The organism is Candidatus Saccharimonadales bacterium, from assembly GCA_035758565.1.
GTDB lineage: Bacteria > Patescibacteriota > Saccharimonadia > Saccharimonadales > UBA10212 > DASTXL01.
This window is the reverse complement of the sequence record DASTXL010000002.1, coordinates 115,344-171,379: the sequence shown is the minus strand read 5'-3', so window position 1 is coordinate 171,379 and position 56,036 is coordinate 115,344. Positions and strand designations below refer to the sequence as shown.

The window sequence follows — 56,036 nt, the reverse complement described above, 5'->3', positions numbered from 1 at the left end:
CAACGGTAAGCTTGAGCCTTGCATTTTACGCAGCGCCAGCGAACCCGACTACCTCCACCTAATCATGCCTCTTCGCAGCTAAATCAGCTAAGCTATATAAATGATTACCAGCATCCGGTTGCAAAACTTCCGATCCTATAAAGACGGCTCATTTGAGTTTGAGCCCGGCGTCAACATAGTTGTCGGCCCAAACGCTTCCGGCAAAACTAACCTACTAGAGGCTATAGTGGTTTTAGCCCACGGAAGCTCGTATAAAGCCAAAGATGTAAATTTAATGCGTCATCACGCGTCGTGGACACGGCTTGATGGGTTTTTTGCTGGTCAGGAACGCTCGCTTAAGCTGGAACAAAACGATGAATCATTAACTAAAACCTACCTTATAAACAATCAACCATTTAAGCGGATTAACCTAGAGCGCAGCCTACCAATTGTTCTTTTTGAACCAGAACACCTGCAAGCCATAACCCGCGGACCGGACCGCCGCCGTGAATACCTAGACGACCTTTTAGAGCGGTCAGTTACGGGCTTTAAATCCCTGTCGGCGGCCTATCGCCGCACCCTCGTCCAAAGAAACGCTCTTCTAAAAAAAGGTTCGTTGCTAGCCAGCCAACAAATTTTTGCCTGGAATATCCGCTTGGCGGAGCATGGCAGTAAAATAGCCGAACAACGCAACCGGGCTGTAGAAGATTTAAACAAAAACCTAGCCAAAACTTACAGCCAAATTGCCGGCAAAAATACCAAAGTAGAAATTAGCTACGACCACCAAATGCCCATCGAAAACTACGCTAGCCGCATGGTGGCCAACCTCGAAAAAAGTTTGAATAAAGAGCTAGAGCGCGGTTTCACTCTGTTCGGCCCTCATCGCGAAGACATTATTATTAAAATCAACAATCAACCAATAAGCGCTACGGCGTCACGCGGCGAAATCCGCACCATGCTCTTGAGTCTCAAAAAACTTGAACTGGCCATTATCGAGCAGGCCCGCGGCCAAAAACCAATCCTTCTGCTCGACGACGTGCTTTCAGAGTTAGATGGAGCCCGCCGCCAAGCTCTCGTTGATATGCTAAAAGACCACCAATCAATTCTAACCACAACCGACGCCGACAGTACGCTTGGCTATTTTTTCAAGAACACCAACCTTATAACCATGTCGAAGCTTTAATGACGAACTGGCGGCAACACCTTGCTAGGAGTTAAGGTGTATATCTTGGCTTCGTGATCAGTGCCTTGAACAGGAACACCGAACTGAAAACTATGGATACCGTCTACCCTATCCCCTGTGGGTACAAATAGGTTATTCCAAACTGGTAAATCATTGCCGCGTTTTTTATCGTTGAAGGTCGCAGGCTTTTTACCATCGATAGAATAAGAGTCAACCGCACCTATTTGTTCAGCAAACGTTAAATCGAAGACTGTAACCTTAAAATCACCAGCATTATAAGCCCTAACAAAAGTCCTAACTTGGTTGCCAAACTTCATGGTGAATAAGTCGGGTTTATAGAATATATAATTAGTTCCACTCTTCAGTTTATACGGATGTTTGGAAAAGTTAGAATCGCCCACAAAATGAGCATGGCCTATGCTATAGTCGGTTGGGGTGTCCGTTAACCATAACTCGCCCGGGATCTTAGTGGCAGAATGGACAACCAGAACACCGTTCCAACCAGTCATTGGGCGCTGATCTACTTCTTGGCTCTGGGCTGCGCGCTCTTGGTCGGTGCGAACAACATACTTCTCCAGACCTGGCGGCACGGGGCCAATCGGCTTCTTCATAAGTTCTGCTGATGCCGTAGGGGTCGCGCCTGAGGGGGCCGAGTCCATGCGAGCAGCACCAGCCTTACCAGCGAACAAGGATAGCGCACTAGCGCCTACAGCTCCAATAAGCATACCTGTTTGGCGCCAGCTTCTTTCGTTTGATTTTTTTGCTTCGCTCATTTTTGTTTTTGCTTAACTTACTGAAAAGCCTACCATTAATTGCCCAAAATGTCAATGATGGGCTAGTCTTGAGTAAAATTCAGGGTCTTTAAATCAATGCCACGAGAGCTTAAGTCGTTTTGAATAACGCTTTGGCAGGAAGAGTTGCTTGGGCCTTCGCCAAGGTCCCTAACCCGGATGGTTAAACCTGTAAAATTAACCAGATCGGCGGTGCATTCACCAATGTTTTCTGGCATGATGCTTTGAAGCTCATAAATCTCTTTTGAAACTTGTTGCCCCTTCAGGGCTACGCGTTTAATAAGTTGACCACGCGACTGGTCGCTAACATTTAGATATGCATAATCACCTGTTTGGCCAACACTGCCGTTGAGTATGGGGTCGCCAAGCGGCATATTGGCTATAAGACCGGCTTTGCCGCTAGACATGTTGTACGACCACAGCGTGTCCTTGGATGTGTAAAGCAAAGTGTTGGAATCAACCCACATAGGGTTAGCGATTGAACTATTTGGAATACTAGCAACCACGTTTAGGTTTTGGTCTAGAATCTCGTAAGTCAAATTACCGACGCTGGCTAGGTGCTTGCCGTTTGGTGACCAAGCAAAACTGCCATAAAGAGATATTTTTTTGGACACAACCTTGCCGGTATTGAACATAATAGCCGCAAAGCCGGCATCCGACTTGCCGTTGTCGGCCGCCGGACTACCTATGACTGCCACGCCGTCGTTAAAGGCGGCGAGTGAAGTAAACGACTGTTTGGCGGTGTAGACTTGCTTAAAAGAGCCGCTTAGCGTGCCCTTAAAGACCTTTGTGCCACTGGAGTAATAGGTATCGCCGTTGGGGGCTACCGCCAGATAATTTGCCGGCGAGACTGGTAGGGACAACCTGTTAAGACTATCGCCGGAAACCGAATAAAGATTGCCGTTGTCGTCCTGAACGACACCCCTGCCCGGTGCGGCCCACTGAGCGGATATTAACGTAGAAACATCACCGACTGTGTGCATCTGGTTGTTGGAATCCAGATGATTTAAGCCTCGGCTAGTGCCGTTTATAAAATATAAGTCCTGGCTGTTGGCTGATATATCGGCGCCGCCTACACCGACCACTGGCTCCACCCCGATCGGCTGAGGGGGGTTGAGCTGCAGGCTGGTATTATGATGAGCTTTAACCGCAACTGATTGGCTAGCCCCCACCGAATTTCCTGTAATTGAAACATTGTAGGTGCCCTTACGTAGCTTAATAGACATAGATTTTTTTGCTTGTTTTATGGGCGTAGAACCACCCGATTTAGTAACAGTAATTGTGCCGTAAGAATCGGTGCTAGTAACTGTTAGATTGCCATTAGTTAGATAACCTTGGAGCCAGATCAAGAAAATAACCACTAAAATGCCGATAATAAAGAAGCTGACCAGTTTTTTTATCATGATACACCCCCTTTGCTTAACGCGTCCCTAAGGTTAGACATGTAGGTTGGCCCGGGGTCGGTGTGGCCGTCGGTAGATTCTACGGAGCTATCGCCGCTATATATACCTGAAAACTTACTGCCGATATGACCGCCGCTCCATGCGTCGCATTCCATATGGCCCATCAGGCCAGATTTTTGAATGAAGTTCTGTTCCATTTTGATATTATACTTCTGCATTAGCTGGGCTACTAAGGCCACGACAGATTTGAACTGAGCCTGGTTGCCCAGCAGGGTCGATTCGTCTTTACCGACAATCTCTATGCCAATATCGGCGTCGTTAAAGTTAATAATATTTTCGGTCACTACATCTAAACGAGACGTTAGCTGATAAATACTGCCGTCAGGCAGAACGGTTAGTTGAACGCTGCAGGTATGGGTCACGTGGTTGCAGTGCTTGCTGCCGGTTGGGTCTTTGAGGTCGCTTATAACGTCTTGAACCGTTTGTTCGTTGCCAGCGGTATAGTGAACGCCGATCATGGTCGGCGGATGACCCATTAAACCGTCGCCCGTACCAAAGCTGCCATCCTGATTTATGGTTATAGAGCCGAGCGAGGAGCTTCCACTGCAGCCAGTAGGTGGGGCGCTGGTGGTAGTCGAAGTGTCGACTGTGGCAGGGGCGCCAGAGCCACCACCGCTAAAGCTCTGAAAAGCCGCCCAAACATTGTTGGCGTAAGAACCGTTGGGGTTGGGGTTGCCGCCGGGACCTTCGTTGTATTTCCAAGCTACGTCCCTGACAGCGGACTCGTTGTTGGCGGTTTTGCCGCCCAGGTCTGAAAGATAGTTGGCGCCTGCAAAGGCCGCGTCGGTTAAGTCTTGAACATCTTTAACTCCGTCGCCATTACCGTCCTGCGCGTAAGATGGCCAGGTGTTGGGCTCGAATTGAAATGGACCTTGGGCGCCGGTTGGCGAAGAGGCCCACGGACTTCCATGGCCATAAGGTGGAGGCGGGTCCGGAAAGCTGTTGCCGTGTTCGCCGCCGTAGAATATGGACGCCAAAAGCGCCGGTGGTATGCCGAACTTCGAAGCGGCAGCGGTAAAAATGCCGTTGTAGGGCGACGGAACCTGGGATGGCAGGGTTCCACTACCTAAGCTGCAGTAAGGAGTTGAGGAAGACAAGGCGGCATCAAAGTAGTAAATTCCCTGATCAAATAGTTTAATTTGCTCATCGCTTAGAGCAAGAGTGCCAGAAAATGATACCCCAATCATTAGCATCGAACATACAATCATCAATGAAAGTCTTTTAAGATTCTGATTAGATTTAAAAATCCTCATACTAAAAACCTACGTGGACATGATTCATGTGTTCTAGCTCTGTACTTATTCCATAAAAACCCAGACACGAAGAAGTGCAAAGTTGACCATTGGCGCGCTGCTGGGCCTGAAGATCGGAGTCCTGATGGTTGCCATAGCCAAACGAGATTAGCTGCTTAATATTGAGATCGGAAGGCAGATTGTTATTGAGGTATTGATCCAGGCCCAGAGTTAAGCTTTTGGCCTGGGCCGAATCGTTATTAACAAACACGCCGTTGATGGAATCTATGTCTACGGCGTGACCGCCAGAGTGGCCGCCCAGACTATCAAAGCTGTGGTCGCCGCACAAGGCGTAAGTGCCTATTTTAAAGTTGCCCACCTCTATCAAATATAGAATTAGCTGTAGAACCTTGGGATCCAGATTCTGAGCCTTACAGCCATCACTGCCGGCAATACTTTGGTTGCTGGCCACTTTTTGTAGATCGGTGCAGTCGCCGGGGTTGTCGCATTTGTACTGGCCGGTGCTGCGGTAGTCTAGGATTTTTTGGGCCAACTGGGAGTTATCGCCGGTATCGGTAGAGCCGGTAGCCCCGGATCCAGAACCGCTGGACGATATGTCGTTAGCGTTGGCGCCAATGTTGGTGCAGCCTTGGGTGTCGCCGGCATAGCAACCCATACTGTCGGCTGTTTCCTCGTCTAATATAAAGAAGCGCAGGCGCTGCCAGTTGGTGGGATCAAGTCCGGTGGGGTTGGCGCAATCAGCAGGGTATTTGTTCTTGTTATACACCTCAAATTTATTATTTTCGTCGGATGTTAAACTGGTTACCGCCCAATTACCGTTGGCGTCCGGGGCTATCTTAACGTCAAAACAGGCAGTCGCCTTTTTTAGGTAGGGGTCTTCAGGGCTGGGTTGTCCGGTGCCAGGATCAACACTCAAAAATCCAGATATCGGCTGGCCGGTGTCCGGATCTTTGCAACCACCAACCACATAGCAGGCGTTTTGATAAGGATTTTCGAATCTAGAGTCGTTTAGTTCCGAGGCGCTAAAACCATAAATCGGAAAGCCATAATCATAAGGCACCGCAGAAGCGGCTTGGGCCTTGGGGCTGAATAGGCTGCCGATGGACCCAAAAATATGGCCAATGTTTAGCATAGCCGAACCCATTTTGGCGATGTTTTGGGTGACGCTGGTGCTGGAATTATCTATTAGGCTTGAAATTGCTGTGCGCTGATCATAGGGGTCAAAGATTCTATAGGCCAGACTGTGACTATTGAATTCAGCGGTTGAGGCTTGATTGGTTAAGTTGTTAAGAACGGATTGCTGCGAGGTGCTGAGAGCCACGCCGCCGGCAGCTATCGAATGATCGTTGGCAGCCAAGGCAGCACCAAAGTCGGCCTCGTTACCCCTGTCGGCACCCACGGCTACGGGGTCTATAGCTGTGCCGCTTGCCCAAAGTGATACGACGCGGTCTATCGCGTCGGTTGCTAAAGCTTGCTTTAGACCGTCCAGCGCGACCGTAGCGATATCGCCGCCCAGGAAACCAACCAGCACGCCGGCCGCCACCACTGGAGTACTGCAGGCTACATCAACCGCGCCGGAAAAAGGCTGCATCCAGGGGAACGGAACCTTATTGGCGTTTATGCTCTTTAGGGTACTGTCCGGTGGCACGCCGGTGTTGGCGTGGCCCAGGTTGGCTTGAATGCTCTCGCTATTAATCCAAGAGGATTGATTATTGCTAGAGTCTATACCATCGAGCTGTTCGGCATAGGCGTGGAGGGTATCTAAGTCTATGCCCTGGCCGCTTTGAATCTGGCTGCCAAGTGCTATGGTCCACATTGCCATCCTGATTAAGGGCTCGACAACGTGTATTTGCTCCAAGGTAGCAGCGTTTTTATTGATGCCGTTAACGACACAGGCTGTACCATACAAAAGCCCGGCATTGAGAAATCCGGATTTTAGACTGGAAGCGCTACTTTTTACCGAGCTTTCGTCTCCGCCAGACTCCAGGCTACTGGCCAGGTCCTCGCCGGCCTTTACCAGCTCTTCACCGCCTTCTTTGGCGCTGGCCGCCGAAGATTTTTGATTTTCTGTGGAATTAGAATTGTTTTCGGTGGAGTCTGTGGCGGTTACTTCTGTAGTGCTGCCAGAGCTAATATCTTGATTTTCGCTTTGATAGGCGGCCTTTTTTAGTTCGGCGGCGGTTTCTCCTTTGGTCTTCAAAATTTTTATCGGGTGAAGAGTGACGCCGTCGCGAACTATCAAAAGACGGGTGCCGTTTATGGCCGATAATTTATTTAGCCCCTGAGCCCTCAGCAGTCCGTAGGTCAACTTAATATTTTCCAGGGCACTTAGATCTCTGGAGCTAACAACTAACCTGCCCTTAAGCCCGGGGTTGTGTGCTAAACCGTCGCCGTCAATGGCTTCGACGCCGTATTGATCCTTAATAGTTGCCTTTATTTTGTCGTCGCTCATTTGGGATCCGTCAGGGTTTTTAAACTGCGATCGGTCAACCACATAGCCGTCAAAGTTTTGAAAAATCGGCGAGTAGGCCGACGATAAGCCGCTGGTGCCAATCTTGGCCTCGTAGCTGTCGGCCCACTTATTGGCAAAAACATTGAGGCGCGTTTTTTCTAGCTGGCCGGATTTGGCGTACCTAAAAAACCTAACCTCTTTCAAAAAGCGGCCGTCCTGGGTGTCGTTTTGGGCCGAAAAGTGAAAACGAGTCAGCGTTTGGGCAAAGTGAATAAACTCAAGCGGGCCGGAAACAGTAGTAAAAAGAACGGCTGCGGTAATTATGCCCCCAGCCAGCACGCCGCCGCCCACCACGGCGCGGCGCCGGCTCAAGCGGCCTTTTAGAGAAAAGCGAGACAGTCCCTTGGGGCTCCCCTGGCCTGTGTAGCCGCGTTCAAAGGCGCCCTCGTGCTGCGGAGCGAGACCGCCGACCTGACCACCGCTATTTTCGGCGTTGTTTAATTGGTCCTTATCCGGCACGGACCTTAGGTTGCGACCCGGCTGATCTACGGGCGCATTACCTTTGGTATCATACACCGGGTCTGGGGCGGCCTTGATGTTATCGCGCGAACTAGCGGGCCCGCCGCCTTGGCCGCCACCGCCTAGGTCGCGCAGCTTGGCCCTCTCTTGTTCTTCGCTGTTATCAAACTGGCGTGCCGGTTCCGCCATGCTTTAAACTCCGCTAGCTGGTTGGGCTTGGGCAGCTTCTAGATCCGAGGGAAGCTGGCTGTCTGCCAGAGGTACTTCGGCTCGAGGGGAAGCTTCTTGCTCAAGAGTTGGGGTAGTTGTAATAAGTTCTTGTTCGGTCGGACTAGCGATAACTTGAATATGAACGTGGTTCTGGCCGGCAAAGAACAAACCTTGTCCAACCGGGAACTGGCTGAGGCGCTTCTTCTCTTCGCTGGTTAACTTAAAGACATCGCTTAAAACATCCACGGCGGTTGGTGATTGCTTGAGCAAAATCTGCATACTGGCGTTGGCTACGATTGCCCTACCCATGCGACTGGCCATAAAGTCCTCGACATCTTGAGTAATAGTAGTGATGCCGAGCTCGTACTTGCGAGCTCGCTTAGCCAGACTAAACAAGAAGTTGGCGCTATCTTCGTAGCGCATTAACTGCCAGGCCTCGTCAACAACCAGCATGCGGCGGCGCTTGTCGGCCTTAGTCTTATTCCAGATATAATTCAAGACAATATACATGGCTACCGGGCGTAACTCATCTTCTAGGTCACGAATGTTAAACACTACCATTGCGTTATTGACGTCAACATTGCTCTGTTGGCTGAAGATACCGGCAAAAGTTCCACTGGTGTATTTGCGCAAACGCTGAGCCAGTTGCGGTCCGGTGCCGCCCATGTGCAGCAAAGTATCGTAAAGATCATTAATGGTTGGCGGCGTGCTGCCATGAGTTAGTGGGTCGTTAGTGATGCCGGCTTTTGCGTAAGTTTCAATTAAGGCGGCATCTAGATCGGCTTCTTCTACCGGAGTTAGCGCCGGTGCTACGGCTGCTCCGTTGGCCGCCTGCATTTCTATTTGGGCACCGCCCATCATTAACCGCAGTAAACCGTGCAAAGTAATAAGGTTAGAGCGCAGAGGATTGTCGGCGTCATCGGTATCAATGACCTTTGGTAGATCAAACGGATTAATCCGGGTAACGCTGTTTAAGCTCAGGCGGACATATGCACCGCCGACGGCATCGCACATTTTTTGGTATTCGTTTTCGGGGTCGATAATGAATATTTCCGTACCAAGCATCATAGAGCGCAAAGCTTCAAGCTTAACGGTAAAGCTTTTGCCGGCGCCGGATTTAGCAAACACCACGCTGTTGCCATTCTCCAAACTAAAGCGGTCAAAGATCACCAGGCCAGAATTATGCATATTAATGCCATAAAGAATGCCGTTATCTTGGGATAGGTCGGCGCTGGTAAAAGGAAAGCTGGTAGAAATGGCGCCGGTATTCATGTTGCGATAAATCTGCAGCTGGTCGCTGAACTGCGGCAAGCAACTATTCAAGCCTTGTTCTTGTTGAGCGGTGGCTGCCTTGGAATAAATAAGCTGCTGGCCCAGAAGGCTTTCAACCTTGTGGCTGACAAACTCCAACTCCTCCATTGAGCCGCCGTAGATTGTGAAGTACATGCCGTAGCGGAAGAAACGTTCTTCACCTACCTGTAATTTGTCGCGCATTTCTTCGGCGTCTTGCACGGCTGCTTCTTTGCCTGGGTCACGGACACGGCCCTTTTCGGAATCGATCTGGATGCCAGCTTCTAGTTGAGAAACTTTTTTGCGCAAATTATTTAAAACCACCTGGCTATCTACTGGATGAATAACAATCGACAGGTCCATAACCTCATCGAGGTTAACCATGCCAGATAGCCAGCCGGTGTAGAGCTGACGAGGATAGCCGTAGACATAGTAGGTGCGAGCATAACGGGTGCCGAGCTGAAAATAATTGCCATTAAACACCAGCGAGCTCGGCGCGATAAAGTCGCGCAGTGCGGTTACGCCCTTGGCAAAAGCCGAACTTACCTCTTGTTGTTCCAGAGCCTGTTGCATGGCTGGAGTAATAGGCGTCTTATTTTTTTTGCCAAATAAAGCCATTAGCTAGCTCCTCCCGGATTAGCTTGTGGACTGGTGGCTTTGGTGATGACCGGAGCCGTTAGATCTTCGAAGTTTTTTAACTGCTGGCGGGTGGCGGTGTCAGGATTGTAGGCGTCGTAGTAAAGCTCGATTAACTCCTGGGTGTCTAGCGGAATACTTTGAACGCCGCACTCCTGCAGACCCTGCATTACGGCTTGCACCCGGTTGCGCAACTCTGTTTTAGCCTGTTCCAGCTGCGCCTCATTGACCACAACATGCGTACTCTTGGGAGCAAAAAGATCGGCTAAGCCGGTGAAGAAACCAGTGCTTTGCTTAATAGAGCTCTTAAGATCTTTTTCGTCTGGATCCGGGTATTCAATTACCACGTAAAAACGTTTGTCCATAATGTTGGTTTGCTGGGCAATGTCAGCCAAAAAGGCAACATAATCTTCCATTAAAAGGCCAAGCAACATATTGTCGGTTTGAGTACGAATCTTGTCCATTTTTTCTAGGTAAGGACGGATATCAACTTTTTGGCTGCGGATAAATATTTGAATTGGGAAGTAAAGCGAGTTCAAGAATCCCTGATAACTAAATTCAACGGCTTCTCGCTCTTCGGGGCTCATGAGGTCGAAGTTAATAGACTTGCACATAATTACCGCCCGGAAAGTGCCGTCGTTCATGATGATAATGCCGTCGCGAATCTCGCTTATCAAGAGAGCATTTTGAGTGCTGTTTGGGTTGGTCGCCGAACCTTTTTCTTTAGCAGAAGGCGTAGGCGGAACGCCGGCGACGGGTGGCTGACCCGGTATCGACGGTACGGGCGGCGGGCTGGAGGTCGGCAGAGTGCTTGGTGCTGGAGGTATGCTAGATCCTGGAGTTACAGAAACGCCAGGATATGGTGTTCCCGGTATAAACGGTAGATTTTGATTTGGTGTTTGGCCGTCATTCATTGTTTATCCCACCCCTAGGCGCTAGTGTAGCGGTACCACTATTTCGTCGCTGCCTCGATTAACCAAATTGGCAATCGTGGCCACGCTTAAATCATTACCGCTTTGGGCTAGCTCCAGTTTAGCAGTTTGCACCTCGGGTGTCACTGAGGGTGTATCTGTTTTTCCGGTATAGAATTGGGCCCGTTTGTGCATTTCGTTGAGCAGTTCCTTGGTATCATTGCTCTCTTTGGGTGCGCTTGGTTTAGAAATAATGCCAGTCTTGCGCGCCTGCTCTAGCTTATCGGCCAATTCTTTTTTGCGGGTTTCTTCGGCTTGTTGCATAAGCGATTGGAAATTTTGAGCGGTTGGGTTACTTTGGGCGTCTAGAATATCGTCATCTGGTCGAACATCTATAACTGGTGCCGGTACGTTTAGCACATCGGTGCCAATAAGCCGGTCGGAGTTTTGGTCGGCTGCCTGCAAATAGTCCGGAGACGTATTTAAGTTGACGGCCACGTTTTTGACGGCCCAACCACGAGTATCTAGAGTTTGTGCCAAAACTTGCAGACGACTCTGCACCTCATTTTGAGAAAGGTCTTTGATAAGATGCTGCTCTTCTTTCTTTGGGGCAGTTATTGTTACTAGCTGATTTAGTCCCAGCTGACTCCAAATACGTTGACGAGGTTTGAGTAAAAACTTAATACGCGCTAGCAGCCAGACTTCGGTCGGTTGTTCACGGCCCAATGGACTAGCCAGTACGGCGAATAAAATCATCGGAAATATAAATAGAAAAATGAATACCCACTTTACCGGACCCAGCGCTTCGCTAACCAGCAACTTGAAGTTTATGAAACCCAGCAGTGCTGCCGTAGCGGCATAGACAAATCCTTTAAGGCTCAGCGGCCCAAGCAACTTGTCTTCGGCTTCGATATCCTGGATCACTTTGTAGACTGCCATTAAATTATCCTCATGCTTTCAAAAGCTTGCATCTGCGGCGCGATCGCAGCTTGCTCCGCTTGGCTAGCGGCCGCGGCAGCTTGATCTGGTGTCATGCCGGCTGGCGGGTTGGCCCTGGCGTGTTCGGCTGCGTCTCGGACTCTTTGGGTATAGGCTTGTTGAATTCGTGTAATAACCGAGTTATAGGCAGCAGTCCTGTCGGCATTACCAACGCTGGCTGTTCTAAGTTCCTGTAGGGCTGATATGTGGGTTGCTCGTCCGGCAGGATCGACGTCGTAGGCCAAGCTGTGGGCCAGGGTCTGAGCGGTACTTTCGTCGGAAATAACGCTGGCTTTATAGGCCTCTCTTTGGGGGTTTGGCGGCGCGCCAGCTGGTGGTGCTGTAATGGCGGCCGTTGGAGGCAGGCTGACATTATAGTTGGTTTGGTGTTGTAGGTGAATAACTGTTGGGTCTGCGGCTGGCGGCGGGGCTGATCTTGAGCCTGGCGTAATAACTCCCCCGTCCTGTACATTAGTAGTCAAAGTACTTACGGTTTGGGCAAAAGAGGGATCGTGAATCAGGCTATCTCGGTACGTCATGCCAGGTCCTTGCTCAACATGCCCCAGGCCCTGCCTCGATCGATAATAAGTGATTGGATTGCCGGCTGGGTCGTATGCTACAGCTTGATGCTCGTCTACGAAACGACGAACAACATTCGCAGCGTCTTGATTAATGTTCCCGCTAACATCGGGATTGGCGGTGGCCGCGGCGTATGTCCGCAAAAATCCCTGCAAAGCAGTACCAGCTGCCGCATCGCCGGCTTGAGCCCTCTGCGATAGGTGAGAAATTATAGCCTCAACAGTTCGGCCGTGGAACTGGGCAACCTCTTGCTGGTTGCTGCCGGCGGCTCGCATGATACCTTGGTGTTGGCCATAGTTCGGACTACTAGGATCTATATCTAGATCACCCTTAAGCAAGTGAGGAACTCTTACAGATAGTTCGCCGGCATTGAGTTTGCGGAAAGTGTTGATTTGTTCGCGGCCATGTTCGCTGTTCGTATTGGCGTTAACCCAGTCTTCGACAGTGGCGTAGTCGCGATCTGACAGCGCTTGTTTTAGGGCAGCTTGAATTTCTGCTGAGGATGAGTTTCCATCATTGATAATGCGCCTGTAGTTATCCCTGCGCTGGTCCTCGGTCATTGTTGCCTGTTGAAGAGTTAACTTATCAAATGCGTCTTTAATTTCCTCTTCCTCGGCTCTTGGTACGGCGGCACGGAATTTAGCCATCTTTTCACGTCGTTGACGCATCATTTCCTTTCGGCCAATACCAGGAGGCATACCTATGTAAGTCGGGTCCCACTCACCGGAGCGCAACTTGTCTCCTCTAATAGCGCTGCCAAATTTCTTTCGGAATCCTGCATTGCCACGCTCTAACTCATTGAGTCTCATGGCGGCGCTGATTTGCTTCTGGTGAGCCAGCTCTTTTTGGCGTTCTTGCAGAATCTTCTTTGGGCCCTCGCCAATTTTGCTAGTCACACCGCTGATGGCGCCGTTAGCTTGGGTGAGCAGTGTGCCGCCCCACTTAAAGGCTTTTGGAATAAAGAAATACGGGCCAAAATAGCCCACCAGTACGGCAATAACGTCAAACAGGCCGGTGGAACCATTGTGGCCCCCAATCCAAGCAAAGATCCGGCCTACGGCAATCATGGCCATGATTAGGGGGAACATTATCAACAACCTAGAAAAATTGCTCTTCCACATGTCCCAGTATTTTTTAGTGCCCGGTAATATCCAAGCCATCATAAACAGCGGGAAGAATATTACACAGCCAATAATGAGCGCTGTTCTAATCATTAAGCTGGCCACGGCGGTTATAACGGCCATGATTGCGGCCAGTGCAAAAATCGCAATCCCAAACGGATTTAAAATAACCACTAAAGCACCAGAAAATAGCGCCGCGCTGGTTATGCCGGCCGGCGCCCCGGCGCCCAGATTAGCTATTAGATTCTGCAATTGCATAGCGGACGCCCCGCCCGGGAACGGGAAGAACATAAGGTCTGCTATTCCCTGGCCGGCGTCGTTGGCCACATTAATTACCCAAATCAGCAAATTCCAGGAAATCTGAGCGGCAATAACCGCGATAATTATTTTTGGCAAAACTTTTCGAACGGTGTAAGCGTCCAGGCCCCCAAGTCCACCCAGCGCCTGGGCAATAACCATCACCAGCATGATAATTATCAAAAATATGCTCGATATGTCGCGAATGGCCGTCCAAACTGGCTCAACGCCAGAATTGGCAAGATTCTCATTAGTGTTAAAGTTGAGCTGACCCTGAATTACGGCGTCTAAACCATAGTGGGGATTGCTGATCACATCATCTATGCCAGATAAGATTGGGCAAAATAGCCAGCCAAAACTCCAGGTGCTGGTGTCGCAACTTTGATTGGATACTGTGCCGCCGCCGTCTGCGGGTGTAGCTGGGGCTGCAGCCTGATTGTAGGTGCCAGTTATGCCAACGATCCTATTGTTGGACTGGCTACAGTTGCTAGATCCGTTCTGATAAAAATTACCCGTGTATCCATTGACTGAATCGAGCTTTACGTTGTAGCCACCGCACTGGCTGGAGTTGTTCTGAACATATGTTTTGTTGCCGGCATTCTGCAGTACAGACATTTGAAAATCTGTGGAACAGGTCGCATCACTGGTGTTGCACTTTAAGATATCGATAACAGCATTGCCTTTGCTGTCGGTGTCCCACTGGGCAAATTCTTCGGCCAGCGTGGAGGTGATGCCACCGGTGAGCTTGTCCTGGGGATTATTAACACTAATGGTGATTGGGTCCGAAACACATTTAGAACCGTTAAAGTAGCTAAACGCCGTCTGCGCTTTAATGGCAATACTGTCAAAAGTTGAAGTCGGCGTTAGGTTCAGCTGACCCGTTCTTAATCCGCCGTTGCCATCGCAAAAAACCTTGGAAGTCGAAACGTAGTTAAAATCTTTGTCGTAGGGTTGCTTATCTACAAAAGTAGCGTCGGTGCCAGAAGACCCCGGCAGGGCCATTTTTATAACGCCAGCGTTGCCCACAAATTTGAATACGGAATTACTAACAGCGCTTTTGGTGAAATTAGAGCCGGGCCCGGATGCCTGCGAAGAGTTTTTAACGCTCACGCTATCTTGTTTTATTGCTACTGGATAGTGTTGCTGGTTGTTGCCGGTGCCCACGACTATACCGCAGTTGGTTTGGTTTTGACCGGGCCAAACACCAACATTTTCTTGCGTAAATCCGTTTATATAGGTTTGGACAATCTTGCCGGTTGTAGGATTGTTGCCGGTGATCTGCACGGCAATGGTGCTGTTTTTTTGGTAAGTGCCCGGTGGATAGCTGCCGTCTGCTGGCTGGCAAAAGTCAGCTGAGTTGGTGTAGATGTATGTGTTGTTTTTCTGCGGCGCTACATTGCCGTTTATGGTAAAACCAACCGTAACCGACTTATTGTTTTGGTCTTTTATGCTCACATTCACGGTTTTGCCGCCCGTGTCCGTAAAGTAAAAGGCCGAACCGCCAGATACCGCCTGGACGTTGGCGGTACTAAACCAAGATCCGGCAACGGCTTTAACTGGGCGCGATCCGACTAGACCCATCAGCACGGCTACCGTCAAGACGGTTAAAACTGTGCCCAACCCAAGTCTTTTAGTCAGTCTCATTTTTATTCTTATATATATCTGTTTCAAATAGTACCATAGTTTTTATGCTTGCAACAGATTAAAAGCACTTAAGCTTTTCTTGCCAAATATCGCCAAACTGTTATGCTTAAAAAAGGTAGCGACATGATACAAAAACTAAAACTGTTACTGCTTTTGCCAACGCTTATACTTAGCCTTGGTTTCTTTATCCCCCACGTATCGTTAGCCGCTGGATCAGATGCTGGCAGCACTTTTGGTAACGGCTGCGTGAACAAAACCGAGCAAGAGTGCTTGAGCCACAATAAGTTCATTGCCGATGTTCGTACAGTAGTGAATATAGCCAGCGGCCTGGTAGGGGTTATAGTCGTTGGAATGGTAATTTTGGGCGGTATTCAGTATTCCTTAGCACGCGATAACTCTAACGAAATTGGAGCGGCCCAAAAACGCATTGCTAATGCACTGATCGCGCTAGTTCTCTATATGCTGATATTCGGCTTCTTGCAGTGGCTAATCCCCGGAGGGCTATTCGCATGATTGCTCCCTACCTAGCTGATGCTTGCAGCAAGGGCGGGTTCTTTGGCATCCCACACTGGTGGCAATTCTTAGACACTAGCTCGAGTACCGCAAACGAATGCATTATTAATTTCAACATCAAATCTGATATTTTTGCTGCGGCACTGGGCATACTCGATATTATGCTGCACATTGCCGGTATTATTGCGGTAGTTATGATTATGGTTGCCGGCGTAAATTACTTACTGGCGATTGGTAATCCGCAGAAAATCACCAGTTCCCGACGCAGTATTGTTCATGCGATAGTTGGCCTAGCCATTGTGATGGCGGCCACTGCCATGGTAACTTTTGTAGGAAATTCCCTGAGTTAAAAATATGTTGAAATATATCGCCGAACAAATATTAAATAAAAACGATATCGCTTTGCCGCACACCGATACATCGGCCAACGGCACGACCATCCAGCACGCTCTAAACGTTTTTTATGTGTTAATTGGCGCTATAGCCTTCTTAATTCTTTTAATTGCCGCTCTGCGCTATACGCTGGCCGGCGACAACTCCGAAATGGTTGGGCAATCTAAGCGTATGATTATCTATACCTTTATTGGGCTTTTGGTGATTGGTCTGGCCTCGACCATCGTTGAATTTATACTGAAGGTGCAAACATGAAAAGATTACTTCAGTGTCTCGCTCTTATGTTTGCTGGGGTATTTGCGAGTATAAGCTTAGCCTCGGGAGCAGCAGCCATCGGCAGCTACAATCCGCTAAATCGGGCCTGCAATAATAACACCAACACAAACGTCCAGAACTCGGCCATTTGTCAGCAGGCTAACGAGCAACAGGGCAAAGATAAAAATCCAGCCATAGACGCGATCGCTAAAACCGCCAAAGTCCTAAGTCTGATTATTGGTTTTGCCTCGATTATTATCATTGTGGTTGCCGGCATAAACTTAATTACCTCTGGCGGCAGCCCCGAAAACGTCAAAAGCGCCAAAAGCCGCATAACCTCGGCCATAGTGGGTCTAATCATTGCCGCCCTGGCCTGGGTCCTGGCCAGCTTCATAATAGGAACGCTGTTATAATACGCTTATGATTACCAAAATTAAGACTCTTATTATCGCTGTTCTCGCCCTGCTGCCAATAAGCTTGGCCGTAAATCCATCTTTTGTTTATGCTGACGCCGTTCAAGACTCAATACAGTCGGGTGTTAACCAGGCTGCTGGCCAAAAAGGTGCGCCGAGCGACCCGGGGAATACCATTGCTAACACCATAAAGACCATCTTAAATGTTTTGTCGGCAGTCGCCGGCGTAGCGGCCGTAATTATGATTGTCATCGCCGGCTTTAGGCTGGTGGCTGGTGCGGGCAGCGAGGGTTCTGTCAAGGCCGCTAAAAGCGGCATTATTTACGCCATGATTGGTCTGCTTATTGTCGCCATGGCTCAAATAATCGTTCATTTTGTCATCGCCAATGTATCTTCTACCGCCGACGCCAGTCCGCCAGCCTCGGGTTATGACCAGTCATCCAACGCCAATCTCCACTAGCATAAGCTTATTGACCCAGCACCTAGCATCAATCGACTAAGGTTATTCTGGCCTTGATTTGGCGTAGAGCCTGGCCGTATTGCTTCAGTCTAGCTTCTCTTCGAACGGCGTCTGTCTTAGTCGAGTATGCCTCATAATAAACCAACCTCAAAGGTGCTCCGTGTTTGGTGGCGATATTCTTACAGGCGTTGTGTGAGTAAAATCGCCTCTTAAGTCAGGGTTGCACCAACGTAAAACTCTTTCGTCTCAAGGCTCCTTAGCAGATAGAGAGAGTACATGAGGCGATTTTACCAATATTGATGCTAGGTGCTGGGTTGACACTTCTTATGCTTAGATATAAGTTAAAAGCAGTAATAAAGGAACTATTCTAAAATGATCCAAAAAATCAAAAACCTAGTGATGGCTATCAGCCTGCTAGCCGTCTTTGCGGCGCCGGTGTTAGCGCCAGCGGTTAGCTATGCTCAGAGCACTCAGCAACAGACTATTAATGGCAATTTGTGTGCCGGTAGCAACTTCAATTTGAGCGGGACTGCCAGTCCAGGAGCAACTAGCGACTGTACGACTGACAGCAACAGCTTAAGCGGCAAGATTAAAACTATCCTTAACGTATTTTCAGCCCTTATCGGCATTGTGGCAGTTGTCATGATTATCTACGCTGGCTTTCGTTATGTTACCAGTGCTGGTAGCGAAGGTGGTGTCAAAACGGCTAAAAACGCGATTATCTACGCCATCATCGGCTTAGTAATTGTCGCCATCGCCCAAGTCATTGTTCACTTCGTAATTAGCCAAGCTACGTCCTAAAAGACTATAATATAAAGCATGAAGGCTAAACTGATTGCCCTGATGTTCGGCTTTTCGCTACTCCTCGGAGTGGGCGGCCTTGTGTCGGCCCAAACCGTTCAGCAAACTATTAATAACGGTTTAGAATGCGGCTCTAACCTAAAGTTCCCCCAGTCAACGCCCGACGCATCCTGTGGCAATGTTGGCCAGGCCAGCAATAGCATCCAGGACCTTGTCCACCACATAGTCAACCTCTTATCGGCTGTAGTTGGAGTGGTGGCTGTCATAATGATAATTTTTGGCGGCTTCCGCTATGTGACGAGTGGTGGCAGCGATTCTAGCGTAACTAGTGCTAAAAATACGATTCTTTATGCCATCATCGGCTTGGTTATCGTGGCTTTATCGCAATTGCTGGTACACTTCACTATCAAAAACATTACCGGCTAAACTAGCCTAAAAAAATAATCCCGGTTAATTCGGGATTATTTATTCTGCCCCTAAAACTTAGGATTAAAGAACTTGGATCTTTTTGACGGTATCTTGCTTTTGCTTAGCAAAGCTGACGGTTAAGACGCCATCTTTAAGGACTGCTTCGATCTCGTCTTCTTTGACGGCCACCGGCAGAACGATGCTGCGGCTAAACTCGCCCCAATAGCATTCTTGCAAGAAATAATTCTCAACGTTATCTTCGCTACCGGCGCTCAGTGTGCCGCGAATAGTCAAAGTATTGTCAGAGATGCTAACATCTAGTTCGCTTTTGTTAACGCCGGCAACGCGGCCCTTAACGACCAGCTTTTCTTTAGTTTCATAAACGTCAACCGCCAGCTGGCCTGCTACCGGCTCTTCTTCGTCCCACTCGGCGTCGACAGCGGCTGGAGCGGCAGCTGCTGCTGGGTCGTCGATAATCTCATCCTCGCTTAGGAAAGCGGCGGTGATATCATCGCCCATCAAAAGATCATCTTGCTGTTGTCGGCTACCTCGAGCCATTTTTATCTCCCTCCGAAATTAATTATTAGGTGTAAAGATGAATGCACTTTGAGCCAGGTGCGTTTATCTTTAGATTTGCATCTTTGTGTTAATGCTAGTATAGCTTAGGCATTATCGGGTTACAATATGTTACCATGAACTTTAACAACAGAAGAATTACAACAGTGGCATGAGCGTTTTGGAAAGAGTTATTGGGTGGTTGGCGCCGCCCGATTGCGTGGGCTGCGGCGCCGAAGGCGCTAGTTTATGCGAGCCCTGCCTGGAGGCTAACATCGTTCCTTTTGGCGAGCGATGCTACAACTGCGGTGCGCTCAGTCCGCTTGCACGCAGCTGCAAGCGCTGCCAGGCCGGCTCTCCTAGGCACGTCATTATAGCTACCGATTACGATGGTGTAGCGCAGCAACTAATTCAAGCTTATAAATTTAAACACCTTCGCACGGCAGTTCGAGAAATCGCCACCATTATGACTAATTCTGCTCAGCCTTATATTAACGGTGCATTTGCGAACCTGGACTATGTCATAGTGCCGGTGCCTACAGCCACGGCGCGCGTTCGAGAAAGAAGTTTTGATCACTGCTCCCTACTGGCCCGTACTCTGGCCGACAACTTAGGCTTTAAGTCCATGCCCTGCCTTAAGCGCGTCGGGCAATCCCGTCAAGTTGGCGCTAGGCGTTCAGATAGGATCAAGCAGTTGCAAAAAGCTTTTTATATTTCAAACCCTCAAAAAATAACGGGGCGCAACATTCTTTTAGTTGACGATGTTTTAACTACCGGCGCGACTATTCGCGAGGCGACAAGCGTGTTACGAAAAGCCGGAGCAAAATCGGTAGACGCATTAGTTTTCGCAAAACGCTTATAGCTATATAATCCGACTTATGAGCAGTAATCAACTGGCTATATTGGCAATACTACAACTCACCTTGGCTTATTGGGCGGCAGATAGGATAGGCATTAATACGAGCAACGAAATAAGCTGGATATTGCAAACAATTTCGTGGATATTTTTTACCACCGCCTTTGTGACCTCTGTGGTTGGGATAAAAAAATGGCGTAAGAATAAATTTGCTAAGAAACGCTTAGTGGATCACTTGGCGAATGCAGCCAATCTTATAATCGTAACTGTGCTAATTACCATCGTTCTTTTCTCTGTATTTTTCTTTTACGCTATGCGTGATTTCACATTCTAATAATGGCGGAGAGGGAGGGATAGCGGACTGCGTCCTTCTCCACTCAAGCATGCTCAAAATAAATTCCTGCGCGTGCTTTCGTTCCAACGAACCCTCGGTTGCGCCTGCTAAAGCAGCCGCCCGAGGAACCGAGCCGTACTTTCAGCAATAAAAATACCCCGACCTGCCGGCCGAGGAATTTTTATTGGCGGAGAGGGAGGGATTCGAACCCTCGGTACCGTTACCGGCACACCGCTTTTCGAGAGCGGCACCTTCAACCACTCGGTCACCTCTCCAAGCTGGCTAACAGGGGAATTTTAAAGCTTTTTTTGCCATAAGTCACTAGCCTTAAGCTACAATAAGCGCTATGAGCTTCATTCGAAAAAGCCTGGTAGCTAGCTTTACTAGCTTGCTGACTCTGACCCTGCTTAGCTTAGCCATAAGCATAGGTATTAACCATACGGCTGGTAACTCTGCCAACGTCAAAAAGGCACTGGCCGATAGCGGAATTTATAAAACAATCGTTCCAAATGCTTTAGCGCAAACGCAGAGCATTTCGACATCGGTTGGCAATATTCCTCTGAACGATCCTCAGATCAAATCCGCTGCCGAATCTTCGCTAACACCCACTGAAGTCCAGGGCGACGCCGACAAGATTATAGATAGTATTTACGCCTGGTTGAACGGTAAAACTCAGACTCCGAACTTCAACATCAGCCTAGCGGGTCCCAAAGACAAATTAGCCAACAACATTTCTTTGGTTATTGAGCAAAGAGCCGCAACCCTGCCAACCTGTACGTCGTTATCACGGATTTCTACCGATGTTATAAATGCCAGCTGTTTGCCGCCCGGGGTAAGCCCCTTACAAATTGCCACTCAGGTTAAATCACAGATTGCTAACAACCAAGACTACCTGGGCCAATCCGACGTAACAGCCAGTAGCGTTAAAAGCTCTAATTCTAATCAAAGCATTTTTAGTGACCAACTGCGGAATTTGCCGAACAGATACCAGCACTTCAAAAAGGCACCTTACTACCTAGCAGCCCTGGTCATTTTACTGGCCATTGCCATAGTAATGCTAAGTTCAACTCGAGGCCGTGGCCTTCGACGGGTGGGCCTCGCGTTGGCCGTAGCCGGAATCTTGACGCTGGCTTTTGGCTGGGGTTTCGACGAAGTCGTTAAGAAAGCAGTGGTGCCGAATATTAAAATCTCGAACAATGTTACCCAAACAGAGGTGCGCAGCGTTATTACGGATCTAACCCATCCAATTGACAAGAGCTTTGTGGTTTGCGGCACTGTTTATCTGCTGCTGGCGCTAGTGTTTATTTTCTCGGAAAATATTTTTACTTGGATCAGCAACAGATCGGGTAGCAAAGCCGCGGCCATGAACAAAAACTCTCAGTCCGAAGCGCGGCGCCAATTAAATCCCTAACTCTTTGCTAGAGCCCTAATTGCTGGTTTAATTGATGGATAAGGAGTAGTTAATGTTTAACGAATTTAAAAAGTTTATCCTCCGCGGAAACGTTATTGACCTAGCCGTCGGTGTTGTTATCGGCTCGGCTTTTAACGGTGTTGTTCAGGCTTTAGTTAAAGATATTATTACGCCAATTTTGCCAGTTAACGGCGCCGATGGTTTTGCTTCGGCAACTTTTGCTATTGGCAAGAACCACGTATTTCATTATGGTGACTTCATTAATGTGCTGGTGTCGTTTTTAGTAATCGCGTTTGTTGTTTTCTTCTTTGTAGTGCAGCCCATCAACAAATTAAGCGAGCTAGCTATGCGCACTAAAGAAACCCCAGAGCCCACTACTCGAAAATGTCCATACTGCTTTGGAGTCATCCCTAGAAAGGCCTCTCGCTGCCAATTCTGCACCTCTAAAGTAGAGCCCAAAACTTCTTAGTCTGGCGTGACCAGGGTGCCAATTTGATAATCTTTAAGAGCCAATACTTTTTCTAGCGGGTGAAGGGGTTCGCTATAAATGAGCATGGTTAAATCCCCATCAATGAGCTGGTCTAAGCTTCTTTTATCAACAACTTTGAACTGTTCGTAGTTATCACGCATAAATTTGGCACTAATGGTCGGATATTTTTTAGCATCCTTATTTTTGGCTGGATCTTTATCGTAAACGCCGTCATATTTAGTGCCTTTGAGCACTGCAATTTCGCCGTCGAACACTTTCCGAAAGTCCTTGGCATAAAAGGCTACGGCATTATCTGTTGTCACGTTATCTTCGCCGGTTCCTCCGGCAATCACTACTATTTTTCCCCGGCGATGGGCGGCTAGTACTTTTTGAGGGCTGTAGCTGTCGAAAGAAAACTTCGGATCTTGGTACTGCATGTTCGCGGTTATTAGCACCTCGACCGGCACTTTAGCGGCCTCTAGGGCGCCCACCAAAACCATGGCGTTGCCGATCGTTCCCCAGCGCCCAATTGCGTCGGCGTATTTATCGGCCAAACCCTGCGCTTTAAGGGTATTACCACGGGCTATGTTGCCCGCCCCAATAACTACGGTTAAGCCGCTGACATGTAACTCGTTTAATTTGCGATGAGCATTCGCAATTTTAGCGGCCACTTTGACGGCTGCCCGCCAATGCCCGCCAACTCTCTCATCTTCCAGTAGCTCACCGGATTGTTTTAGAAACACTGCTCTTATCTTTGCCGGCATGAATCACGCCACAGTTTAGCAGCACGCTAGGTAAAGCTCAATGATAAAAATTTTACGGCGGCAGGTACGCTTATCTTAGATAGTAGATAGCGCACTAACTTTTTGGAGGAGTTATGGGAAAGATTATAGTTCGCAAAGAATCCGAAGATCATTGGCGTGCGTTTATTAAAGAAGGCAAAAAGATTATAGTAGTTGACGGCATTTACGACAGCGACGTTGATGCTGCTCACGCCGCGCTGGGCGTCAACGAGTAGCGTAATTCTAAATTAAAAATCACCTCGAGATGAGGTGGTTTTAAGTTGGTACGCGTGGCAGGATTTGAACCTACGACACAAATACCCCACAAAATATATTTTGTGGGGACCCCAACTTCGGCTAGTTCAGCAATTTTGGTGCCCTCAAGAGGATTCGAACCTCTATCGCCGGCTCCGCAAGCCAGTGTTCTATCCATTGAACTATGAGGACTTCAAAAGTGCTGAACCGCAAGCTCGACGCGATTGTCCTGTCTGAGCTACCTGAGCTACACGCGCGCGTCGGAACTTGCGCCTCTGTCTAATTTTGCCCAGCAAAATAATGACTTGAGGCTACGTTCCTCCTTTACCCCAACAAAGGCAAGCTTTGCCGGGGACCCCTTGTTGTACAATAGGAATCCTTTAGTACAATGGATAATTTTAGCAGATAACAGGGGTAATTGCCAGTCTAGAAGCGGAGGCGGCGACTAAGGCGTTCAACTCCATCGAGTTCTTTGTCTTCGTAGGGGAGATAATCCGCCAAAGCGTCAATAATTTTATCTTGATCTTTAGTTTCAAAAAAAGCAGACAGGGGCGGCATAAACCTTTTGAGTGGTGTCAACTCTACGCTGCTGATTGCTCCCTCTTCGATGATAGAAAACGACTTAAACTCCGACAGATGATATTCTTTATCGCCGATTGTTAAGGTGTTGCCAGATAACCCATAGCTCAGCTTTCTAGGAGTTTGATGGGCAAAAACTCCAGCAATTACGCCCACCGCTATGATAGCTCCAGTGGCAAAATAATCCTTGGTCCAAATATATATTCCGGCCGCGATAATCGCCGTTCCCACGCTAAGCGCCAAGAACCATAACGGACCTTGCTTGTGGTCGATATACTCGGAGGCTTCCCAACTTACTGGTTGCGATTTCTTCTTGGTGGAGGTGCCGCTCTCACTAGAATGGTATACCCAATTATTTTCTTCCTCTGCCATGCTTATCTAGTGGTAGACTTTCTGTCGGCTGACGCCGAAATTTTGTTGACTGTTCACCGTCCCGAGCATGAAACTACTCTGTGAAACTGTTGCCTTATTGCTAAAACAGTACAGAAAGCTTAACAACCAGGGCTTATGCTTATTTTAACTTATATAACGGTCTAGATAAACCACCCGCGAGCTGGTATACTTACCTCTGTTTAAGGGCCTCCGTGGAGAGGTGACCGAGCGGTTGAAGGTAACGGTCTTGAAAACCGTCGTGCCGGAAACGGTACCGTGGGTTCGAATCCCACCCTCTCCGCCAGGCTAGTTAAATACAATGGAGAGGTACCCAAGAGGCTGAAGGGGTCGGTTTGCTAAATCGATAGTGGGGCGAAAGTTCCAGCGAGGGTTCGAATCCCTCCCTCTCCGCCAAATTAATGAATCCAGCGCTAGCTGGGTTTATTAATTTGGTACGAGGCGAAGCGAGACAACTGCTTGGCCCGCGTGGGATTCGAACGGCCGGAGCGATGTTTGCCCGCTCAGGCAAACCGCGAGGCGGGCCCGACCGCAAAAAGCAGAGCTTTTTGACGGGTTGGGTCGAACATCCCTCCCTCTCCGCCATTTGATATCATGAGCGTATGGAACTAAAACCTTTAATTCTCCGCGATGGTTCGAATTTTTACCAGCAATTGGCTCTTAAGTACAAAACCCACCAAAAAGGTCTCTTTATTCTAGCCCCGTCCGGTGCCGGTAAGACGCATTTTTGCAAAAATCAAGCGGAGCCTCACTGGATTGATGGCGATGATCTGTGGATTGGTGCCGGCGCCCATCCCGATGGGGCGTGGTGGGAAGAGCCATTAGATGTTATCAACAGAGTTGATCAGCGTAGCGATCTTATAACTATGGAGGCCAAGACCAAAGGTTTTTGGGTCATGGGGGCCTCTAACTATTGGCTAAAGCCTGATGCCGTGGTTGTTCCCGACTGGGAAACGCACAAATCTTACATTGCTTACCGCGAGCATAATAACTACGATGGTGGCGCTAAGAGTGATGCTCTCGACCAAGTTCAGAGCCACATAACTGTTATTAAAAAGTGGCACACCGATCACGGTGTCCCGCTTTTCAAAACTATTCAAGCGGCTGTAGACGCCCTGACGGCTTAACCCACCGCTACCCTGCCGATAGCGAGCGGCACCTTTTGACTCCTAGCCTCCAAGACGGTTTCGCCACCTTTTGGCAGGTTGATGACGACCCCGCCTCCGTAATCAACCTTCAGATACTCATCACCTTTCAAACTGATTCCTTGAGCATCTTTCACAAGAGGACTTATGGTGTCGTAATGGCTGGTAACCCATAGTAGTAGTTTAGCCTCAGGATTCTTGTCATGAAAAGCTTCAGAATATCTCGCAAGTCCAGCAAGGGCGCGTTTTGTTCTGTCCAAGATGTCATAAACTCCCTCGGCCCCAAGCTCACGTCTCTTTTCCTCTTCACCGTCCTTTTCATGTATGGCCCAAACTTCTGGAGTCCATGCCTCGTCACCCTCCGAACCGTGTTTTTGGATCATGTAGTCGAAGTAGCGCCGGTCGCCAGACTTGGCGGCGGCCTCCTTATCTATGCCCCCTAGTCGGTGGTTATCGTGGTCTCCAAAAATATTTGGCTCCCGCAATTTAATAATTGGCCGAATGTTTAAATCTTGCCCTTGTTGATTACTGTCGAATTTTTTTAAACTGTGGTTGGTGTTGAGGTTGAGTATTCTTTCCGCAGGATTGATGCCTAGCGACTCCATAACTTCGATGCAGGCCTGCTGTGCTAGCTCGGCTGTTTCCAAGCTGCGGCGTCCTTTGTTGTTGTACTGGGTGTCGCTTGAGCCAAAGAAAACGTAGGTGGGACTATTTGGATCTTCGTTGGATAGAAGTTCCTTAAAAAAAGCCAAAGCTCGTTCTTTGGCGGCTTCAGCAGCATCCTCGAAGACGGAGCCTGAGCGTTCAGAGCTTCGGTCGCGGTCGTATTTTTCATGCCTCTGTAGCACAATTGCCGTACCGCCGGCCTCGATCTTAGGTGGGCTAATGTCTTCTTTTTCGATGCTCGGGATTGTTAATTCGCTCATTTTTGTTTTTGAAAAACTTATTAAACATTAGCATAATTAGTAAGAAAAATCAAGAGCACAACCTGTTAATATGAAGCTATGAGCGACAGCATTTTCACCAAGATTATTAAAGGCGAAATTCCCTGCCACAAAGTTTACGAAGACGATCAAGTTTTGGCTTTTCTCGATATTCACCCTAAGACTCCTGGTCACGTTCTAATCGTGCCCAAGAAGCAGGTCAAGTTTGTTTGGAATCTGGGTGACGAGGAATATCAGCATCTAATGGGGGCAGCCAAAAAGATTGCAGGACGTATTCAAGATGTTTTAGAACCAACTTACGTCGGCCTCCAGATTGAAGGCCTTGGCGTACCTCACGCGCATGTTCATGTCTTCCCTTTCGAAAATGCCCGGCAATATCACTATGTGCCAGACCAGTCGGTTGAGCCCGACCATGATCAATTATCAAAAATTGCCACGAAACTAGCCTTTTAATCCACAGAATCTCCACAGATTTACCCCTCTAGGTGGCATTATGTGGTTGGCGGTTCATAACTTAACTGGTACTATATGGCTATATGGGGGTAGAAGAAAAGGCGCTGGGGCAGCGCTTGCAAAAAGCTCGCCAGAGAGCTGGGCTGACACAACAAGAGTTGTGTCAAAAGGCGGGCTTATCTTATTCGACACTGGCCAAAATTGAGCGTGGCGCTATTCGGGCACCAAGCGTCTTTACGGTGGCAGCTATTGCTGCGGCTACCGAGGTTCCCCTTGATACTTTGCTGGACGTCAAAAAGGCCGAGCCGATGGCTAAAAAAACCTCTAAAAGTGGTATTAAATTTGTTTACTTTGACCTTAACGGCACCTTGGTGCGATCTTACGAAAAGGCCTTCACTAAGCTGTCGAGCCTGACCGGACTGCCGGTTGATACTATCGAAGCCTTTTACTGGCGATATGACGACGACGTCTGTGACGGCAAGATGAGCATGGCCGACTTCAACAGGGCCATGGGTCAGCATCTTGGAATGGATGATTTTGATTGGGGCAAGTTTTACCTATCTGCCGTGGAGCCTGTAGAGGGCATGGCCGAACTAGTTGATTGGGCCGCTAAAAACTACGAGATTGGCTTATTTTCCAACACCATGCCGAAGTTAATTGACGGCTTATCTGCCCAGCGCAAAATTACCCTGTCGCGATTCTCTAAGGTGATAGATTCGTCCGTGGTTAAAATGCTCAAATACGGTCCTGAAATTTTTGAGTACGCACAAGAAGAAGCTGGTTGCGCACCCGAAAGCATTCTTTTAGTTGACGACGACAAGCTAGCGGTGGTTAATGCCGACAAATTGGGCTGGCAGATCTGTCGCTTTAACCCCTATGACGCCGAAGCCAGCATTAAAAAAGTCAAAGCCCACCTAGAGCTTTAAACTCGGCTAACTCCTCGTTTAGGCGTTCAAGTGCGTCTTGTTCTTGCTTGAGCTGAGCTTTGGTCTGCCCAACCAACTCAGCCGGTGCTCGCTCCGCATAGCTTTTATTAGCGAGTCGGCTTTCTAGATTAGCGATATTTACCTCAACTGCCTTAACGCGTTCAGCAAGTTTATCGGCGTGGTCACGAGCCTTAGTTTTATCTATGTCGAGCCAAATAACTCTGTTTATCGAGGTCAACCTAAGGCCTTCACCCTTAGTAACCTCACGAACACTACCCAGCTTAGCGAGCCTTAAGATAAGTTCTTTATTCTGCGCAACTAACGGTTCACTTTCAAAAACCATGTCGGGCTTTGGTACATTTAGAGTTTTAGCTATGCGTCTGGCTTCGGTAACGATTTCTTTAACATCTTCAAATTCCTGTGATGCTGCTTGATCAAAAGCCGGAAGCTTAGCCTGTTCTATGGCGGCTAGAACAGTGTTCCCCCAGCCCAATTGCTGCCAAATGGCTTCGGTAACGAACGGAGCAAAAGGATGGGCCAGCAGCAAGCTGGTTTTTAGGGCATAGGCCAAAACGCTCTGGTTCTGCTCTGCCTTGCTGGCCTCGATATACCAATCGGCTAAATCGTCCCAAATAAAGTGATAGAGGGTGTCGTAGGCTTCGCCAAACTTAAAACCGGAAACATCGCGGTTTATACTCGCCTGAACAATACTTAACTTGTTAAGTATCCAATGATCGGCGACAGTCTTTGGTTCGGGGTCTACGCTTAAGTCGCCAGAGGCATTAGTTTCAATGTAACGGGCGATGTTCCATAGCTTATTGCAGAAGTTACGGCTGGCAATAATCCTTCCCTTCCCCAAACGTTGGTCATTACCGGCGCTAACGCCTGATATTAATGCCAGTCGCAGAGCATCAGCGCCATATTCGCTAATAATTTCTACTGGATCAACATTGCCCTCGGGGTCGCTCTTGCTCATTTTTTTGCCGGCTTCGGTGCGCACTAAGCCGTGCAGGTAAACAGTTTTAAAGGGAACTTGGCCAGTCATAAATGTGGTGGCCAGAATCATACGCGCCACCCAAAAAAATAAAATGTCCCAACCGGTCTCCATAACAGAGGTGGGGTGGTAAGTCTGGAAGTCTAAACTATGGGCCAAAATATCTTCTAAAGACAGGGAAAAATCTTTGGCTAAATCTTGATCAATCAGTGTGCTCCAGGTCCAAAGCGCGCTAGAAAACCAGGTATCAAGTGTGTCTGGGTCTTGTTGCCAGCCTTCGCCTTCGGGCGCGTTTACGCCAACGTAACGCTCTTCGGCCTTGTACCAAACCGGAATGCGGTGTCCCCACCAGATTTGACGCGATATGCACCAGTCGCGCAAATTGTCGATCCAGTGGAAGTAAACTTTCTCAAAGCGGGTTGGCAGGATCCTGATATCTTCATCGTCGATAACGGCCCGCATAACCTCTTTCAAGCTGCGCAACTGACCCTTCCATTCAACTGCCGGGCGGTTAACGTCTACGAACCACTGCAAACGGATTTGCGGTTCAATAACTCCTTTGCCGCGGTCATTGATGGCGACGTTGTGAATGTAATTCTCATCAATATCAACCATCAAACCTTTAGCTTGGAGCTTTTCAACGATTTTTGGTCTGGCTTCGTCTATACCCTGCCCCGCAAACTCTCCGGCTATGGGCAGTAGCTTGCCGTCAAAATCAATAATTTGTTCTTTCTCTAGGCCATGGCGTTCGGCAATCTCAAAATCCGTGTGGTCGTGCCACGGCGTGATGGTCATGACACCGGTGCCAAACTCTGGATCAATCGCTTCGTCTTTGACCACCGTGGCGGTAATTTTGCCATTGATCCACTCGCACTCAAAAGTGTCGCCGTCTTTGAAGTGTTTATAACGTTCATCATCAGGGTGCATCACGACGTACTTGTCGCCAAACTTAGTCTCTGGGCGGGCAGTGCCAATCTGGAAGGGGCCAAACTGCAAAGTGTAAAATGGTGCCTTCTCTTCCTTATAAACGACTTCGTCGTCGGAGACTACGGTCTGAAGCTTAGGATCCCAGTTAACAATGCGGTGACCTCTGTAAATTAGACCCCTGTCGTACATTTTGACAAAGGTTTCATTAACGCAGCGGTTTAGAGCCTCGTCTAAGGTGTAGCGAGCCCGGCTCCAATCAACGCTAGAGCCCATGGCCTTGATCTGAGCATTCATATTGCCGCGGTTTTGGCTAACGAACTCCCGAGTTTGGCGTAGAAACTCTTCTCGGCCAATTTTTTCTCGACTAGTCCCCTGCTCCGCCAGCCGTTTTTCCATAAGCGCATTCACAGCAAGAGCAGCGTGATCGGTTCCTGGGAGCCAAAGAACGTCTTTGCCGGTTTGGCGCGCATGACGGGCCATAAGATCTTGCAGAGTCAAGAAAATGGCGTGGCCGGCATGCAAGCTGCCGGTTTCGTTGGGTGGCGGCATGCTGATAGAAAAGTGAGGCTTAGAACTCTTGGGGTCGGCTTTAAAGACCCCTGCCTTCTCCCAGAGGGAATAGATGTCGGATTCATAATCTGCGGGCTCATAAGCGCTCGATAACTTCATGATTTTTACAGTATAACAAAGGTGTTAACTTTTTGCCCTTCACATGAAAAAGAGGGCACTAACTACTAAGCTTTTCGTACGAAAAGCAAGTGAAATAGTGCCCTAACATTTCACTTTTTGTTTGATTTTAGCTTAACAGCAACGAGCTTACGTTTTCAACTACATTGCTAAATTTGGCTCGGGCGACAGGGAGTAAGTGTCGGCTGGAGTGTCCATTGAATGGCGGTAATAGGCCAGGGAGGCAATCATGGCGGCATTATCGGTGCACAGTTTCATATCTGTATAAGTGGGAGCAAGGGGTAGTTTGTCTTCTAATTCGCGCCGCAGCCCCCCACTGGCGGCTACTCCACCGGCGATGACTATGCTTTTAGGATTTAGTCTGATGGTAGCTTTAGCTGTAGCGTCCACCAGAGCCAAAAGAGCGGCTCGCTCAAAGCTGGCGGCAATGTCAGCCTTTTGAGCCTCATTTAAGCGCTCTGGAAGCTTAGAAGAAGGAAATGTGTAATCTTCACCGATTAAAGCTTGAGCGGCTCTTAAAACGGCTGTTTTAAGGCCTGAAAAGCTGAATTCGTATTCGCCATCAAGCTTAGCTTGCGGCAAATTGATTGCCTGAGGATTGCCTAGGCGCGCGGCTTTCTCGATGCTGGGCCCGCCAGGGTAGGGAAAGCCCAACATTTTGGCGACCTTGTCGTAGGCTTCGCCGACGGCGTCGTCGCGTGTCTGTCCGAGAATCTGGTAGTCGCCGTGATTCTTGAACAAAACTAGCTGAGAGTGACCGCCAGAGACAATTAGGGCAAGGCAGGGGAACTGAGGCTGGTGCTTGGGCAGCTGGTAATTCTGAAGCTTAGTTTCGGTTATGAAATTGGCATAAACGTGGGCTTCTACGTGATTGACGGCGTATAGAGGTTTGTTTTTTGAGATGGCCAACGTTCTGGCGGTTAAGACGCCTATGAGCAAGCTGCCAATTAAGCCCGGTCCTTTAGTTACGGCGATAGCGTCAATATCTTGCCAATTAGTTCCGGCGTCGGCCAAGGCCTTTTCTATAGTCGGTATTATTACTTCTAGATGGGAACGAGCAGCAATTTCCGGGACGATGCCGCCGTAAACCTCGTGCAGCTTTAGACTGCTGGCCACTATATTGGACAGTAGATTTTTGCCATCTTCCACTACGGCAGCGCTGGTTTCATCGGCTGAGCTTTCAATCCCTAAGATTCTCATAAGCTTACAGTATACTTTAGAGTATGAACCCGAGAACAATAGTTAAAAAGTTCGTGCCAAAAAAAGTATTCAGAACCGTCGAACCTTACGGGCACCTAGGGGAGGCCGTAGCGCTGAATACGCTAAAGGGATTTCCATCTCAGAGTCTAAAAGTTATAGGCGTAACCGGCACCAATGGCAAGACAACTACCTGTTTTCTGATCCATCGGATGCTACATGAAGCAGGTTATAAAGTCGGTCTGATGACAACTGTGGCCTACGGTGTTGGTGACGACATTAAGCCGCAGATAGAACATATGACTACTGCCGGCGTACCAGTGCTGCTCAAGCGGTTTAAGTATATGCAAGAGCAAGGTGTGGATTGGCTAATTTTAGAGACAACCAGTCATGCACTGGCTCAATACCGGGTGTGGGGCGTGCCATATAGCGTGGCGGTTATGACGAATATCACCGAAGAGCACCTAGATTATCATGGCACGTTCGAGAAGTACCGAGATGCCAAACGAAAGTTGTTCAAGCTAACAAACAAAAACCGCAAAGGCCTGCGAACCGGAATAATAAACGCCGAGGACCCAAGTGCGGAGCTTTTTGCCCAGGATATTAAAAATCCAGTAACATACGGTATCAAGAGGGGTGACTTAAAAGCCAAAAACGTAGAAATGAACGCCAGCGGTAGCCGATATAGCGTTGAAATCGGTAGCGACAAATACAACATCACATGCCATTTGCCAGGCAGTTTTAACGTTTATAACTCTTTAGCGGCGTTGGGAGTTGGCCGAACTCTAGGTTTGAGTGTCGAGCAAATAGAACAGGGAATAGCTGCTCTAAAAAGTGTAGAGGGTCGGATGGTAACGGTGGATGAGGGCCAAGATTTTGAGGTAATTGTGGATTACGCTCACACCCCGGACAGCTTTGAAAAACTGTTCAAAGACATCAAGCCGCTAGTTAAAGGCAAGTTAATCGTGATGTTCGGTTCGGCTGGACGGCGCGACGAAAAGAAGCGAGCCGTGCAAGGCGAGCTGGCTGGCAAATATGCCGACATTGTATTCGTAACCGAAGAAGACGACCGTGATATGGACGGTCTAGCCATCATGGAAGAAATAGCCGCTGGTGCCGAGAAGATCGGTAAAATTCGGGAAAGAGATTTATTTTTAATACACAAGCGTGAAGAAGCCATTGCAGCTGCCTTTAAGGTCGCCAAGAAAGGTGACGTAGTATTGCTGCTCGGCAAGGGTCACGAAAAATCCATCCTCTCTAATGGGCCAAAAGCCGCTGAACTGCGGCACTTGCAACAAGACGATGCCAATCAAGAACGCGTGATCGAGCGGCCCTATGACGAAGTTAAGGCTGCTCGCACGGCGCTTCGTAACCGGTAATCGCAAACATTCGTTTATTGACAAATATGCATAAATTAAGTATAATATGCAAGATTAAGGATTTGTCCCAATGAACGGATCTGAAACTGTCATAGATATCCCCGTCGGAATATTGCCGGCAAAATCATTCGAAGAACAGCGTAAAAGAATTTATGCATTGAGAGCCGGTGAGGCTGAACGAGCTTTGAGCCTGACCCGGCTAGTAGAAATGCTGCCTGTAGGCAGCGGCACGGCCTATGAGGCAATCTTAGACGAGGCTACTGACCCAGTTGGCGCTCACGTCTGCGCGGCCGATGATGTATATAGGGTAGTTTTGGGCCAGGACGGCCTGGTTGCCGAGATCCAGCACGTCGTTAAGCTGGCCGAAGACCAAGAGATGACTCGTCGGGCTCATGCCATGGCCGCCCATGTACCTTGGGGCCCGAAGACAAACGGCAGTTCGTTTAGAACTGGAAATGTGGGCGCTGCGCGTCCGCGAATGCACTAATCTAGTGGTCTAGGTCGAGAGTCAAACACTTAACGCCGCCGCCGCTTTTTCGGAATTCTAAAATTGGCGTGCCAATTACTTCAAAACCGGCGGTGCGGTATTTAGCGAGCAAGCTTTCTGACTCGTTGCTGGTAATTACGGTGTGACCGTCACTTACAGCGTTTAAGCCAAAGCCTTGGGCTTCTTCTAGCGTGGCTTCGATAACATTTGGAACAGCGGCTTTTAGGCGTTTTTGGCTGGCTTCGTCGAGGGCCGGCAGGTAGCTGGCGACCGTGTCGTCGGATAACACGGCTAGGGAAGTATCCAAATGATAAAAGCGCGGGTCGACGATTTTTAGACTGACAACCTCGCGGTCGAAGTAACTTTGCAGTTCCGTGGCCGCTTCCGGGCTAGAGCGGAAGCCGTGGCCGGCTAGGATCTTGTTACCACAAATTAAATTATCGCCACCGCCTTCGAAGAAGTTTTTAGCTTTTTTGATCTTGGTATAACCTTTGGCGCGGAACCATTTTTCAAAGTGCTCGGTTTCGGGCTGGCGTTCCGGAAATCGGAAAGAGGAAAGTAGGATTTTGTCATCTATCATCAGGCAGCAGTCGGTGGCAAATACCATATCAGGCAGGCCTTTGACGGGGTCGATTAATTTGACGTTCCAGCCAAGTTTTTCAGAGTAAATTTTATAAAGTTTGCGCCACTGGTCTTCGGCGGTTTCTTCAGCAACTTGGTTTTCTTGGTGCATCCAAACATTGATTTCGTATTCGATATCAAAAAAGTCAGGAGCGCACATCAAGATATTTTTGGCCATGGGCTAAGTATAACAGGGAGAACCGCGGGCTTCTGCTAATGCAGAATCCGCGGCAGGTATCCAGTCCAACAGGGGAGGGGACCGGGCGCTGCCCGGTCCCCGCGAATCCGGCTAGTGCAGGTGCCCGCAGCTGCGCCCACGACTCGTTAGCCGCGGAAGCGGCGTCTCGTGCGGGTGGCTGCGCATCGCGCGCCTTCGACGTGAGCCGAAGTTGCTCGGGCTCGTCTTGGTGAGCTGAGGTTCGATCAGGTTGCCCTTGCGGGCGATGATCTCCCAGATCGTCAGCTCTGCGTCGTCCTCGCGGTGCTCCGGGACCGTGGCGGTCAGGACGGTGACCGAACCGGTGGAGTCCGGCCCAGAGGGGCCGACCACGCGCTTCGGATGCATGCCCATGACCTTCGCGAACTCCCGTCGGATCGGACCGACAGAGGCGGGGTTGGGAACCGCGCCCATGACGTTGACCAGCGAGACCTCGCGGCCACAGCGCTCGATGACGAGGCCATCGATTGCGTAACCCGACATAACGCACCTGCCTTTCCACTTGGGGGGGGGTGGCCTGGAATAAAAAGAGTCTACTCCTCTGATTTTAATCGGTCAACATTAATTAAGTTACGGCAAGCATAAGCTTCATATCTCTTGACAGGAATTTTGGCACTCGTATATCATGAGTGCTAGCTGGAGCTTGAGGCTCCATTCTAGGTAATAATCAGGAGGAGATATGTCTAGTTTAAATCCATTGAACGAGTGGGTCGTGGCCGAGCAAGAAGAGGCCGTGACTAAAACTGCATCTGGCCTGTACTTGCCAGATAAAGCCGCCGAGAAGCCAAAAGTGGCCAAAGTTTTAAAGGTTGGCAAAGGGGTAAAAGAAATTAAGCCGGGTGACCGGATTGTTTATAAGTCCTACTCGACAACCGAGGTCAAGGTTGAAGACAAAGAGTACATTTTAGTTAAAGAAGAAGATATTTTAGCGACCGTAAAGTAATGAGAAGTCTAGTTTTAAAAGGGAAAAGAGCAGCCCGAGCAAATTTCGCACAATTTGCCCGGCGTGACGAGAAAAACCCCAGGTTTGTCTCAGTTAATCTTTAAATAGGAGGATTTTGATGGCCAAGAAAGTTTTTTATGATGATGACGCCCGCACCCGCGTCTTAAAAGGTGCCGAGATTTTATATAACGCCGTGAAAACTACCATGGGCCCGAAGGGACGCAACGTGGTAATCAGCAAAAGTTACGGCGCGCCGAGTGTCACGCACGACGGCGTGACGGTAGCCAAGGGCGTAGAAGTTGAAGACAAAGACGACGAAACGCTGGGCTACAAAGTCGGCGCCGAACTGATCAAGCAAGCCGCCAGCAAGATGAACGACGTTGCCGGCGACGGCACCACTACCGTTACGGTTTTGACCTACCACATTTTAAACGAGGCCAACAAGCTGATCGCCGCTGGCCATAACCCGATGCTGCTTAGAAAAGGCCTGGAAGCTGCCGCGCAAGACGTGCTTAACCAGCTGTCCGGCATGAGCGAAGACATTGCCGGCAAAAAAGAGCGCGTAGCCGAAGTCGCCACAATTTCCGCTGGCGACGCTGAAATTGGCGCGCTGATTGCTGACGTTATGGAAAAAGTTGGCAAAGACGGCGTGGTAACCGTTGAAGAAGGCCAGGGTTTGGCGCTCGAGAGCGAAGTTGTCGAAGGCTTCAGCATGGACCGCGGCTACGTTAGCCCCTACATGGTGACTGATACCGAGCGTATGGAAGCCGTTTATGACAAGCCGGCGATTTTGATTACTGACGCTAAGATTTCTAGCATCCAGGAATTTCTTCCGATGCTCGAGAAACTAGCTCAGAGCGGCAAGAAAGATCTGGTTTTGATTGCCGAGGACGTCGAAGGCGAAGCCATGGGCACGCTGATCCTCAACAAACTGAAAGGCGTGTTTAATACCGTCGCCGTCAAGGCTCCGGCCTTCGGTGATCGTCGCAAAGACATTTTGAACGACATTGCTATTTTGACCGGCGGCGAGGTAATTAGCGAAGAGACCGGTACTACTTTCGAAAACGCCGACGTCAGCGTGATCGGTAGCGCCCGCAAAGTTATCGTCACCAAGGACGAGACGACGATTATCGAAGGCGCTGGTTCGGCCGAAGCTATCAAGGCCCGCATCGCTCAAATCAATAAGCAAGTCGATGCGGCTACAAGTGAATACGACAAAGAAAATCTAGAGAAGCGCCGCGCGGCGCTCTCCGGCAAGGTTGCCGTTATCAAAGTCGGCGGTGCCACCGAGACAGAAATTGAAGAGAAGAAATACCGCGTCGATGACGCCGTGGCCGCCGTTAAGGCCGCTATGAGCGAAGGCGTTGTACCGGGCGGTGGCGTAACGCTCGTAAATCTTAGCGATCATATAAAGATTGACTCAACGGATGAGTTAGTAGAAGGCAAGCAGTTGTTCAAAACAGCCCTGTTAAGACCGTTTTATGAGTTAATGCATAATTCTGGCCTTAATCCTGACGAATGGTTGCCAAAGATCCGTGAGCACAAAAACCCAGGCCAGGGCGTAGATGTTAATACACCGGACAAGTTGGTCGACCTTAAGTCCGAAGGAATAATTGACCCAACCCGCGTGGCTAGAGAAGTTATCCAAAACGCTGTTAGCATCGCCGGGACGGCCATGACCATGGGCGCGCTAGTTGTCGACATCCCAGAAAAATCTGCCCCGGCCGCCCCTGACATGGGCGGTATGGGCATGATGTAGAAGCTCTGCCAAATCGCATAGAAAATAGGCGGCAAATAGCCGCCTATTTGACTGCTTGTGCGCCTAGTCACTGATAAATATCAGCCACCTTGTTAGCTTGTTATGTAAGCAAGCGTGGGGGTGATCGATGGAGAGCCTGGGAGAGCTGGATCAGCTCGAAATCCCGACCGGCGCCACTGACGAACCTGTTCCCGCCTCCCAAACAGAAGATCGGATACGCGCTGTCGAAGTTAGATTGGCCATAGCTGCCGCTGAGGTTGGCGGCATAGCTTTGGATTTTTTAAATATCCGGGATCGGTCGCTTCCTGAGGGAGCTGAATCTTTGACCCTTGCCGAACACGAGCACTTAAAGTTAATGAGCCAAGGGCTGGGTATCCAGGAAGCTGCCCAACAGCTGTGGGTTACGCCCGAAACGGTTAAGTATCACCGCAGCCATGTTTATAAAAAATTAGGCGTTAGCGGTGGGCTAAAAGCCGTGGCAATCTATAACGAGGCTACAAACCAGGAGACCGCAAGGAAGGAGAAGGTTATAAAGGCTGCCGGCCTATTAATGATGGTAGCCAATCGCATTTTCCAAAACAACATTAGTATTTTTCGACTATCGCCCGAAGACCAGGAAATGATGGCCAGGCTAAGCCAGGCGCTAATTCCGGAGGATAACAAAGAGTCGGCTCAAAAGATTTTGGGCAGAATTCCGCTGGCCATGTACGAAGTATTGACCATGCTTGACGAAGGAGCCTCCAGGGCGCAGGCGGCCGAAAAGCTTTGCCTTTCTGAAGAATATGTCTGGGAGCATATGAGACGAATGTACGAGCTCTTTGAAGTTAACCAGCCGGGGGATGTGCTTAAATCTATCGCTTCTTTGGTTAAGGCAAGCGGGTATGCGATCAGCTTTCCATCACAAGCCGAGGGAGATCCCAGGGATCACATGCCTAAAGAAGTGTCGGAATTAACTAACGGAGAGCTGGATGTACTGGGTTGTGTTTGTCTGGGCTTGCCCAATAAACACATAGCTAAAGAGCGGTTTGTTACGCCGCAGACTATAAAGTTTCATTTGACTAACATCTATGAGAAGCTCGGCGTAGAAAATCGTACGGCGGCCTCGGCCATTGCCATCCGGTGCGGACTTGTCGAGTGGGCGCTAACTTTAGACGGCTCAAGCGACCTTATGAGCACTACCAGAAAGGTATATTTAGAAAAGGTTAAAAAAGTCCCTGGGCAGGTATAGCTTATTGCATAAATCTCCAATTATGATATAATCATGTCAAAAGGAGATTTAAATGAACGCCGAAAAGCCGGTTGTTAATAATCCTACTGATGAACCAACAATTAGCACGGATACTGAACCCACCATGTTTGAAAAGGTAACTAATCAGCCGTGGTTCGGCTGGGCCACCAAGGTGGTTGTAGCTATCGTATTGATTGTGGTGATTTTCTTTGGCGCCCGCTGGATCCACCATCGCTCTAACCATGGGGCTGTTAACAATCCTCGGGGTGCCAACACTGCCACTCCTCCGTTGCAGCCTAACGGCTCTAGCGAGACACCCAAAAAGTCCACAGGTGGCTCGTCTAATTCCGGTTCTACATCAGGGAGCGCCAGTTCTGGCAAAGGACCTGGCTCGGCAAATCAAAATCAACAACTATCAGATACTGGTCCTGGCGATGTCGCTGTTATATTTTTAGCGGCCAGCTTTGTGGCTGCAGGGCTGCACTACGCCGTCAAAACCCGCCGCGCTTCTTAGTTTTTGCCCTTTTGGGTAAAGTAATTTATCTCGTTAATGACGTCTAAAAGAGCCTGGGCGCGAGCCTTTTCGTCTGGAATTTGATTAGCGGCGCTGTAGGCATCTCGAATTAAATCGGAATTATCGGTTGCCTGAATCATCATCATGGTTGTCTTGAATTTTTCCTCGGGAGATTGGTCTAGATGACCGACCAGCGGAGCCAGGCTTTTGAGGGCCTGAGACTTAATTTGCAATAAGTCCTCTTCTGGCATACCAGCGTTGTCTCCGAGGTGAGGGCTTGGCTTGATGCCGCCATTCAACGAAGAATAAGCAGCCGCGAACGGCGAGCTAGAAGAATCGTCGCTCATATTGTCAGTTTTTGGCATGTGGTCGTGGTGCGGCCGGTCATCATCGTTTAGTCCGAACATTCCACCCCCTTAGGTGCTTTTGCTTTTATCATTTACAATTATAGGCAGGTAACTATAGGGGGTCAAACGGCTTATGCTCGACGATTTGAAGTTCATCCACTTCCGAGACGGGCAAGATGCGCTGGGTATTGCCGAAAAACAACCGGCACAGCTAGAGTATGCCTTTGAACTCCCACACATAAGCGGTGAATTTAGCAATGTGGTTTATGCGGGCATGGGTGGTTCAGCACTAGCTGCGTTGCTGGCTGCTACGTGGCCTGGCTACAATTTGCCTTTTGAAGTATGCCGCGATTACCATTTACCGGCATACGTTTCGCGGGAGACGCTTTTTATAGCCTCTAGTTATTCAGGCAATACCGAAGAAACACTTTCGGCTCTAGCCGAGGCAGAAGAAAAGGGCGCTAAGGTTCTAGTGATTGCTGGTGGCGGCAAGTTAGTCGAAATTGCCAAAGAAAAAGGGCACTCGCTTTTACTGTTGCCTAAAGCCGACCAGCCTAGGTATGCGGTTTTTTATAACCTTAAGGCCCTTGTGGCGATTTTGGAAGCCGCCGGCCTGCTCAACAAAAACGAGGCCACCAAGGAGCTGCACCAAACTGCCACATTTCTAACCGAAGTGGTTAAAACCTGGCTGCCAACGGTGCCGCAAAAAGATAATCCAGCCAAAAAACTAGCTATGGAGCTAGCCGGCAATTCGATCGTGATTTACGGCGGTCCGCTGATGGCGCCGGCTGCCTACAAGTGGAAAATAAGTTTTAACGAGAACGCTAAGAACGTAGCTTGGTGGAATCAGTTGAGTGAATTTGACCATAATGAACTGATTGGCTGGTCTAGCCATCCAATTGAGAAGCCTTACGCTATTGTGGAGCTGCGTTCCGGCTTAGAAAATCCTAGAATTTTAAAGCGGTTTGAGGTGGCCGAGAAATTGCTTTCCGGTCGCAGACCAGCACCGTACATTGTGAAGCCTGAGGGCCAAACAGTTTTGGAGCAGCTGCTTTGGGCAGTCTGCTTTGGCGACTTTGTGTCAATTTATGTAGCCCTGCTGAACAATCAAAACCCGGCACCGGTTGATCTGGTTGAAAAGTTCAAAAAACAACTCGACCAATGAAACTAACTAAGAAAAACGTACTTAAAATTTTGATAGCTTCTTTTGCGGCTACATTAGTGATAGAAATAGCTAGCGTATTATCTATCTGGAACGTTTATAACTGTCCCATTGGCTCAGACACTAATTGTTCAGCGTTGAATAGCGCGAGCACCAAGGTGACCATTGGCTCCACCCTGGCGACTATTAGCTGGACAATTTTTATCATTTCGGCAGTTGTCTATCTTTGGCTAGTTATAAAAAAGCGAACCTAAATCTAATTACCTCTTAGGGCATCAATGGGATTTTTGCGGGCAGCTTTGATTGCCGGCGCCGTCGAGAAAATTACACCCACCAAAATCGATACGCCCACGGCTAGTAGAATAATTGGCCAATTAACTACCGGCTGCCAGTTGGTATAAAGCCGTAGGGCTACATTGGCCAGCAGGGCAACAAGAATGCCTAGTACGCCGCCAGAAATAGTGAGCACCAGACCTTCTACCAAAAACTGGTTTAGAATCTGGCGATTGGTGGCGCCCAGAGCCTTGCGGACCCCGATTTCGCGCGTACGTTCAGAAACGCTAACTAGCATGATGTCCATAATTCCAATCCCGCCAACCAGCAAGCTAACTGCGGCAATCCCAGATATAAAACCGGTAATAGAATTGACTACGCCACCGGCTAAATCGAGCAACTGATCTTGTTTAAGAACGGTGAAATCGTCGTTGCCGTGATTAGACGCTAGATCAGCTTGGGCGTCGGCAATGGCCTGCGAAACGTCAGAGGAATTCTTGGATTTAAGAAGGATTTGCAAGATGTTGGTGTGGTCGCCGGTAAGACCTTGAGCCGCGGTTGTGGGGATGAAAATAGCATTGTTGTAATCTGTTTGGGCGATTGAAAGCAGGCCGCCATTGGTTGGCGAAAGCACGCCGTGAACAATAAAGCTTTGGCCGCGGATTTGCAGAGACTGTCCAACGGGATTGAACTCGCCGAACAAGCCGTGGGCCACATTGGTACCAATAACTGCAAAATTGTCGGAGTCGCCGTCAAAGAAACTACCGTACGACATCTTTTGGTGTAGAACTTGCGGCATATTTGGGGTGGTGCCAATCACATAAGCGTTGTCAACTTCGGTGTCGGTCGAGCTGGCACTGTTGGTGACAAAGTCGAAAGGCACAACTTGGCTGACCGACGAGAGTTTACCTAGCGAAGTAACGTCTTTGGTAGTTAGCGTACTAGCCGATAAGAAGGCCAGCAGGTTTAAACCCTGTTGGTTACCGTTCTGATGAACCAGCTTACCGGAGCGAACGGTCACGACATCGCTGCCTAGGGAATTAATCTGGCCAACGACTTGATGCTTTAGACCTTCACCCAAACTAACGACTGTAATTACCGATGCCACGCCGACGATAATACCTAGCATGGTGAGCAATGAGCGCCATTTGGTTTGGCGCAAATAGGTCGCCGCCATCTTGTAATTGCCGCTGAACATTAGCGCGCTACCTTTTTGGTCACGCGTTTGCGCGTAGTTTTTCTTGGCTTGGCGCGGCGTTTTTTGGCGGGCTTGGCTTTGTCTGGCAGGGCGTGCATTATGGCTGAAACACCGGCGGCAATCTCATCATCACTCAAAGTTTTCTTTTCAAAGAAAGTCTTGCGGGCACCGCGGGCCATTTGACCAATGGCTGTTTGTTCATCTTCGACAACACCGCCGTCGCGCATATAGAGCACGCGCTGAGCGTAGCGGGTTAGTTCGGGGTTATGGGTAACCATCAAAATAGTATTACCCTGGCGATGAAGATCCGAGAGAAGTTCCATAATAACGCGGCTGTCTTGGCTGTCTAGGTTGCCGGTTGGTTCGTCGGCGATCAGCAAACTCGGATTATTAATAAGTGCCCGGGCAATTGCTACCCGCTGAGCCTGGCCGCCGGACAGCTGGCGGGGCATATAATACTCGCGGTCGCGTAGACCGACTAGTTCTAAGATGTCGCTAGCCCGACGAGCCCTGCGCATAGGCGTCATGCCTTTGTAGGCCAAGGGTAGGGCTACGTTTTCGAGCACGTTGAGGCGTGGCAGTAAATTATATGATTGGAACACAAAACCGATTTTATCGCGGCGCAACTTAGCGCTTTGATTAGGCCTAAAACGGGCAACATGGCGGCCGTCGAGCAAGTACTCGCCGTGGCTGGGCCGGTCGAGCACTCCTATAATGTTCATTAAGGTCGTTTTGCCGCTGCCGGATGGGCCCATGATGGCCACGAATTCGCCCTTTTCCACTCTTAAACTCACCTCGTCGAGCGCCAGAGTAGTAGCATCGCCGAAGCCGTAAACTTTCGATACGTCACGTAGTTCTATAAGGGCCATTTAAATCCTTTAAAAATTTAGTCTGAAGAATAAGCCGCACCCTACTTGCGGATTTCTCCCGATCGACTGGCAGGCTAACTTCCAAGTCTCTTTAAAGTGTACGCTGGGGATAACTTCCTATACAAAAAGAAAAAGTTGTAAAAAAATCTAGATTAATCTCTGGTAAAATATTTCGGTACGGAAGGGTGTCCGAGTGGTTGAAGGAGCACGCTTGGAAAGCGTGTATGCGCCCAAAGCGTATCGCGGGTTCGAATCCCGCCCCTTCCGCCAGGAAGGTAAAGCCGGTCTTTCACTAGGCCGGCTTTAGCTTTCTAGTTGAAAGCGCAGGATTTGAGCCAGGGTTCGGTAATGAGGAGCGCGCGCAGGAATTTATTTCGAGCACGCGACGAAATTATCCCAGGAGCGCTAGCGACTTTAGGTATCCCGCCCCTTCCGCCACGCATCAATCTAATCCTAGCCTTGCTCGGAAATTGCGCGAACGAGTAGCACAATTTCAGCAAGGTTTTTATTATCGCTGCTCTTCCGCTTGGCTTATCCTCAAGCCAAGCGGTGGGAGAGGCAAGTGATTTTTGCTGGTGATAAAATAATAAGCAGTAGCAGTTAAAATTTTAACCGCTACCAAAATAGCATTTAGCTTATTTTCAGTGTTACTCGTTAGCATTAACGAAGGTAGCAAACAAAAGGGGGCATTAAATGAGCGACAAAGAGCAAATAAAAGATATTGTGCAGAGCGTTGCTATGCTTCAGGACATGAAGCAGTGGCGGCAACTAGAAGAGTTTTTTGTTAAAAATCCATTCATCGATAACAAGGCCATGACCGGCGAGATGCCGGCGATAATCCCTAAGCACAGGCTGGTGGATGGCTGGCGCCGAGAGATCGGCAGTTACTTTTACGCCACCCGGCACTTCATCAAAAAACTGGCTGTTCGCATGCTTAACTCACGCCGCGCTAAAGTTACGACTCAGGTAGAGAACATGCACTACGTAGCCGATCACGGCGATCGCTATGTTTGGACCGTTCGCGGCACTATTGATTACATTTTGGTCAAAGGCTCTAACGGTACTTGGCGAATCAGCCAGATGATTTTTAGGATGAGCGACCAAATGGTGCGGCCAGTTGGCTCTTTCGCTTAGTTTTTGTACAGCCTGGCTTTTATCCCAAGCTTTATTTTCAATGCTTGGGAGCCCTACGCATTTAAGCTAAAATAAGCGTAAGAATATTAGGGGGTGGAGTGAATATATTAATCGTTTATGCGCATAACGAGCCAAGCAGCTTCACGGCGGCCATGAAGAACTTGGCTACCGAAGTCTTGGCCCGTCAGGGCCACACCGTTACCATTAGCGATCTGTATGGCTCTGGGTTTAACCCCTCCGCGCAAAAATGGGATTTTGTAACTACCAGCGGAGGGCATTTTAACTATATGCTCGAACAAAAACACGCCGCCGGCCTCGGCAATGCCTTTGCGCCGGATATTAGCGCCGAGATTAATAAGGTTCAAGTTGCTGATTTTGTAATTTTCGTGGCACCGCTATGGTGGCATTCGGTGCCGGCTATCTTGAAAGGCTGGTTTGATCGGGTATTGGCCATGGGCTTTGCCTGGGACGGTGGCCAATTTTATGAAAAAGGTTTGTTGCGCGGCAAGCAGGCAATGTTGGTTGTGAGCGTTGGGCATCCGGCGGAATATTATCAGTCTACCAGCGAGCACAAAGCCAGTATTAACCAGTTCTTGCACCCTATAAACTACGGCACGTTGGCTTTTTGTGGTTTTAACGTTCATGAGCCGTTCGCTGCTATGAATGTGCTTGGTATGGATGATGCCGCCCGCGAGCAGGCACTCAAAGAGTTTCAATTCCGCATAGAACACTTTTTGGACAGTCCCAATTGGCTGGTCCAATTCAGTGCTTAAAGGCGCGCGTTTAGTATAATTAGCCTATGAGCTTAAGAAGTGAGGCAATTAAGCATTATATAGCGTCAATGGGGCTGCTCAGCCTGCTATGTATTGGCCTGCTTTGCTACCGTGCCGCGGTCACCGGCACTACACGCTATTGGTTTATACCCGAGAACTTGGCTCTGGCTTGGGTTGGTCTAGGGTTCGGCTGGATTTTGTGCGAGCAGCTAAGAATCAGGCGCTGGCTATCTTGGCAGAATGTTCTTTTGAGCCTCGCTTGGCTGTTCTTTTTACCGAATACCTGGTATGTATTGACGGACTTTATTCATGTTTACCCAACCGGCGAGATAAGCGAACTTTTCGATATTGTTTTAATCAGTACATTAGTGCTCAATGGCTTTGTACTGGGGTTCACTAGTCTTTATTTACTGCACCGGGAGTTTTTGAAGCGCCTTTCAAAAGAGAAAAGCTGGCTTTTGATAGAGCTCGTCATTTTGCTCTCCAGCTTCGCTATTTATATGGGGCGAGTTTTGCGCTGGAGCAGCTGGGACCTGGTGAGCAATACTAGCGGCTTAATTATTAACGTGTCCGACCGCGTGACAGATCCGCTGGGTAACCCTCATGCTCTAGACATGACCGGCTTATTCTTTGTGCTTTTAAGCGTTAGCTATCTGGCATTTTGGCAAGGTTTGATGGTCTTCAAAGCTTCTAAAAGCGACCGCTAGGCTTTATATTTAAAGAGATGATAAATGAGCTTCAAGAGGATTTAGCCAAGCTTTGCCGGGACTTATATAAAATCGAAGTCAAACCCTCGGTAGAAATGAGCGACGGCCAATTCGGCGACTATGCCAGCAACGTAGCCTTACAGCTGGCCGGCAGGCTCGGCAAAAACCCTCGTGATATTGCCCAAGAACTTTCAGACAAGTTAAATGGCGGCGACTACAAAAAAATCCATACCGCTATGCCGGCTGGGCCGGGTTTTATCAATATTACGCTGACTCAAGAGGCTCTCTGGACCATTGTGGAGGCTGAACCGGCCAAGCCGCTTGCCGGCCAAACAATAGTTGCCGAGTACTCTGATCCGAATCCCTTTAAAGTTTTGCACGCCGCACATCTTTACACCTCAATCATGGGTGATGCCGTCGCTAATTTACTTGAGAACGCCGGCGCCAAGGTGCACCGCGTTAACTTCGGCGGTGACGTTGGCTTACATGTAGGTAAGACCATGTGGGCAATTGTCGGGCATTGTTCGGACGGCGAGCTCAACGAGGGCCGGGCTCTAAGTGAAATCCAAAGATTGGCCGAACAAGAATTGTCGGCCCGAATAGCTTTTATAACTAAGCGCTACGTTGAAGGTAACAACGCCTACGAAACCGACGAGAAGGCTAAGCAACAGATTATCGACTACAACAAGCGCGTTTACCAGGTGCATGAGCTGGACGACCACGAATCGCCCTTCGCGCAGATTTATTGGAATTGCAGGGAATGGAGCTATCAATATTTTGATGAGTTTTATCGTTTCATAGGCAGCCGCTTTGAAAAGTATTATCCGGAAAGCCAGACGGCACCACTGGGGGTTAAGACCGTCCAGGAGCATATCGGCGACGTTTATGAGGAAAGCAACGGCGCGATAGTTTTCCCGGGTGAAAAATATGGTCTCCACACCCGCGTGTTTATAAACTCTCAGGGGCTGCCGACTTACGAAGCGAAAGACGTCGGTCTAATCATGGCCAAGTGGAATGATTATAAGTTTGACCGCTCGGTGGTAATTACCGGGAATGACATTATTGAGTATATGAAAGTCGTACTTAAAAGTATCGAGCAGTTTGCGCCGGACTTAAGCCGACGCACTACTCACGTAACTCATGGGATCGTCAAGCTGTCCGGCGGCGTGAAAATGAGCAGCCGGCTGGGTAATATCCTGGGTGCCACTGATGTGATTCAGTTTGCCGCTGCTGCTAACCGCGAACTAACCGGCAAGGACGACGAGCAGGTCACGTTGGGAGCTGTTAAGTATGCTTTCTTGAAACAGCGCATGGGCGGCGATATTATCTACGACCCGGCCGAGTCGGTAAGCATTGAAGGAAATTCGGGACCTTATTTACAGTACGCTCACGCCCGGGCGAAAAGCATTCTGTCTAAGGCGGATAAACAACCTGCTAAAAGCCTAGACCTGGACGTACCCGAAAGAAGCTTACTACGCAAAATTGGCGAATACCAAGAAGTCGTAGCGAAAGCAACTGAAGAGCTGATGCCGCACCACGTTTGTACTTATCTTTATGAGCTAGCTCAGGAATTTAATAGTTTTTATGAAAAAAGCCGGATCATTGATGATCCGCGCGAAGAGGTGCGCCTAAAATTGGTGGAACTTTACAGCCAAACTCTAAAAGGCGGACTAAACTTACTGGGTATTGAAGCTCCAGAAAGGATGTAGATGGCCCAACTTAGTGAAGAAGAGATTAAAAAAAGGTTAACACCGGAACAGTACCACATCCTGAGGGAGAAGGGTACGGAAGCACCGTTCAGCGGCGAACTTTTGAACAATGAAGAAAAAGGGATGTATGTCTGCCCGGTTTGCGGTGCCGAGCTGTTTAGTAGCGAATCCAAGTATGAGTCGGATATTCCAGGGTTAGCTGGGTGGCCAAGCTTTGCCGACGTGGTCCGAAGTGATGCTGTTAAACTGCTAGAAGATAGTAGTCATGGCATGCATCGTACCGAGGTTATTTGCGCTAATTGCGGCAGTCACCTTGGGCACTTATTTGACGATTCTAGCAGCCCAAGTGGCCAGCATTATTGTATAAATTCGGCCAGTTTAGAATTTAAACCTAAGAACTAGCCGGCGTGGTAGTAGCGCGTGCCCCACGCGGCCATTTGCTCTAGAACCGGCACCAGATCCTCACCTTTTTTGGTCAGCGTATATTCAATTCGTGGCGGAACCTCGGCATAAGATTTTTTAGTGACAATTTTATGCACCTCGAGGTCGTCTAGTCGCTGAGAAAGAGTGCGGGGATTAATTTTGCCAACGGATTTCTCGAGTTCGCTGAAGCGCTTTGAGCCGCTGGCTAGGTCTCTCAAAATCAAAGCAGTCCACTTGTTACCAATTATCTCCATGGCGCTGGCAATACAGCCGGCGTGAGGTTCGAGAGATTTGGTTCTTGATAAACTTTTCATACTTTACAAAATATAGTAATGGATTTAATATTTAACTATAAAAAGTATAGCACCAAACCAAGGAGAATAAATGACAAAAATTGCCGTAATTGTTGGTAGTACTCGTGAAGGCCGCCAAACAGATAAGTTAGCCGCTTGGGTAGCCAAGGAAGTTTCTAAAATAGCTAAAGTTGAGACCCTTGACCTCAGAGATTATCCGCTGCCTTTTTTTGACGAGGCAGTAAGTCCTCGGTATAACCCAGAACGCCAACCGAAGCCGGAGGTTAAGACGTGGCTGGACAAGATAGCAGAATTCGACGGATACGTTTTAGTAACACCAGAATACAACCGCTCAACATCAGCGGTTCTAAAGAACGCCTTAGATTTTCTTGACTATCAAATGGAGAATAAGCCAGTAGCCTTGGTAGCCCACGGTTCCGCCGGTGGCGCACAAGCGGTAGCCAACTTACGCATGGCCTTGCCGGGGGTTGGCGCCGTGAGTATCCCGCAGGCCGTATTCTTTAGCGACCGAGTTGGTGACGCTATTGACGAAGAGGGCGTACTAAAAGAAGAGCTGCGCGACAAGCCCTATGGTCCGCAAGTCAGCCTAAGGGCCCAAAGCCAGACACTAAAGTGGTACGCTGACACCCTAGCGGCCGCGCGCTCCAAAGCCTAATCATAGGTAGCATAAAAATAAACTCCGGAGATACTAACTCCGGAGTTTATTCATTTTTAGGGTGTGTTAATTTTTGTCAGTGCCGTCGGCGTAACGGTAAACACCAAAGCCGATAGCTGCTAGAGCAACTAGGGCAACGATGACCCACCAATACCAGCGGATGCCGCCGGCTTCTTTGGCGGCAACCTTAGGCTGGCTAGCGTTGGCAGCTGGTGTCTTAACGTTGGTGCTTGAAGTTTTGCCGCTGGTAGCTGAGGTATTTTGTCCTTGCACTTCGCCGGCACCAGAGCCATTGCTGGCTTGGGAGCCAGTGGTTGAGGCGGAAGTGGTTGTGGCACTAGAAGAGTTGCCGTTAGAACTCTGCGGTGCAGGCGTATAGGCAACAAAGGTAGTGAAGTGCTTGGTCCAAACTACTAAGTCGCTGCCGGAAGTCAGATAACAATCACCGCCCGCGAGTAAGGCTGTGTCCTGAGCGTTCTGGTCGTCGCCAGCTACACAAGCGTCGATGGTGCTAAAGACGCCTTCGGCGTTAACAAAGCCGACTGATTGGCCAGCCTGGCCGGGCAGAACCAAGCGAACGGCCTTATCGAATGTCAAATCTACTCCAGAAGCGCCAACTTGGATGGCTAGCGAGACAGTTTTAGTAGAACCCAGTTGAACAGTTGTGACGGTCGGGGCGGTAATAGTGCCATCCCAGTTACTGCTAGCCGGAGCGCTAATAGTGATACCGGCTGGAATTGTAACTTGAACCGTGCCGCTAGAAGTCGTAGTAGAAGCTGTTACGTCGTTGGTTGAAGGCAGTGTAAGGCTGGAAGTGTTGCCGGAAGTGGTTGGCGTGCCAAGTGAACCTGACGGCAATGTAGTAGTGCCGCTTGAGGCCGATTGGTCGGAAGTACAGGTGCTGTCTGTGCACCAGCTCGATACATCGACGGCGCCGCTGTATTGGCTGCTGCTAGCGCCCAAGACATTGCCCCACCAGTTGTCGGTTAGATCTAAGGTATGGTTGGGGTCAAGGTTGCGAACCTTTAGGCCAGCCAGGCTGTTGCCGGCAAACGGTAGAATCTGCGAGGCATCAGCGTAAACTGTTTGGCCGCCGTAGGTAGTACTATCGACGCTGAAGGCGTAAGCATCCGAATTACCAACGTTGGTAATGTTCGAGAAGCTGTTGCCAATAACCCTAACATCTTGCGGAATGCTGCCATTGGAGCTGGTGGGAGAAACTTCGATAGCGTGGGCCCAGCCGCCGCTAGTAGTAGCGTTGATGCCGCTAAATTTGTTGGCGTAGACCTCGATAGTCTTGACGTTGCCCTGAACCATGACGCCGTAAGCGCCGTGAGCCGCGCTGTTTTCAATGCTGGTAAAAATGTTGTTTTGGACAGTCACGTTGCTAACTAGCGAACCGGAACCGTAGACCTGGACGGCTTCAATACTGACGCCAGAATAGTTTGGATCGGTAAGAGTTAGACCTTTGATTTCAACATTGCTGGAAGTGACCAGGATGTGGCCGGTCACTGTCGCTTCGCTGACGCGGGTGTCGGTATTCGGATTAGCGTCCTTGTTTGGTCCGAACAGGTTCAGCGGCTTAGCAAGTGTAAGTGAACTTTCAGTGTAGTTGCCGGCGCCGACGTTGACGGTACCGCCGCTGGCGACAGCATTGACGGCTTCGCTGATGGTAGAGAATTCGTCGTAGCCGGGGATGTGACCGGTTTGGTTAACGTAAACCGTGGTAGGCACTACCGAACTTAAAGTGCCGTTTAAGTGATCAACATAGTATGGCGAAACGGTGACACCGCTGGTGTTCTCGCCTTCTATGGTTGAAGCTACGGCCGTGCCCCAGTAGTTGTGTGAGGCGTCGACTGAACCACTGCCGCTGAGGGAGCCACTTTGTACGTATACGCCGTAAGCGTTGCCGCTGAAGGTATTGCCCGTAATTGTAAACGTACCAGTGTTGGAGCTGTCATTTACGCCGGCATAATGGTCGCCGCCATGGATGGAAACGGCCTTCCCGCCACCATTCGTGAAGGTATTGCCGGTAATCGAAGCCGTGCCGCTGACGCTGCCGAAGAAGAGTACTTGTGAACCGCTGGTGCTTGCCGTGTTGTTGCTTACCACAATCCCGTCCGTGACACCCGAGAAGGCTACCATGTTCGGGCCGTTAGGGTCGGTTGGGTTAGTGCTGGTATTGCCCGACACGGTAACATTAGACGAATTACTGCCGGTGCAGGAAAAGTTGATATCGGCCGCGCCGTTGGTTGTGGCGTTGGTAAATACGTTGTTTAAGACCTGGGTGCCGTTACAGTCGTGCTGATTAATGACGTTCTGGTTGCTGTATGGCTTGATCTGGATAGCCTCAGCTGGAGCGCCCGGAGAGGTGAACAGGTTTTGCTTAATTACAATATTACCGGCACCATTGGTTGGCAGAGCAACATTGCTATATCCGCTGAAGACATTATTCTCGACGACAATTCCTGACAAAGTAGAGGCCGACAAGACCTGAAGCTGGCCGCTGGTGCTGGTGCCGTTGAAGCTAAAACCGTTGACGGTAACACCGCCGGCAGTGACATAGAAACGGTTAACCGTTGATTCATTGCCGCTGTGGCTAGAGCCAGCTACGCCGGCTTGGGCGCCGGTCAGGGTCAGCGACTTATTAATAGTCGGTGACTCATTGTAGGTTCCGGCATCAACGGCAATCGTGTCGCCGGCCGAAGCGTCGTTAACGGCTGATTGAATAGTGGTGTAAGGTTCGTCCGCGCCAACCTTCAAAGTCTTGCCACTGTAGCCTAGGCTGACGTTGCCGCCGTTAAAGATGCGCAGGGTAGGCAGACTTTGAGCAGGCTTGGTAGCCGTACCGCCTAGGCTTACCGGCTGCTGAGCGGCAAATCCCGGCTCGTCCAAGCTGGAGCTGGAAGAAGTCGTGTAAGTGACCGGACTGTCGCTGAAAGTGTTGCCGCTAACGTCAAGAGTGCCGCTGGAGAGACTCGTATTTTTGACAGTGATTTGTTCGTACCAGTTTTGATCAAAAGTGTTGCCGCTAACGGTGACGTTGGAATAGTTGATGGCAATACCCGAGTCGTAGGTAACCAAACCCTCGGTCCAGTTATCCGAAATTACATTGTCGGTTATCTGAGTACCGGCCAGATCGTTGGTCATGTTAACGCCGGTCCGGTTGTTCGTGATGGTGTTGCGGGTCACTACGTTATCTTCTGAATTGTTCAGGTAGACACCGTTACGGTTAAGAGTGACTGTTGAATTCTCAAGAGTGTTGTCGTGGGTCAATTGGCCGAAAGTCACGCCGTTATTGTTAAAGTTCCAGGCGGCCAGCTCAGAGTCAGTGTAGTCGTGGGTGATAGTAAAGCCGCTGACAGTGGCGCCGTTGCCGCTGAAGGTTAGCGGCGAAGAATTGCCGTCGGTAGCTACAATCGTGGTACTATCTGCGCCCGCACCCATAAGCGTAACGGCCTTATTAACGTTAACGTTCTCATGGTAAGTGCCTGGATCGACGTAGATGTCCGTGCCGGCTTGGGCGCCAGAGATAGCAGCGCCAATGCTCGTATAGTCACAGTTGCTGGCGCAGACGCTCAAGTTGTCGGCAGGATCGTTACTGGTTCCTTCGCTTGGAGAGGCCGAAGTCCAGCTACCTGCGCCGTTCACGGTCCGAGCGTAGCTCATATCAGAGCTACTGCTTATAGAAGGGTAGGTTACGGAGTCGCTATTAACCCCATTAGTCAGCGTAACTGTGTCGCCGCCGTTGGCGAGCAGTTGCTGGGCACTGACCTGGGAGTTATCAGTAAAAACACAGTAGCCGTAGGCCGGAACAGTGTCGGAACAATTGTTGCTTACATTACCACTACCGCTAAAATCGTGGCCGGATGAAGAAATGTTCCAGCCGCTGGTGCTGACACTGGTACTGCCGGGGTTATAAACTTCTACCCATTCACTTTGACTGTTCAGATCCGGGCTGGGAAAAATCTCGTTTAGCAAAAGGATGCCGCCAGCGGCCGCAACGTTGCCAGTGAAGAACATCGGACTGGCCAAAGCCAGGCCAGAAAAGGCCATAATCGTAGCCGCCGTTAGTGTTAAGAACCTTTTTGATGTTTGTTTAGCCACCCTAACAAGCCGCTCGCGCATCTTAAATCTCCCAAAACACTAAATTATTGCTTTAATTAACGCCTTTAAGCGCGCAATTGTCAAATTTTTGGTCTGATAAAATTGAGGTGTGAAAACCCATAAAGAGGTAGAAGATTATATTTTAAGTTTGTCGGGCGCTAAGCTAGACTATCCGTTCGGCGAAGGTACGGCAGTTTATAAGCTGAACGATAAGATGTTTGCGCTGATTGCCGAAGGCAGCGACCCTTTGCGTCTGAGCCTAAAGTGCGACCCTAAATTAGCTGAAATTCTGCGCGAACGTTATGAAACCGTGATGTCGGGCTACCACCTAAATAAAAAGCACTGGAACACCATTATTCTAACCGGCCAACTAGCCGATGACGAGGTCAAAGACCTAATCCGTCACTCCTACGAGCTAGTTAAGAATTAAGAGAACTTAAAATGGCGTTAACGCTACCGGCAGCGTTATTTAGAATATCTTTGAGAGTCTTGCTCGGAGTTGAACTATATTCGTTGGCCAGCATTGTCTTATAGTTGACCAGGTTCTGTTTGAGGTAATTATTATAAGTAGAAGCCAAGTTATTGTTTTGAGCCGCTGTCTGAAAAAGCGTATCTGTGCCGGTGTTCTGATCGGCACTCAAAAGCTTGGCATCAACTTTGTGTCCAGTAGAGGTAAGGTAGTTGCTAAGTTGTGCTTGTTGGCTAGAAAGCGTAGTGCTGACGGTCGAAGCTAGAGCGGTTACATTGGCGTCTTTGGATTGCTGGTTAATTAAACCGCTGGCCCGTGATATCTCTTGGGCCTCGGCCATGAGGCTGGTGATTTGATTGGTATCTTTATTTTTAGAACCCGACAGCAAAGAAAATAAAACAACTAAGATAATAATTACGACTACCGTGCAGGCGCTAATAAGCACGGGCTTAGGCAAGCTGAACGATGGTAAGGAGCGGCGCTGCTTACCTTGATCTTTCAGCATGAAATCGAACTGCGGGTTCGGCCCGCTCGGGCTTTGCGGTTGCATAAGCACTATTCTAACAGGGAACTACCGACTAAGCTATTGGGACGCGACCGGGGCTAAAAGCAGGAATACTAAAAGCCTGAGTTTTTATTGACGATGATGCTGGAGTTGGAAAAAATTTTTCTAAAACAACAGCCACGCCATCGTCTTTGAGGCTGGCCGTCACATCGTCGGCTACATTTTTGAGGTCAATATGCGAGTTACCCATTGCAAAGCTTCTGCCAACTACGGCAAACAATGGCATATCGTTACAGCTGTCGCCTATACCTATGCTGTGGTCGGGGTCAATCCCATAAGCTTCTAAAATTGCTTTGGCGGTTTGTTCCTTGGTAGCCAAGTTGTGAGTAATATGAATATCGACAACTTCACCCGGCGACCACGAGGTAGACTTCACAGGGAAAACATCATCAATCGGCCGCAATTCTTCTAAGAGCTCATCAGCGCGAATCTCTTCCAAGCCGGAAATAAACAACTTAACGTTGTTCTCGTCAACAGCCGACGGTCTTTCTATTGGCGTCCCAACCACCTGACTCTCTGCATCATAAACGTCAATTCCCATATTGTGGCAAATTGTCACGACGGCCCGCTGGCTAAGTCTGGGGATTTTAGTGTAATATACTCGCTCGTCCTTGACGGGGTCGTAAACTTCGGCACCGCCGTTTATGGCGCAAAAATCAACCACGCCCAGACGATTAATGATATTTTTAGCCATCCAATATGGACGGCCAGTGGCGACGCTGACTCTGGTTTGGCTCTCCACGGTGTTCTTAACAGCATTTACCACCCGCTCCGATGGAAGTGCGCTAGGTGTGGGCTCTACAACAGTGCCATCTAAATCAAGAATAACTGCCCTAAATTCGCTCATATTATCGTCAAATATAGCAGACAAAGCCGCTTTGACTGTGAACAAACATACAATACGTTACTATTAGAGTATGGATGCAGCTTCAGAGGTGAAATCCCGATTAAGTATTGAGGACGTAATTAGCGAATACGTCCAGCTTCGCAGAGCCGGCCGCAACTTTAAAGGTTTGAGTCCGTTCACTAACGAGAAAACTCCGAGCTTTATTGTTAGTCCCGAAAAGCAAATCTGGCACGATTTTTCTAGCGGCAAAGGCGGCGACATGTTCAGCTTTGTTATGGATGTTGAAGGCCTAGACTTTAAAGGCGCTCTCGAGATGTTAGCTCGCAAAGCCGGCGTTGATTTAGACCAGTACAAGACCGCCGGCAGTTCTAGTAATAGCAAGCTTAAGAGCCGGACTCTCGAGGTTCTGGAGCTAGCGGCTAAGTTTTATCAAAAGCAGCTAACGGTTAATAAGCCAGCCCTTGATTACTTGATTAATAAACGCAAATTTTCCAGAGACACCATACTTGCTTGGCGGCTGGGCTATGCGCCCAGCACTGGTGTGGCCTTAGTTAATTTTTTAACTAAGAGTGGTTTTACGACCGATGAAATGCAGCGGGCTGGGCTAATAAGTATGCGTAGGGCCGGTGCCGCCCGTGACATGTTCCGGGGTAGGATAATGGTGCCGTTGGCCGACCAAGCTGGGCAGATTGTCGGCTTTACCGCCCGACAGCTTGCCGATGAGCCAAATTCACCCAAATATATCAACACACCGGCCACGATCGTTTACGATAAGAGCCGCCAGATATTTGGGCTGCACCTGGCCAAAGAAGCCATTCGAAAGCAAAGCTTTGTTGTAGTTGTCGAGGGCAACCTGGACGTTATTAGCTCTTGGCAAGCTGGCTTTAAAAACGTAGTAGCCAGCGCTGGTACAGCTATGACCGAGCAGCACTTGCGGGCGCTTAAGCGTTTCACAGGCGATATTCGCCTGAGCTTTGACAGCGACCGCGCCGGTATTGCCGCTACCGAACGGGTTATCCCGTTAGCTCAAAAAGCCGAAGTCAATTTGCGCATCATAAGCATTGATGGAGCGAAAGACCCCGACGAACTTGTGCAGCAAAATCCCAAGGCCTGGGAGCGGGCTATTGAACAAAGTATTTATGCGCCAGATTGGCTCATTGAACGCTACTTAACAGAGGTAGATGTAAAAACTGCCGCCGGAAAGAGGCTGTTTACCGACACGCTGATAGCCACCATCCGCCGACTCAAAGATCCCGTTGAGAAGGAGCATTACTTAAAGAAAATTGCCGAACTCACCGACACCAGCTTTGATGCCGTAAAAGCTAAGTTTATTGGCCAGTCAACACAGCCGCAGCTATTTAAAAAATCCAAATACCAACCCGGCAAAATTGACGTTGTGGCTTTTGAGCACCAGCGCTTGCAGGACCATTTATTGGCTATGCTGTTGGCGGTGCCGAATTTGCGGAGCTTGCTGAGCGACTTGCCTAAAGATGTATTTACCGAGGGTCCGCAGCAAGAAACTTATGATTTTTTGAAGTCCAACCCTGACTTTAAAGGAGACACCAAGATAGCCGCACAATTGCAGCCAGTGGCTGATTATGTTAAAATTATAATGTTACAGTTTGAGGAAATTTATAGCAGTGTGCCGCCAGAGGACTTAGCGTCTCAGGCTGAGCGCCTCAAACACCGGTTAATAGACCGTTACGTCAAAATAGAAAAAGAAAAATTAGCCGAAAAAATGCGAGCTGCCGACGAGGCAGAAATTGAAGCTTTAGTCAAAAAAGCAGATGAGCTTAACAGTTTAATTAAATAACGCTATGCTGTAATCAAAGAAAAGAGCAGCTTAAGCGTTGCTTTAGGTAGGGAGGGGATATGCCCAGAAA

57 protein-coding genes and 5 tRNA genes (2 of these 62 cut by a window edge) are annotated in these 56,036 nt (G+C 49.1%); 37 read left to right on the top strand and 25 right to left on the bottom strand.

What is annotated here, in order from left to right:
* Together dnaN and recF are read left to right on the top strand one after the other, a co-directional pair.
* Positions 1-82, top strand: partial view of a DNA polymerase III subunit beta gene (gene dnaN, locus VFT49_03425; GenBank protein HEU5005106.1) — the final stretch only. It extends 1,010 nt beyond the left edge of the window; the window shows 82 of its 1,092 coding nt (coding positions 1,011-1,092); its start codon lies beyond the left edge, outside the window; the stop codon is at positions 80-82.
* Between the two features lie 18 nt (positions 83-100).
* Positions 101-1,162, top strand: coding sequence for a DNA replication and repair protein RecF (recF, locus tag VFT49_03420; protein HEU5005105.1), 1,062 nt, complete (start codon positions 101-103; stop codon positions 1,160-1,162).
* Here recF and VFT49_03415 read toward each other — a convergent pair.
* The 8 genes from VFT49_03415 to VFT49_03380 form a co-directional block, all read right to left on the bottom strand.
* Positions 1,159-1,935: a hypothetical protein gene (locus tag VFT49_03415; protein HEU5005104.1), complete on the bottom strand. Its 777-nt coding sequence runs from the start codon at positions 1,933-1,935 to the stop codon at positions 1,159-1,161. The two genes, recF and VFT49_03415, sit on opposite strands and share 4 nt — an antisense overlap.
* 62 nt (positions 1,936-1,997) lie before the next feature.
* Positions 1,998-3,356: a hypothetical protein gene (locus VFT49_03410; GenBank protein ID HEU5005103.1), complete on the bottom strand. Its 1,359-nt coding sequence runs from the start codon at positions 3,354-3,356 to the stop codon at positions 1,998-2,000.
* Positions 3,353-4,669: an N-acetylmuramoyl-L-alanine amidase gene (locus VFT49_03405; GenBank protein HEU5005102.1), complete on the bottom strand. Its 1,317-nt coding sequence runs from the start codon at positions 4,667-4,669 to the stop codon at positions 3,353-3,355. Before VFT49_03405 ends, VFT49_03410 begins: the two co-directional genes overlap by 4 nt.
* A 1-nt stretch (position 4,670) precedes the next feature.
* Entirely contained in the window at positions 4,671-7,829 is a 3,159-nt protein-coding gene (locus tag VFT49_03400) for a hypothetical protein (protein HEU5005101.1), read from the bottom strand.
* A gap of 3 nt (positions 7,830-7,832) precedes the next feature.
* Positions 7,833-9,758: a DUF87 domain-containing protein gene (locus VFT49_03395; protein HEU5005100.1), complete on the bottom strand. Its 1,926-nt coding sequence runs from the start codon at positions 9,756-9,758 to the stop codon at positions 7,833-7,835.
* Entirely contained in the window at positions 9,758-10,690 is a 933-nt protein-coding gene (locus VFT49_03390; GenBank protein ID HEU5005099.1) for a hypothetical protein, read from the bottom strand. Before VFT49_03390 ends, VFT49_03395 begins: the two co-directional genes overlap by 1 nt.
* Positions 10,691-10,711: 21 nt before the next feature.
* On the bottom strand, positions 10,712-11,626 hold the full coding sequence (locus tag VFT49_03385) for a PrgI family protein (protein ID HEU5005098.1): 915 nt from the start codon (positions 11,624-11,626) through the stop codon (positions 10,712-10,714).
* Positions 11,626-15,306, bottom strand: a complete 3,681-nt coding sequence (locus VFT49_03380) for a hypothetical protein (GenBank protein ID HEU5005097.1) — start codon at positions 15,304-15,306, stop codon at positions 11,626-11,628. The genes VFT49_03385 and VFT49_03380 overlap by 1 nt, the downstream gene beginning before the upstream one ends.
* Before the next feature lie 123 nt (positions 15,307-15,429).
* Here VFT49_03380 and VFT49_03375 point away from each other — a divergent pair, with 123 nt between their 5' ends.
* From VFT49_03375 to VFT49_03345, 7 genes are all read left to right on the top strand, one after another.
* Positions 15,430-15,819 (top strand): hypothetical protein, encoded by a 390-nt coding sequence (locus VFT49_03375; GenBank protein HEU5005096.1) that lies wholly within the window; start codon positions 15,430-15,432, stop codon positions 15,817-15,819.
* Positions 15,816-16,169: a hypothetical protein gene (locus VFT49_03370; protein HEU5005095.1), complete on the top strand. Its 354-nt coding sequence runs from the start codon at positions 15,816-15,818 to the stop codon at positions 16,167-16,169. The genes VFT49_03375 and VFT49_03370 overlap by 4 nt, the downstream gene beginning before the upstream one ends.
* A gap of 4 nt (positions 16,170-16,173) precedes the next feature.
* Positions 16,174-16,467 (top strand): pilin, encoded by a 294-nt coding sequence (locus VFT49_03365; GenBank protein HEU5005094.1) that lies wholly within the window; start codon positions 16,174-16,176, stop codon positions 16,465-16,467.
* Entirely contained in the window at positions 16,464-16,880 is a 417-nt protein-coding gene (locus tag VFT49_03360; protein HEU5005093.1) for a hypothetical protein, read from the top strand. The genes VFT49_03365 and VFT49_03360 overlap by 4 nt, the downstream gene beginning before the upstream one ends.
* 7 nt (positions 16,881-16,887) lie before the next feature.
* A complete protein-coding gene (locus tag VFT49_03355) occupies positions 16,888-17,340 on the top strand; it encodes a pilin (protein ID HEU5005092.1) in 453 nt (150 codons plus the stop codon).
* Between the two features lie 372 nt (positions 17,341-17,712).
* A complete protein-coding gene (locus VFT49_03350; protein ID HEU5005091.1) occupies positions 17,713-18,141 on the top strand; it encodes a pilin in 429 nt (142 codons plus the stop codon).
* A gap of 18 nt (positions 18,142-18,159) precedes the next feature.
* Positions 18,160-18,567 (top strand): pilin, encoded by a 408-nt coding sequence (locus tag VFT49_03345; GenBank protein HEU5005090.1) that lies wholly within the window; start codon positions 18,160-18,162, stop codon positions 18,565-18,567.
* 63 nt (positions 18,568-18,630) lie between these two features.
* Here the strand turns inward: VFT49_03345 and VFT49_03340 are convergent, their stop codons facing one another.
* Positions 18,631-19,107 (bottom strand): Hsp20/alpha crystallin family protein, encoded by a 477-nt coding sequence (locus VFT49_03340; GenBank protein HEU5005089.1) that lies wholly within the window; start codon positions 19,105-19,107, stop codon positions 18,631-18,633.
* 169 nt (positions 19,108-19,276) lie between these two features.
* Between VFT49_03340 and VFT49_03335 the strand changes: the two genes are divergently transcribed.
* Both VFT49_03335 and VFT49_03330 read left to right on the top strand, forming a co-directional pair.
* A complete protein-coding gene (locus VFT49_03335; GenBank protein HEU5005088.1) occupies positions 19,277-19,966 on the top strand; it encodes a phosphoribosyltransferase family protein in 690 nt (229 codons plus the stop codon).
* Positions 19,967-19,982: 16 nt separating this feature from the next.
* Positions 19,983-20,294, top strand: coding sequence for a hypothetical protein (locus VFT49_03330; GenBank protein HEU5005087.1), 312 nt, complete (start codon positions 19,983-19,985; stop codon positions 20,292-20,294).
* A gap of 185 nt (positions 20,295-20,479) precedes the next feature.
* On the opposite strand, the gene VFT49_03325 is transcribed toward VFT49_03330, so the two are convergent.
* Positions 20,480-20,569, bottom strand: a tRNA-Ser gene (locus VFT49_03325).
* A 71-nt stretch (positions 20,570-20,640) separates the two neighbouring features.
* Between VFT49_03325 and VFT49_03320 the strand changes: the two genes are divergently transcribed.
* Together VFT49_03320 and mscL are read left to right on the top strand one after the other, a co-directional pair.
* Positions 20,641-21,705 carry a hypothetical protein gene (locus tag VFT49_03320; GenBank protein HEU5005086.1) on the top strand — a complete coding sequence of 355 codons (1,065 nt, stop codon included), beginning with the start codon at positions 20,641-20,643 and terminating at the stop codon, positions 21,703-21,705.
* 52 nt (positions 21,706-21,757) lie between these two features.
* A complete protein-coding gene (gene mscL / locus VFT49_03315; GenBank protein HEU5005085.1) occupies positions 21,758-22,174 on the top strand; it encodes a large conductance mechanosensitive channel protein MscL in 417 nt (138 codons plus the stop codon).
* On the opposite strand, the gene VFT49_03310 is transcribed toward mscL, so the two are convergent.
* Positions 22,171-22,938, bottom strand: coding sequence for a hypothetical protein (locus VFT49_03310; protein HEU5005084.1), 768 nt, complete (start codon positions 22,936-22,938; stop codon positions 22,171-22,173). The two genes, mscL and VFT49_03310, sit on opposite strands and share 4 nt — an antisense overlap.
* A gap of 113 nt (positions 22,939-23,051) precedes the next feature.
* On the opposite strand from VFT49_03310, the gene VFT49_03305 reads away from it, so the two are divergent.
* Positions 23,052-23,192, top strand: coding sequence for a hypothetical protein (locus tag VFT49_03305; protein HEU5005083.1), 141 nt, complete (start codon positions 23,052-23,054; stop codon positions 23,190-23,192).
* Positions 23,193-23,328: 136 nt separating this feature from the next.
* Here VFT49_03305 and VFT49_03300 read toward each other — a convergent pair.
* Positions 23,329-23,403, bottom strand: a tRNA-Arg gene (locus VFT49_03300).
* A 234-nt stretch (positions 23,404-23,637) separates the two neighbouring features.
* Positions 23,638-24,162: a hypothetical protein gene (locus VFT49_03295; GenBank protein ID HEU5005082.1), complete on the bottom strand. Its 525-nt coding sequence runs from the start codon at positions 24,160-24,162 to the stop codon at positions 23,638-23,640.
* A gap of 214 nt (positions 24,163-24,376) precedes the next feature.
* On the opposite strand from VFT49_03295, the gene VFT49_03290 reads away from it, so the two are divergent.
* The 3 genes from VFT49_03290 (at position 24,377) to VFT49_03280 (ending at position 25,307) form a co-directional block, all read left to right on the top strand.
* Positions 24,377-24,466: transfer RNA gene (locus tag VFT49_03290), tRNA-Ser, on the top strand.
* Positions 24,467-24,483: 17 nt separating this feature from the next.
* Positions 24,484-24,576: transfer RNA gene (locus tag VFT49_03285), tRNA-Ser, on the top strand.
* 206 nt (positions 24,577-24,782) lie between these two features.
* Positions 24,783-25,307 carry a hypothetical protein gene (locus VFT49_03280; GenBank protein ID HEU5005081.1) on the top strand — a complete coding sequence of 175 codons (525 nt, stop codon included), beginning with the start codon at positions 24,783-24,785 and terminating at the stop codon, positions 25,305-25,307.
* On the opposite strand, the gene VFT49_03275 is transcribed toward VFT49_03280, so the two are convergent.
* On the bottom strand, positions 25,304-26,251 hold the full coding sequence (locus tag VFT49_03275) for a hypothetical protein (protein ID HEU5005080.1): 948 nt from the start codon (positions 26,249-26,251) through the stop codon (positions 25,304-25,306). The genes VFT49_03280 and VFT49_03275 overlap by 4 nt on opposite strands.
* A gap of 78 nt (positions 26,252-26,329) precedes the next feature.
* Between VFT49_03275 and VFT49_03270 the strand changes: the two genes are divergently transcribed.
* Both VFT49_03270 and VFT49_03265 read left to right on the top strand, forming a co-directional pair.
* Positions 26,330-26,722, top strand: coding sequence for an HIT domain-containing protein (locus tag VFT49_03270; GenBank protein HEU5005079.1), 393 nt, complete (start codon positions 26,330-26,332; stop codon positions 26,720-26,722).
* An 83-nt stretch (positions 26,723-26,805) separates the two neighbouring features.
* Positions 26,806-27,648, top strand: a complete 843-nt coding sequence (locus tag VFT49_03265) for a helix-turn-helix domain-containing protein (protein HEU5005078.1) — start codon at positions 26,806-26,808, stop codon at positions 27,646-27,648.
* Here the strand turns inward: VFT49_03265 and VFT49_03260 are convergent.
* Together VFT49_03260 and tsaD are read right to left on the bottom strand one after the other, a co-directional pair.
* Positions 27,626-30,238, bottom strand: a complete 2,613-nt coding sequence (locus VFT49_03260; GenBank protein HEU5005077.1) for a valine--tRNA ligase — start codon at positions 30,236-30,238, stop codon at positions 27,626-27,628. The genes VFT49_03265 and VFT49_03260 overlap by 23 nt on opposite strands.
* Before the next feature lie 159 nt (positions 30,239-30,397).
* On the bottom strand, positions 30,398-31,456 hold the full coding sequence (tsaD, locus tag VFT49_03255) for a tRNA (adenosine(37)-N6)-threonylcarbamoyltransferase complex transferase subunit TsaD (protein HEU5005076.1): 1,059 nt from the start codon (positions 31,454-31,456) through the stop codon (positions 30,398-30,400).
* Between the two features lie 23 nt (positions 31,457-31,479).
* Between tsaD and VFT49_03250 the strand changes: the two genes are divergently transcribed.
* Together VFT49_03250 and VFT49_03245 are read left to right on the top strand one after the other, a co-directional pair.
* Positions 31,480-32,832: a UDP-N-acetylmuramoyl-L-alanyl-D-glutamate--2,6-diaminopimelate ligase gene (locus VFT49_03250; protein HEU5005075.1), complete on the top strand. Its 1,353-nt coding sequence runs from the start codon at positions 31,480-31,482 to the stop codon at positions 32,830-32,832.
* A gap of 70 nt (positions 32,833-32,902) precedes the next feature.
* Positions 32,903-33,319 (top strand): hypothetical protein, encoded by a 417-nt coding sequence (locus VFT49_03245; protein ID HEU5005074.1) that lies wholly within the window; start codon positions 32,903-32,905, stop codon positions 33,317-33,319.
* Position 33,320: 1 nt separating this feature from the next.
* On the opposite strand, the gene VFT49_03240 is transcribed toward VFT49_03245, so the two are convergent.
* A complete protein-coding gene (locus VFT49_03240; GenBank protein ID HEU5005073.1) occupies positions 33,321-34,118 on the bottom strand; it encodes an arginine deiminase family protein in 798 nt (265 codons plus the stop codon).
* Between the two features lie 111 nt (positions 34,119-34,229).
* Entirely contained in the window at positions 34,230-34,640 is a 411-nt protein-coding gene (locus VFT49_03235) for a hypothetical protein (protein ID HEU5005072.1), read from the bottom strand.
* A gap of 196 nt (positions 34,641-34,836) precedes the next feature.
* On the opposite strand from VFT49_03235, the gene VFT49_03230 reads away from it, so the two are divergent.
* From VFT49_03230 to VFT49_03215, 4 genes are all read left to right on the top strand, one after another.
* Entirely contained in the window at positions 34,837-35,100 is a 264-nt protein-coding gene (locus tag VFT49_03230; GenBank protein ID HEU5005071.1) for a co-chaperone GroES, read from the top strand.
* 118 nt (positions 35,101-35,218) lie between these two features.
* Positions 35,219-36,859, top strand: coding sequence for a chaperonin GroEL (gene groL / locus VFT49_03225; GenBank protein ID HEU5005070.1), 1,641 nt, complete (start codon positions 35,219-35,221; stop codon positions 36,857-36,859).
* Positions 36,860-36,986: 127 nt separating this feature from the next.
* Positions 36,987-38,087, top strand: a complete 1,101-nt coding sequence (locus tag VFT49_03220; GenBank protein ID HEU5005069.1) for a LuxR C-terminal-related transcriptional regulator — start codon at positions 36,987-36,989, stop codon at positions 38,085-38,087.
* Between the two features lie 52 nt (positions 38,088-38,139).
* Entirely contained in the window at positions 38,140-38,601 is a 462-nt protein-coding gene (locus VFT49_03215; GenBank protein HEU5005068.1) for a hypothetical protein, read from the top strand.
* Here VFT49_03215 and VFT49_03210 read toward each other — a convergent pair.
* Positions 38,598-39,008: a hypothetical protein gene (locus tag VFT49_03210; GenBank protein ID HEU5005067.1), complete on the bottom strand. Its 411-nt coding sequence runs from the start codon at positions 39,006-39,008 to the stop codon at positions 38,598-38,600. The genes VFT49_03215 and VFT49_03210 overlap by 4 nt on opposite strands.
* Before the next feature lie 73 nt (positions 39,009-39,081).
* Here VFT49_03210 and VFT49_03205 point away from each other — a divergent pair, with 73 nt between their 5' ends.
* Positions 39,082-40,113 carry a bifunctional phosphoglucose/phosphomannose isomerase gene (locus tag VFT49_03205; protein ID HEU5005066.1) on the top strand — a complete coding sequence of 344 codons (1,032 nt, stop codon included), beginning with the start codon at positions 39,082-39,084 and terminating at the stop codon, positions 40,111-40,113.
* Positions 40,110-40,364: a hypothetical protein gene (locus VFT49_03200; GenBank protein HEU5005065.1), complete on the top strand. Its 255-nt coding sequence runs from the start codon at positions 40,110-40,112 to the stop codon at positions 40,362-40,364. The genes VFT49_03205 and VFT49_03200 overlap by 4 nt, the downstream gene beginning before the upstream one ends.
* Before the next feature lie 2 nt (positions 40,365-40,366).
* Here the strand turns inward: VFT49_03200 and VFT49_03195 are convergent, their stop codons facing one another.
* Positions 40,367-41,581, bottom strand: a complete 1,215-nt coding sequence (locus tag VFT49_03195) for an ABC transporter permease (protein HEU5005064.1) — start codon at positions 41,579-41,581, stop codon at positions 40,367-40,369.
* On the bottom strand, positions 41,581-42,450 hold the full coding sequence (locus VFT49_03190; protein ID HEU5005063.1) for an ABC transporter ATP-binding protein: 870 nt from the start codon (positions 42,448-42,450) through the stop codon (positions 41,581-41,583). Before VFT49_03190 ends, VFT49_03195 begins: the two co-directional genes overlap by 1 nt.
* A gap of 179 nt (positions 42,451-42,629) precedes the next feature.
* Here VFT49_03190 and VFT49_03185 point away from each other — a divergent pair.
* The 6 genes from VFT49_03185 to msrB all read left to right on the top strand — a co-directional run bounded on the left by VFT49_03185 (position 42,630) and on the right by msrB (position 47,175).
* Positions 42,630-42,720, top strand: a tRNA-Ser gene (locus tag VFT49_03185).
* 423 nt (positions 42,721-43,143) lie between these two features.
* Complete coding sequence (locus tag VFT49_03180; GenBank protein HEU5005062.1) at positions 43,144-43,584, top strand: nuclear transport factor 2 family protein; 441 nt, start codon at positions 43,144-43,146, stop codon at positions 43,582-43,584.
* Between the two features lie 98 nt (positions 43,585-43,682).
* On the top strand, positions 43,683-44,357 hold the full coding sequence (locus VFT49_03175; protein ID HEU5005061.1) for an NAD(P)H-dependent oxidoreductase: 675 nt from the start codon (positions 43,683-43,685) through the stop codon (positions 44,355-44,357).
* Between the two features lie 26 nt (positions 44,358-44,383).
* Positions 44,384-45,064, top strand: coding sequence for a DUF1361 domain-containing protein (locus tag VFT49_03170; GenBank protein ID HEU5005060.1), 681 nt, complete (start codon positions 44,384-44,386; stop codon positions 45,062-45,064).
* A gap of 17 nt (positions 45,065-45,081) precedes the next feature.
* Positions 45,082-46,773: an arginine--tRNA ligase gene (gene argS / locus VFT49_03165; GenBank protein HEU5005059.1), complete on the top strand. Its 1,692-nt coding sequence runs from the start codon at positions 45,082-45,084 to the stop codon at positions 46,771-46,773.
* The gene (gene msrB / locus VFT49_03160) at positions 46,774-47,175 is read left to right on the top strand and encodes a peptide-methionine (R)-S-oxide reductase MsrB (GenBank protein HEU5005058.1); all 402 of its coding nucleotides are present in this window, start codon (positions 46,774-46,776) and stop codon (positions 47,173-47,175) included. It abuts the gene before it with no gap.
* Here msrB and VFT49_03155 read toward each other — a convergent pair.
* Positions 47,172-47,510, bottom strand: coding sequence for a helix-turn-helix domain-containing protein (locus tag VFT49_03155; protein ID HEU5005057.1), 339 nt, complete (start codon positions 47,508-47,510; stop codon positions 47,172-47,174). The two genes, msrB and VFT49_03155, sit on opposite strands and share 4 nt — an antisense overlap.
* 70 nt (positions 47,511-47,580) lie before the next feature.
* On the opposite strand from VFT49_03155, the gene VFT49_03150 reads away from it, so the two are divergent.
* Positions 47,581-48,165, top strand: coding sequence for an NAD(P)H-dependent oxidoreductase (locus VFT49_03150; GenBank protein HEU5005056.1), 585 nt, complete (start codon positions 47,581-47,583; stop codon positions 48,163-48,165).
* Between the two features lie 66 nt (positions 48,166-48,231).
* On the opposite strand, the gene VFT49_03145 is transcribed toward VFT49_03150, so the two are convergent.
* Complete coding sequence (locus VFT49_03145; protein HEU5005055.1) at positions 48,232-52,293, bottom strand: right-handed parallel beta-helix repeat-containing protein; 4,062 nt, start codon at positions 52,291-52,293, stop codon at positions 48,232-48,234.
* A gap of 88 nt (positions 52,294-52,381) precedes the next feature.
* On the opposite strand from VFT49_03145, the gene VFT49_03140 reads away from it, so the two are divergent.
* On the top strand, positions 52,382-52,702 hold the full coding sequence (locus VFT49_03140) for an MmcQ/YjbR family DNA-binding protein (protein HEU5005054.1): 321 nt from the start codon (positions 52,382-52,384) through the stop codon (positions 52,700-52,702).
* On the opposite strand, the gene VFT49_03135 is transcribed toward VFT49_03140, so the two are convergent.
* Positions 52,692-53,291 (bottom strand): hypothetical protein, encoded by a 600-nt coding sequence (locus VFT49_03135; GenBank protein HEU5005053.1) that lies wholly within the window; start codon positions 53,289-53,291, stop codon positions 52,692-52,694. The two genes, VFT49_03140 and VFT49_03135, sit on opposite strands and share 11 nt — an antisense overlap.
* Positions 53,292-53,319: 28 nt before the next feature.
* The gene (locus tag VFT49_03130; GenBank protein HEU5005052.1) at positions 53,320-54,153 is read right to left on the bottom strand and encodes an HAD family hydrolase; all 834 of its coding nucleotides are present in this window, start codon (positions 54,151-54,153) and stop codon (positions 53,320-53,322) included.
* A gap of 70 nt (positions 54,154-54,223) precedes the next feature.
* On the opposite strand from VFT49_03130, the gene dnaG reads away from it, so the two are divergent.
* Both dnaG and rpoD read left to right on the top strand, forming a co-directional pair.
* Positions 54,224-55,966 carry a DNA primase gene (gene dnaG, locus VFT49_03125; GenBank protein HEU5005051.1) on the top strand — a complete coding sequence of 581 codons (1,743 nt, stop codon included), beginning with the start codon at positions 54,224-54,226 and terminating at the stop codon, positions 55,964-55,966.
* A 59-nt stretch (positions 55,967-56,025) separates the two neighbouring features.
* Positions 56,026-56,036: the 5' portion of an RNA polymerase sigma factor RpoD gene (gene rpoD / locus VFT49_03120; protein HEU5005050.1), read on the top strand. 1,129 nt of this gene lie beyond the right edge of the window; 11 of the gene's 1,140 nt are visible here — the first part of the coding sequence; the start codon lies at positions 56,026-56,028; its stop codon lies beyond the right edge, outside the window.

Coding starts and splice junctions, on each gene's coding strand:
- VFT49_03345 (HEU5005090.1), top strand. CDS start 18,160: ATGAAGGCTAAACTGATTGCCCTGATGTTCGGCTTTTCGCTACTCCTC.
- VFT49_03260 (HEU5005077.1), bottom strand. CDS start 30,238: ATGAAGTTATCGAGCGCTTATGAGCCCGCAGATTATGAATCCGACATC.
- VFT49_03340 (HEU5005089.1), bottom strand. CDS start 19,107: ATGGCTCGAGGTAGCCGACAACAGCAAGATGATCTTTTGATGGGCGAT.
- VFT49_03215 (HEU5005068.1), top strand. CDS start 38,140: ATGAACGCCGAAAAGCCGGTTGTTAATAATCCTACTGATGAACCAACA.
- dnaG (HEU5005051.1), top strand. CDS start 54,224: ATGGATGCAGCTTCAGAGGTGAAATCCCGATTAAGTATTGAGGACGTA.
- VFT49_03250 (HEU5005075.1), top strand. CDS start 31,480: ATGAACCCGAGAACAATAGTTAAAAAGTTCGTGCCAAAAAAAGTATTC.
- VFT49_03280 (HEU5005081.1), top strand. CDS start 24,783: ATGGAACTAAAACCTTTAATTCTCCGCGATGGTTCGAATTTTTACCAG.
- mscL (HEU5005085.1), top strand. CDS start 21,758: ATGTTTAACGAATTTAAAAAGTTTATCCTCCGCGGAAACGTTATTGAC.
- VFT49_03240 (HEU5005073.1), bottom strand. CDS start 34,118: ATGGCCAAAAATATCTTGATGTGCGCTCCTGACTTTTTTGATATCGAA.
- VFT49_03275 (HEU5005080.1), bottom strand. CDS start 26,251: ATGAGCGAATTAACAATCCCGAGCATCGAAAAAGAAGACATTAGCCCA.
- VFT49_03410 (HEU5005103.1), bottom strand. CDS start 3,356: ATGATAAAAAAACTGGTCAGCTTCTTTATTATCGGCATTTTAGTGGTT.
- VFT49_03370 (HEU5005095.1), top strand. CDS start 15,816: ATGATTGCTCCCTACCTAGCTGATGCTTGCAGCAAGGGCGGGTTCTTT.
- VFT49_03390 (HEU5005099.1), bottom strand. CDS start 10,690: ATGAATGACGGCCAAACACCAAATCAAAATCTACCGTTTATACCGGGA.
- groL (HEU5005070.1), top strand. CDS start 35,219: ATGGCCAAGAAAGTTTTTTATGATGATGACGCCCGCACCCGCGTCTTA.
- VFT49_03235 (HEU5005072.1), bottom strand. CDS start 34,640: ATGTCGGGTTACGCAATCGATGGCCTCGTCATCGAGCGCTGTGGCCGC.
- VFT49_03335 (HEU5005088.1), top strand. CDS start 19,277: ATGAGCGTTTTGGAAAGAGTTATTGGGTGGTTGGCGCCGCCCGATTGC.
- VFT49_03310 (HEU5005084.1), bottom strand. CDS start 22,938: ATGCCGGCAAAGATAAGAGCAGTGTTTCTAAAACAATCCGGTGAGCTA.
- VFT49_03155 (HEU5005057.1), bottom strand. CDS start 47,510: ATGAAAAGTTTATCAAGAACCAAATCTCTCGAACCTCACGCCGGCTGT.
- VFT49_03375 (HEU5005096.1), top strand. CDS start 15,430: ATGATACAAAAACTAAAACTGTTACTGCTTTTGCCAACGCTTATACTT.
- VFT49_03270 (HEU5005079.1), top strand. CDS start 26,330: ATGAGCGACAGCATTTTCACCAAGATTATTAAAGGCGAAATTCCCTGC.
- VFT49_03405 (HEU5005102.1), bottom strand. CDS start 4,669: ATGAGGATTTTTAAATCTAATCAGAATCTTAAAAGACTTTCATTGATG.
- VFT49_03150 (HEU5005056.1), top strand. CDS start 47,581: ATGACAAAAATTGCCGTAATTGTTGGTAGTACTCGTGAAGGCCGCCAA.
- VFT49_03130 (HEU5005052.1), bottom strand. CDS start 54,153: ATGAGCGAATTTAGGGCAGTTATTCTTGATTTAGATGGCACTGTTGTA.
- VFT49_03220 (HEU5005069.1), top strand. CDS start 36,987: ATGGAGAGCCTGGGAGAGCTGGATCAGCTCGAAATCCCGACCGGCGCC.
- argS (HEU5005059.1), top strand. CDS start 45,082: ATGATAAATGAGCTTCAAGAGGATTTAGCCAAGCTTTGCCGGGACTTA.
- VFT49_03210 (HEU5005067.1), bottom strand. CDS start 39,008: ATGTTCGGACTAAACGATGATGACCGGCCGCACCACGACCACATGCCA.
- VFT49_03330 (HEU5005087.1), top strand. CDS start 19,983: ATGAGCAGTAATCAACTGGCTATATTGGCAATACTACAACTCACCTTG.
- VFT49_03265 (HEU5005078.1), top strand. CDS start 26,806: ATGGGGGTAGAAGAAAAGGCGCTGGGGCAGCGCTTGCAAAAAGCTCGC.
- VFT49_03195 (HEU5005064.1), bottom strand. CDS start 41,581: ATGTTCAGCGGCAATTACAAGATGGCGGCGACCTATTTGCGCCAAACC.
- VFT49_03395 (HEU5005100.1), bottom strand. CDS start 9,758: ATGGCTTTATTTGGCAAAAAAAATAAGACGCCTATTACTCCAGCCATG.
- VFT49_03350 (HEU5005091.1), top strand. CDS start 17,713: ATGATCCAAAAAATCAAAAACCTAGTGATGGCTATCAGCCTGCTAGCC.
- VFT49_03135 (HEU5005053.1), bottom strand. CDS start 53,291: ATGCAACCGCAAAGCCCGAGCGGGCCGAACCCGCAGTTCGATTTCATG.
- VFT49_03385 (HEU5005098.1), bottom strand. CDS start 11,626: ATGGCAGTCTACAAAGTGATCCAGGATATCGAAGCCGAAGACAAGTTG.
- VFT49_03180 (HEU5005062.1), top strand. CDS start 43,144: ATGAGCGACAAAGAGCAAATAAAAGATATTGTGCAGAGCGTTGCTATG.
- VFT49_03145 (HEU5005055.1), bottom strand. CDS start 52,293: ATGCGCGAGCGGCTTGTTAGGGTGGCTAAACAAACATCAAAAAGGTTC.
- VFT49_03380 (HEU5005097.1), bottom strand. CDS start 15,306: ATGAGACTGACTAAAAGACTTGGGTTGGGCACAGTTTTAACCGTCTTG.
- VFT49_03245 (HEU5005074.1), top strand. CDS start 32,903: ATGAACGGATCTGAAACTGTCATAGATATCCCCGTCGGAATATTGCCG.
- VFT49_03205 (HEU5005066.1), top strand. CDS start 39,082: ATGCTCGACGATTTGAAGTTCATCCACTTCCGAGACGGGCAAGATGCG.
- VFT49_03295 (HEU5005082.1), bottom strand. CDS start 24,162: ATGGCAGAGGAAGAAAATAATTGGGTATACCATTCTAGTGAGAGCGGC.
- VFT49_03305 (HEU5005083.1), top strand. CDS start 23,052: ATGGGAAAGATTATAGTTCGCAAAGAATCCGAAGATCATTGGCGTGCG.
- VFT49_03360 (HEU5005093.1), top strand. CDS start 16,464: ATGAAAAGATTACTTCAGTGTCTCGCTCTTATGTTTGCTGGGGTATTT.
- tsaD (HEU5005076.1), bottom strand. CDS start 31,456: ATGAGAATCTTAGGGATTGAAAGCTCAGCCGATGAAACCAGCGCTGCC.
- VFT49_03365 (HEU5005094.1), top strand. CDS start 16,174: ATGTTGAAATATATCGCCGAACAAATATTAAATAAAAACGATATCGCT.
- VFT49_03230 (HEU5005071.1), top strand. CDS start 34,837: ATGTCTAGTTTAAATCCATTGAACGAGTGGGTCGTGGCCGAGCAAGAA.
- VFT49_03320 (HEU5005086.1), top strand. CDS start 20,641: ATGAGCTTCATTCGAAAAAGCCTGGTAGCTAGCTTTACTAGCTTGCTG.
- VFT49_03415 (HEU5005104.1), bottom strand. CDS start 1,935: ATGAGCGAAGCAAAAAAATCAAACGAAAGAAGCTGGCGCCAAACAGGT.
- VFT49_03170 (HEU5005060.1), top strand. CDS start 44,384: ATGAGCTTAAGAAGTGAGGCAATTAAGCATTATATAGCGTCAATGGGG.
- msrB (HEU5005058.1), top strand. CDS start 46,774: ATGGCCCAACTTAGTGAAGAAGAGATTAAAAAAAGGTTAACACCGGAA.
- VFT49_03355 (HEU5005092.1), top strand. CDS start 16,888: ATGATTACCAAAATTAAGACTCTTATTATCGCTGTTCTCGCCCTGCTG.
- VFT49_03400 (HEU5005101.1), bottom strand. CDS start 7,829: ATGGCGGAACCGGCACGCCAGTTTGATAACAGCGAAGAACAAGAGAGG.
- VFT49_03200 (HEU5005065.1), top strand. CDS start 40,110: ATGAAACTAACTAAGAAAAACGTACTTAAAATTTTGATAGCTTCTTTT.
- VFT49_03190 (HEU5005063.1), bottom strand. CDS start 42,450: ATGGCCCTTATAGAACTACGTGACGTATCGAAAGTTTACGGCTTCGGC.
- recF (HEU5005105.1), top strand. CDS start 101: ATGATTACCAGCATCCGGTTGCAAAACTTCCGATCCTATAAAGACGGC.